We start from the raw sequence: 54,043 nt of genomic DNA, 5'->3' as shown, positions 1-54,043 counted from the left end.
TTGCTTCACCCGCGCTCATGCGCGACAACCACGGTCGGTCTCTGGTTGCCGCTGGTTGAAAGACTGGGGTCACGTCAAGATCCGTATGCCGGCCTCTCGTCGAAAGTAGCTTTGGGAACAAAGTCGCTGAGGTCTGAGGGATGCGTCATAAGTTTCTCCTTTGGATGGCACGAACGGCGCGAAATTGGCCGGGGGAAAGGTCAGAGACCGTAGGTGCAAAGGGCGGGCCCGGGACGCGTGAGGACGGTGCGTTTCGACCAAATGGTGGACTGCCCATTGGGGATCGGACGGACTGGCGGCACGGCGATTTCGACCATCGGTCCACAGACCTGAATGATGGTGCCGCAGTTCGTTTCCGTGCCGACGACGATGTCCTTTTGGAAGGCTTCGTTCGCGCTCTGCTCGGCGGCATAATCCGCCCCGGTTTGCACGATCATAGCCGTATCGTGCCGCCGCACTCACGCTGCTCGTCGACCCGACACGGTTCCGGCATGTCGACGATGTCGCGGCCTATCTGGGCCTGACCCCGCGCGTCTACCAGTCGGGCGAGAGCCTGACACATGGCGGGATCAGCAAGATGGGCAACCAGCTGACCCGCACGCATCTGGTCGGCGCCGCGACCGTCATGCTGGCGAACACCAAGTCGTTCAGCACGCTGAAGGACTGGGGCATGAAGCTCAGCAAGCGGGTCGGCTTCAACAAGGCCAAGGTCGCGCTCGCCCGCAAACTGGCGATCGTGATGTTCAGCCTGTGGCGCGATGGCACCCACTTCATGGCCAAAGCCGCCGATGTGGGGCCGCACCGCGACCTGATGCAGGCGCGCGCGACCGCATAGAAATTCCAGGTTCACACCAGGTTCGTCCGCACAAGAGCGGCGAAACCGTCCTCCCGGGAGGCGGAGGGACAGGAGACTTCGGGCCTAAAGGTGAGGTGGCGACAACCTCGTGACGCTTGTTGAAGCTCCACCCTTTGCACGTGAATGCCCATGCTGCGGCAGGCGACAGGCCCAACGGCCATCACAAGCGCCCGACCGCGAAGAGACTGTTGCACTCCGGGAGTGATGACGGGTGATCTTGCAAACATCCGCGAAGGAGCAGATCATGAGGTAGCTTAAAGAAGTCGGGATATCCCTCACACCGAGGGGCAGCAGCTAGAGACTTTAGGCGGTGCCTTGGACATGCGTGACGGCCACCCGGCCGACACCTGTTGTCGACCGGCTGCAATGACCTGAGGTTACGACGCCTCACCTCCCGGGACGGACCGGGTGGCAGGGGTTCGCTATCATGACATCAGCTCGATTAGGAAGAGCGACGTCCGCAATGTGTCAAAGGATGGACCGTACCAAAGCCGGCGCGCCCACAACGGGCGTTGTTGGCACGCATGGGGGCGTGTAGGCGTGGGTCGATGCAAGACGGGCCGTGTCATGCCGGCACCCCGTCGATTGCCCATTCGCCTGAACCAGGCAGCGGTGCGGGACGTGATGACGAACGCTCTCGAAGAACGCGTCCGATTGTACGAAATGCTCGAACGGGTCGGGGCGGAGGACCGCGACGCACTCGGCGATCTGTATCGCATGACCTCGGCCAGGCTGTTCGGCATCTGCCTGCGCATCTGTGGCGATCGCAGTTCGGCGGAGGATGTGCTGCACGAAGTGTACACGATCGTCTGGAAACGGGCCGGCGGGTTCGAAGTGGGTCCGGCCAGTCCGATCGCGTGGCTGGCGACGATCGCGCGCAACCGGTCGATCGACTGGGTCCGGGCGCATGGCCGGCGGACGATGCGCCCGATCGAGGAGGCGCTGGACGTGGCGGACGATACGCCGGACCAGACGGTGGCGGCGGAACAGGCCGAAACCGCGCGACGGCTGTACGAGTGTCTCGAGGAACTGCATGCGCCGCAACGCGACGCCATCCGCACCGCCTTTGTCGACGGCATGACCTATGCCGAGATCGCCGATGCCCAGGGCGTGCCGTTGGGAACGATGAAGAGTTGGGTGCGGCGCGGATTGTTGCAGTTGCGCGGGTGTGTCGGCGATGATTGATCCCGATCCCGACATGATGGCGGCCGAATATGCGCTGGGGCTGCTGGAAGGTGCCGAGCGTGCCGCGGCGATGCGGCGATCGCTGAGCGATCCCGATTTCGCACGCGAGGTCGAATGGTGGCGGCACCGGTTCGCGGCGATGTTCGACGAATATGAGCCGGTAACGGCGCCCGCGTTACAGATCGACCGCATCGTCGCCGCGCCGGTCGCTGCCCCCGCTGCACGATCGAGGTTCCGATGGGCGTTCGTGCCGTTGGCCGCTGCGATCGCCGCTTCGGTCGCACTGCTGCTGCCCCGACCCGCACCGGTGGTCCCGCCGCCGCCGGTCGCGCAGCCGCAACCTACGCTGTTGGCGGCGCTGGCACCCACCGACCAGCGCGGCACGCCGATCGCCGCCTCGATCGACCTCGCCCGGAACGAGGTGCGCGTCGTCGCCCCCGGCCTGGCCCCGGCGGGCAAGGACGCGCAACTTTGGATCCTCCGCGACAGCGTGCCGCATGCGATCGGCCTGCTCGCCCGTACCGGCGCGACGCGCCTGCCGCTGCCGACAGCCGAGCGCGCCTTGCTGAACGCTGATGCGGTGCTGGCGGTATCGATCGAACCGCTGGGCGGTTCGCCCGAGCCGACCCCGACCGGTCCTGTCGTCGCCAGCGGGGCGCTGGCGCGGACGTAAAGTTGCCGACGGTTGCCGCCGTCACTGGAGTTGCCGCCAAGCAGTGAAGGATTATCAAGAAACACTCGATAGTTGCGAATAAATCTTTGTCGCGTCCGGATCGCGATAAGCGGTCGCTCCGTTCCTATTAAAGTTATCGCGCAGCGGATAGAAACGGCTTTCGATCCGTCGGGTCCTGACCGTACCGGTACGCATGACCTCACTGGACGCTTTCCCTGGCATCCCATAAGCAGGATGTCCGGCCCAGGGGCCGCATGGGGGGGAATGTTTAGATGGCAGGTCAGGGTTCGGCGCGTCTGCGCCGGTGGTCGTTCGCGATCGGTACGAGCATCGTTGCGATGGCGGCATCGTCGGCGGCACATGCGCAATGCTCGCCCGATCCGATGATCTCCTCGACCCTTACCACCTGCACCGGCACGGATAATGATGGTTTAATCGCCGATGTCTTCAACGGACGCGTGCTCGTGGCCGAAGGCGCAACCGTACGTGGCAGCTCCGACGCAGCCATTAGTACCCAATCGTCCACCACCACATTCACGATCAATGGCCGAGTTGATGGCGAAAACCGGATTGGCTTCCTTGTCACCAACGGCGAACCGTATTTGGGTCCGTGCGATCCCTATGCAGGTGTAACGCCCATCGTCTGCCCGCCGGGGCTGCAAACCTATTATCCATGGGCAACCGCTACCATCAGGATCGGCGCGGAAGGAACCATATCCGGTGCACAGGCACTAGTCAGCCGCCGTTCGCCCAACAACAATGTTGGCCGAATCTCCGTCAGCGTTACCAATGAAGGCCTGATTGAAGGTACCAGCGGCACTGCAATCCAGGATGCGAGCGGGCTTCTCAGCGTCGACAACAAGGCCGGCGCAACGATCCGCGGCATCGGCTACGCGATCGATACCGATGGCGCTCTGCTGCTGACCAATGCCGGGACGATCGATGGATCGGTCATTTCGCGTGCGGTGCTTGGCAACGAAAATGGCAGCAACATCAACACCCTTGCCGGTACGATCCGTGGCGACCTGATGCTGGGTGCCAGCAACGACACGCTGGCCGCACGCTATGTTGCCGGACAGATCGTTACCGGCGTCACCGGAACGATCGATGGTGGCGCGGGTCTCGATACGCTCGACTTGCGCCTGTCAGGCGACGCCAGTTTCACCTCGCTGCCGCTGCTATCCGGATTCGAAGTGCTGAACCTGCGGATGGAAAATACACCGACCGTTACGATCGGAGCGGCGGACAGTGTCGTCACCGGGCTGCTGATGCTGGGCGGCAACGGTAACGTTACGATCAATGGAACGCTGAGTGGGACTGGTCAGCTTCTGGGCGTAGGATCGTCCGATGGTGCGGCCACGGTCGTCAATGCTGGCACGATGCGAAATACGGCCAGCGCCGGCAACGGCTATCTGGCGTACGTCTACGCAGCAAAACGTTTTCAGAATGATGGCGTCATCGATGCTGCCGGCAACGGCGTTTCGATCCTGTCGCAGGGCATGTTCGTCAACAACGGGACGCTGCAGGCGAACGGAACGGCGCTGGAGCTGTCGGGTACCGGCTTCGCCAATAGCGGCACGATCCGCTCGACCGCCGGCATCGGCGCCATCATGCGCGGTTCGTCGGGCATGAACTGGAGCAACAGCGGCACCATCGAAGGGGCCGTGACCGGGGTTCGGCTCACCAGCAATCTGACCAACACTGGCCTGATCACCTCGCCGGTGCTGGCGGTCGATCTCGGCTATTACGGTATTCTGGATAATCGTGCGGGAGGCCGGATCGTCGGTGACATTCGTCCGCAGACCGCCGGTAGCCGCTTGTCCAACGCGGCCGTCGCCAATGCCGGGACGATCGACGGCAACGTCTCGTTCGGTGGTATCGGCCAAGAATACAGCTATGGCGCCAACCGCTATTTCGCACTGTCGGGCGGCGTGCTGAACGGAAACCTGACGCTGGGCCGCAACGAGACGCTCGTCACCTATCTGGGCGATGCGGGCAGCAGCGGCTTTGCCGGCATCAACGGGACGGTCATCGCGACGGATGCGTTGCTGCGCTATCGCGTCAACGCCGACACGACCACGGCGGCAATGGCGCGTCCGGGCTTCGCCGAGATCGGCTATGACCTGTACGATGGCGCCAAACTGACGCTGACCAGCGTCGGCACCCCGCTGATCGTAGCGGGCAAGGGCAGCGTCGACGTCACCGGCGATATCGTCGCCACCACCCGCTCGGCCATTTCGGTGTCGGAGGTCCTGATGGCCCCTGGCGAGACCCGGAGCGATCAGGCCGGTCTCGCCATCATCAGCCGCGGAACCATTACCCTCGACAGATCGAGTGGCAACGACGGTCTTGCCTTCGCCGCGGTGCAGACCGGACGCGAACATAGCTTTACCAACGCTGGCACGATCATCGTGCGCGGTGGAGACAGGTCGCAGGCTGCAATCGGTATCTACGCCTCCAGCCAGGGAACCGTCGTGAACGACGGGACGATTTCGCTCGATGGCGCAACCGGCATCTCGGAAGCCTTGAAGGTCACGAACAACGGCACGATCAGCCAGGTCGCTGGCGGTCGTGTATCGAACGGCATCTTTTCCTGGAGCGGCGTCGACCTCACCAATTCCGGTTCGATCGAGGTCGCCGGAAACGCCGTCGGCAGTTCGTCGTCGGTGACTGTCGACAATGCCGGCCGCATCGCCAGCACGAACGACGCCGCGATCGGGGGTGGCCAGTATAATCCGCAGGCGTTCATCACCAATCGCACCGGTGCCACGATCGCTGGCAACGGCACCGCGATCCGGGTCAGCGGCGGGACGCTGGTCAATGCCGGTACCATCATCGGCACTGTCGATCTCGGCTACAGCAGCTATAACTACAACAACCGATCCTATGGCAACGCGACCTATGACGGGTTGGGTGGTACGATCACCGGTGACCTGCGGTTCGGCAACGGCGACGACACGCTGATCGTCTATGACGACGTGACCGGCGTCAGCGGCATGATCGATGCCGGCGGTGGTACCAACACCTATATCCATGCCCGTTCCACCAGCGGCACGGTAACCCTGGGCCGGGACCTGCCGACCGGTTTCAGCGTCGAGGGCGTACGTGCCGCCGGACCGGATACGCAAGTAACCATCGCGGCTGCGGCACCCGCCACGAACGACCTGAAGCTGTCGGGCAACGGCAATATCGTCAACACCGCGACGATCGACGGTCTGGTATACACCGATACCTATCGTTGGGAAAACGGGATGATGGTGGCGGAGCCACTGCTCGCGTCGTTCACCAATCAGGGGCGGATGAACGGTGGCTTCGACGGCGGCGTCGGCCGCTTCGTCAATGCCGCCACGGGCATCGTGACGACCGGGAACCCGGATCGGTCGGGGGTACAGATCCGCCAGACCGGCGCGATCGATTTTGCGAACGCCGGCACGATCGACATCGGTGCAGGCAGCCTCGCCGTTTCGCTCTCTTCGAACAGCGCGGTGACCGCGGCGAATGACGGATCGATCAATGGCAAGCTCGGCATGTCGGTGCAGAACTTTACCGACGTGATCGCTGCTGCGCCGCTGACGGCATCGCTGGTCAACCGTGGCACGATCACCGGTGATCGCAACGCGATCGAGATGACTATGATCGATGCGGCTGACGGCGTATCGTCGATGACGCTCGACAATCGCGGCACGATCGAGACGACGGGCAGGGGCACAACTGCCGCCTATCTGGAGACGCGGGGCTCGTTCTGGTCCGGCAGCTCCACGGGCGGTACGCGGCAGGTCACCGTGACCAACAGCGGCACGATCCGGGCCAATGCCGGCGGCGAGGATGTCACCTACTCCTATTGGAGCTACAATCCGTCGACCGGTCAGATCGAGCAGCGGACCGATACCTACACCAGCGTTGCAACGGCATTGACGATGCTGGCCCTGCCGACCAGCGCAGCGCATTCCATAACGCTGAACAACAGCGCGACCGGCACGATCGAGGCGACGGGTGCCTTGTCGACCGCCGTGGCTGCGGTCGGTACGCTGGATCTCACCAATGCCGGTACGATCCGGGGCGGTGCCAGCTTCGCCGCGAACGGCGAAACCTATGCCGGAGCGATCCAGTCGTTCGATGCCAACGACCGGATCGTCAACACCGGCACGATCACCGGATCGATCGACACCGGCGCGGGTGACGACCGCGTCGAGAATTTCGGCACGCTTCAGGGCGACGTCTTCCTCGGCGAGGGTGACGACACCTTCCTCCACCGTGCCTCGGCCGTGCTGACCGGCACCGTCGATGGCGGGATCGGTACCGACAGCCTGATCGTCGACGCGGCCGGGGGCGGTACCGTCCGCGCCAGCCAGTTCGTCAATTTCGAACGCTTCAGCCAGATCGGCAGCGGCACGGTCGATTATATCGGCGCGTTCCAGACCACGACGCTCGACGTCAGCGGCGGCACCTTGGCGGTCGGTGCGGGCCAAACGCTCAGCAGCACCGGTCCGGTCACGATCACCGGCAGCGATGCGGCGGAAACCGTCGACAATGCGGGGACGATCACCGGTGCGGTGGCACTGGGTGCCGGCAACGATATCTTCGTCGATCGCGCGGGCAGCAGCGTCGTCGGTGGCGTCGATGGCGGTACGGGGGTCGACCTGTACCGCGTCGCCCTGTCGGGCGACCGCAGCGGGATCGGCATGCGCAGCGGCTTCGAGCAACTCGCGGTCGCCGGCAACGGCACGCTGGCGCTGACCCTCGACCAGAGCTTCGACAGCATCGCCCTGTCCGGCACAGGCCTCACGCTCGCGCTGAACGGCAACGCCGTCGGCACCATCACCGGCAGCGACGCGGCCGAAATGCTGCGGGTCGATGGCGATATCGGCCGCGCTGCACTAGGCGGTGGCGGCGACATGCTGATGCTGGGTACCGTGATCGCCAACGGCACCTATACCGGCGGGGCGGGTAATGACACGCTGCGCTTCTCGACCAACGCACCGATCACGCTGGCGGGAAGCGCCAGCGGGTTCGAAACGATTGCGCTCACCGGTACCACGCTGAACATCGGCGGGACGCTCGGCATGGCCGGCGATCTGACGACGTTGGGCGATAGCGCGCAGACGGTGGCGCTCACCAGTGGCGGCACGATCAACGGCACGCTCGATCTGGGCGCTGGCAATGACAGCTTCAGCCTTGCTCCCGGCGGCATGCTCAACGGCACCGTCGCAGGGGGCGCAGGGGATGACGTCGCCACCATCACGCTGGCCGGGACACGCACGCTCGACGCCGCCGCGCTGACCGGCTTCGAGACGCTGGCGAGCACCGGCACCGGCATGCTGACCCTGACCGGCGCGCAAAGCTATGGACAGGTGACCGCAGGTACCGACCTGACGATCGCCAGCGGCGCGTCGCTGACCACCGGCACCATACGCTTCGCCGGTGGCAACGAACGGCTGACGATCGCCGGCGGCTTTGCCGGCACGGTCGATGGCGGCGCGGGCAGCGACACGGTCACGGTATCGGGTGGCAGCGCCAGTGCGCCGGTCGCGTTCACGAACGTCAACAATGTCGAGACGTTCGGAATGACCGGCGGCTATGCGACCGTCTCAGGCAATGCGGCGCTCGGCAATGCAGCGCTGACTGGCGGGCGCCTGGTCGGGCTTGCAAACTCGACGATCGCAGCGAACCGTATCGATGTCGGCACGGGTGCAACCTTCGGTTCGGCCGGCACCGTCAACGGCAACGTCAATGTCGCAGGTACGCTCAGCCCCGGTGCGTCACCGGGTGTGATGACCGTCAACGGCAACGTCGCGCTGGCCAGTGGTTCGCTGTCGGTGTTCGAGCTGACCCCGACCGTCTCCGACAAGCTGGTTGTCAATGGTGCGCTCTCGATCGCCAGCGGTGCGACGTTGCAGATCGTGCCGGTGGGCACGCTCCGCGCTGGCACCAGCTACGATCTCATCACCGCCAGCGGCGGGATCACCGGCGGGTTCACGACTGTCAACAAGCCGTCGAGCCTGTTCGGGGTGATCGTACAGCGCACCGACCGCATCCAGCTGCTCGGCCAGTTCCTGACCGACGCTCGCTTCTCGCCGCAGGTGGCGCGCAGCATCGCCTATGCGAACGCCACGCTGGCGGTGCAGCCCGCGACCAGCACGCTGTTCGACAGCCTGCCGGCGCTGGTCGAAACGTCGGGAGCATCGAATGCGCGTGGCTTTGCACAGCTGACGCCGGAGGCCTATGCCTCGGCGACGCAGCTGGGTGTCGATCATGCGCTGTCGCTGACCCAGGTCGCACGTGGCAATGCCTTTGCGACCGACCGGCAGGATGCCGGCGCCTTCACCTTCGCGCAGACGATCGGCCAATGGCACACGCTGCAGGGCGATGCCGCAGAGGGTAGCAACACCGCTCGCGCGCAAAGCTACGGCTTCCTGGGCGGGGTCGGCTATGGCGACCGCAGCTGGATGATCGGCGCGTTCGCGGGGTATCTGAACGGCCGGCAGCAGATCGGCGCGCTGGGCGCGCGCACGCGGGCCGATGGCGTCGTCGCCGGCATCCACGGCCGTTACGGGGCTGACAGCGGATGGGGCTTCAGCGCGTCGCTGCTGTACGATGGCGGTACGGCGGATACGGTGCGGGCACTGCCGACCGGGCGTAACGGGACCGGCAGCTACGATCTGCATAGCTGGGCCAGCGATGTCGCCGCATCCTATGGCATCGACGTTGGCGATGGCTGGTCGCTCCGCCCGCGGGTCGGCGTGACGTACATCCGCACCTCGCGTGAGGGGTTGTGCGAAACCGGGGCCAGCCCGTTCGCCCTGACTGTTGCGGGCAACCGGCACGTATCGGGCTTTGCCGATGCCGGGCTGACGCTGGCGCGCAGCGATGCCTCGGACGCACCGTTCCGGCCGTTCGTGTCGCTCGGCGCCCGCTATCAACTCGAGGGGCAGCGGGCGACGGCACTGGCAGGCTATGCCGGCAACGGCCTGGGCCTGGTCGCGGTCGGCGCAGGCCGTACCGAACTGGTCGGCACCGCCGCCGGCGGTGTCGCCTATCGCCTGCCTAGCGGTCTCGACATCTTCGCCTCCGCCTCGGCTCAGACCGGGCGGGACGATCATCAGGAGACGATCAGCACCGGCGTACGGCTGCGCTTCTGAACCAGACCGGCTCCGACCTCGCGCAAGGTCGGAGCCCACTTCCTCAATCGTGCCGCAGCGCCCAGGCTGGCGCGGCACGGCTTGCGCGGAGCGACTGGCCGAGCACGGTCAGCACCGCAACCAGCAGCGCCACCGCGGTCGCGCCGGCGAAGAACAGTGGCGACAGCGGAATCGCGTCCTCGAACCCCGCCAGCCAGGTCCGCATCGCAAGATAAGCGAGCGGCCAGGCGACGAGGTTCGCGATCAGGACGGGGCGCAGGAACTGCCCGACCAGCAGCTTGACGATATCGAGCGACGACGCGCCCAGCGTCTTGCGGATACCGATCTCCTTCACCCGGCGCTGGGTGTTGAACGAGGCGAGGCCCCATAGCCCGACGCAGCCGATCAGCACGGCCAAGCCGGCGCCGATCCCGAACAGCCGCGTGGCGCGGTCGTCGGCTTCGTAGAAATTGGCAAGGCGGGTGTCGGCCGTATCGCCGGCGAAGGGCACCTGCGGCACCATCCGCTGCCACAGCGCCCGCACCGACGCCAGCGCGCTGCGCGGATCGCCGGTTACCCGCAGGGTGGTGACCAGCGTGCCGATCGTCTCCGGCTTGCGGTAATAGATGTAATAGACCGGCGGATTGGGGCTGCGCGGGGATTCGAAGCGCAAATCGTCGACGACGCCGATGATCGTGCGCGGCCGATCGCCGCCCACCGTCTTGCCGATCGCATCCTGCGGAGAGGCGAAGCGCAGCGGGGTCAGCGCGCGGCGGTTGATGACGATGTTGCGCCCCTCGCTGGACTTGCGCTCGGTCGCATCGTCGCCGCCATGCGCATCGTCGAACCAGCGCCCGGCGAGCAGCCGCGTGCCATAGGTTTCGAAGAAGCGCGGCCCGATGGCGATATGGCGCAGCGACGGACCCGGTCCGGCGACGCCAGGCAGCGGAACATTGTCGTTGTTGGTTTCGCCGCTACCGCCCGCCGCACTGTTCGCGAAGGTCAGATCCTTCACCTGCGGCAATGCCCGCATCGCGCTGAACACCGCTGCGCGGCGTTCGACCGGGAACAGCGAGTCCGCGGTGGACGTCAGCACCAGCAGTCCGTCGCGCTGGAAGCCCAAATCGGCCGAACGGACATGGCGGGTCTGCGCGACCAGCACGGCGGTGCCGATCATGAAGGCGATGGCGAGACCGAACTGCCCGATCACCAGCAGTTCGCGGATGCGCGTACCCGCACGCCCGCCACCGGGCGAGCGCGCCGAGGCGAGCACGGCGGCGGCGGGAAAGCGCGACAGCAGGATCGCGGGATAGACCCCGGCCAGCACCCCGACGATCACCGTCAGCAGCGCCAGCGCCGGCACCACCACCTCGTACGGGATAGTCAGCGACAGGCCGCCCGCCGCATTGACCAGCGGCAGGCCCAGTTCGGCAAGGATCAACCCGCCCAGCGCGGCGATGGCGACGGTCAGCACCGCTTCACCGAGGAACTGACGGACCAGCGTACCGCGATCGGCGCCGAGCACCTTGCGCATCGCCACTTCGCGGGCACGCAGGCCCGCCCGGGCGGTGGCGAGGTTGATGTAGTTGACCACCGCGATCAGCAGCGTCAGCACGCCGACCAGGCCCAGCGTGACGACGGTCGTCTTGGCACCGCTGCTGTCCTGCCCTTCCGGTTCGAGATGCAGGTCGGCGAGCGGCAACAGCTTCAGGTTTTGAACGTCCGACGCCTTGCGGCCGAAATCGGCCAGTTCCTTGCCACGCCGGTCGACGAATGGCGGCAGCTTCGCTTCGAACGCGCGCGCAGCGGCGGGCGTGTCGAAGCGCAAATAGGTCTGCAGGTTCGTGCTGCCCCAATGATACCAATATTCGCTCGGCGGCGTGCGGGGCAGCGGAATCAGGATCGATATGCCGAAATCGGTATTCTTGGGCAGGTCGCGGAACACGGCGGAGACGCGATAGGGCTGCGTCTTGCTGAAGCCGACGATCATCGTCCGGCCGATCGGATCGCTGCCGCCGAAATATTTGCGGGCGATCGTCTCGCTGATCGCGACATTGCCCGGCCGTGCCAGCGCGGTCGCCGCATCGCCCTTCACCAGCGGAAAGCGCAGCACCGTGAAGACCGAGGGATCGGCCATCGCCACATCCTCCGACACGGCGCGGCCATTGGCGGTCACCGTACCGCTGCCGAAACCGCCCAAGGTGCGGGTGCCGACGACGCCCGGAAAATCCTCGCGCATCTGATCGAGCAACCCGCCCATCGTATAGGGATAGGCGCCGTTGGCCGGACTGTCGGGCAGGGTCCAGACCGTCTCCACGATGTACGTCTTGTCGTAATCCGGCAGCCATTTCTCGAAACTGGTCTCGAACCGGACATAGAGGCCGAGGATCAGGAACACCGCGATCCCGACCGCAAGGCCACCGATGTTGAGCGCGGCATAGAGCTTGTGGCGCACAAGCGAGCGATAGAGCGACAGCAACGTGAAGCGGTTCATGGCCTTCCCCCTGTTTCCTGGATCAGCCGCAGGTGACGCGGGCCATACCGCTCTTGGACACCGCGCATTGCGGGCGGCCGGTGACGGTCACGCGGGTGATGCCGCTGGCGTCGATCCCCGCCGGGCCGTTCACCTGCGCACGGACCGATCCGGTGCCGCTGGCATCGACCGACAATGCGGCGGTGGTGAGTGTCGAGGTGTCGACATGTCCAGTCCCGCTGGCATCGATCGCCAGCGCGTCGGCCCGGCCATCGGCGACGATGCGCCCGGTGCCGCTCAGGTCCAGCGACAGCCGCGATGCCCGCACCCCGCGCAGCGTCGCGGTGCTGGTACCCGATACGTCGATCGTCGCGCGGGTGGCGCGCAAGCCGTCAATGGCGAGGGCGCCGGTGCCGCTCATCCGCGCCTCGAAGCTCGGCGTGTCGAACGCGGCAATGCGGACCGATCCGGTGCCGCTGGCGTCGATCGCGGTCAGGCGCGGCAGGGTGATGGTGATGTTCGCTGCCGGCTTGTTCTGACGGCTGTCGCAGCTGCCCTTGGCACGCAGTAGCGTCAGCACCCGACCGCGCACCGCGACGCCGATCGCGGCCAGCGACCCCGCCTGCCCCTCAGCCCGGACCGCGAAGCGCGCGCCGAAGGTGATGGCTACATGGTCGCAGCCGCGCACGTCGATCCGGTCGAAATCGGCGGCGGCGAAGCTGCGCGTGGTGACCTGCGCCAGCGCCGGGGTCGGCACGGCGGAAGCGAGCAGCGCGAGGGTGAGAAGCGGTTTCATGAGGCAGGTCTCCGGTCGGGAGGAAAGGGGGAATGCGCCGCCACCGGCCCGGGGCCGTATCCCTGCGCAGGCTGAGATCCAGAGCGGCAAACGCGAAGGTTGGTTGGTGTGGCCCTGGCCCCCCGCCTGCGCGGGGGTACGCAGGAACAGGGGTCGGCCCGGCCGCATCACATCGCCCGCATCGCGCTGGCGACGATGCGCCCGTCGAGCATGTCGATGCGCCGCCTGGCCATGTCGGCATGGGCGGGCGAGTGGGTGACCATCACGATCGTCGCGCCGTCGTCGTTGAGCGCGCCCAGGATGTTCATCACCTGCTCGCCATTGGCGGTGTCGAGATTGCCGGTCGGTTCGTCGGCCAGGATCAGTTTGGGATCGCCGACGATCGCGCGGGCGATCGCCGCGCGCTGCTGCTGCCCACCCGACAGCTGGTGCGGGAAATGACGGGCGCGGTGGGCGATGCCGACCTTGTCCATCGCCGCGGCCACCCGCCCCTTCCGGTCGCCAGCGTCGCTGCGATAGGCGAGGCCGAGCGCGACATTCTCCTCGATCGTCAGCTCGTCGATCAGGTTGAAGCTCTGGAACACGAAGCCGAGTGTCGATCCCCGGAACTTGGCGAGATCCTTTTCATCGAGCGCGGCAAGGTCCCGCTCACCGAACAGATATTTGCCGCCGGTCGGGCGATCGACGGTGCCCAGCGTGTTGAGCAAGGTCGACTTGCCGCAGCCCGACGGGCCCATGATCGCGACGAACTCGCCCGCTTCGACATGTAGGTTGATATCGGCCAGCGCGGTCGTCTCGACCTCGTCGGAGACATAGCGGCGCTGGATATTTTCGAGACGGATCATTGGTCCCCCCTTAGTGTATGTTGATGGTGTCGCCCTTCACGGTCGACAGATTGCTGGTGACGATGCGGTCGCCGAGGTTCAGCCCCGACAGGATCTCGACCACTTCCGGATTGCGGCGGCCAATCCGGACCGCGCGGCGCGTGGCATGGGTGCCGTCGCTGTCGAGGACGAAGGCGAAGGCACCATTTTCCGCCGCCAGCCACCCGCCGACCGGTGCGACGATCGCCTTCGATGCGGCGCCCAGCGTGATGCGGATGTCGATGGTCTGGCCGCGGTTGAGGTTAGAGGGGGTGGTGTCGAACGTCAGCTCGACCCGGAACCGCCCGTCCTTCACCGTCGGCAGGACTTTCGACACGGTCAGCGTCGCGCCATCGGCCCGCGCCTTCTGCCCCACCGCGACGCGGCCGATGTAGAATTCGTCGACATCGGCCTCCAGCTTCCACAATCCCTCGCTGTCGACCTGTCCCGCCGGGTCGCCGGGCTTGAGCGTTTGCCCCGGTTGCAGCGTGAAGTTGGTCAGCCGCCCGGCGGCGGGCGCGCGGATGGTCAGCGCCGACAGGCCGCCGCGCACCGCCGCGAGATTGCCGGCGAGCCGCGCCTGCGTATCGGCAAGCCGTGCACCTTGCGTCGCGGTGATCCGCGCCTCGGTGCTGCTGCCAGCGCGCAGCTGCGCGAGGCGGCGGGCCTGATAGTCGGCCTCAGCGCGATAGCCGGCGACGCCCGCTTCGGACACGATGCCCTTGTCGAACAGCTGCTGGCGGATGGCGAGGTCGCGGCGCGCCTTGATGAGGTCGTATTCGGCCTGTGCCACCTGCGCCGACCGGTCGAGCCGGCTGCGCTCGATCCCCAGCCCCTCACCCGCGACCGCGCCCAACTGGCTGGCGATCGCCGCCTCGCGCGTCAGCACCTCGAGGCGCAGTTCGGGGTTGGCGAGCGTCGCCAGCGGCTGTCCGGCGGCGACCATCGCCCCGTCCTGCACCAGCAGCGTCTCGACCTGCCCGCCCGACAGCACCCCGACCTGCGTGGTCAGGCGGGGTGCGACGACGCCGCGCACCGGCAGGTAATCGTCGAACGCGGCGCGGGTCACCTCGCCGGTCTCGATCCGGTCGGCATCGATATCGGTCGATCCGGCGGCGGGCAGGAAGCGCCACAAGGCGACCGCCGCCAGCACCACCGCCACCGCGATCCACAACGGACGCTTGTGCCACCAGCGGGCGCGGGGGCGCTCCACGCGGCGGTCCATGGCGGCACCGGGGGCCGTCCCCTGCCCGGTCGTCGTGCTGCTTGCGCCGTCTGTCGGTTCGGTCATCATGGACACAGTGTCACCGATCCGGGCGGAAAATCCTAAGTGCCTATAACCGAACGATATTCATCCGATGGACGGAGAAGTGACCGTCCATGTCCGGACGCACTGTCCGAAAATGGACAGGAGCCGGGCACGTCAAGCAGGCTGAACGTGCTGCTAATCGACGACAATGCCAGCGTCGCCGAATCGATCGCACTGGCGGTGCGCCTCGGCGGGCACCGCATCGACAGCGCGGCGACGCCGGAGGAGGCACTGTCGCGGCTTGCCGCCCAGCGCTACGACGTGGTGCTGCTCGACATGAACTATGCCGCCGGGCGGACCGACGGCGCGGAGGGGCTGGCGCTGCTGGCGCGCATCCTGTCCGACGATCCGGCGGCGGCGGTCGTCGTCATCACCGCGCATAGCGGGGTGCGCATCGCGGTGGAGGCGATGCGCGCGGGCGCCCGCGATTTCATCATGAAGCCGTGGCGCAATGCCGATTTGCTCGCCCGCATCGCCACCGCCGCGCGGGCACAGGTACCGGTCGCGGCCACGCCGCAACCGGTGGCGGCCGAACCGGCGCGGCTGTTGGGCGACAGTGCGGCGATGGCGACTTTGCGCGATCTGATCCGGCGCATTGGCCCGACCCGCGCCGGGGTGGTGGTGACCGGTCCCGCCGGATCGGGGCGCGGCTTGGCCGCCGCCGCGCTTCACGCCGCCTCTGCCGATGCCGGGGTGGCGATGCCGGTCATCGACCTGCGCGACGATACAGCATGGAGTCAGATTGTCGACACGTCGACGATCCTACTGCGTCACCCCGACCGTCTGGGCGAGGTCGCGCAGGCGCGGTTGCTGGCGCGGCTGCCCGCCGACACCCGCTGCATCGCCATCGCCGACAGCGCGGGCGGCATCCTGCCTGCGCTCGCCCGCCGCATCGCCACGGTCGAGATCGCGGTGGCGCCGCTCGCCGCGCGCGGCGACGATGCGCTGCTGCTCGCGCGCCATTTCCTGCGGATGGCGGCGGCGCGGCATGGGCGGCCGGTCCCCGCCTTCACCCCCGCTGCCGAGGCACGGATCCTGCGCGGCCCGTGGCCAGATGAGGTGCGCGGGCTGGCCGCGGCGATCGAGCGCGCGGTCCTGCTCGGCGACGGTACGATCGACACCGCGCTGCTCGCGCCCGAGCCGGTGGCAATGGTCGCGGCGGACGCGCCGGTGCGCTTCGACCTCGACGAAAACGAACGCGCGGTGATTGAGGCGGCGCTGCGCGAACATCGCCACAATGTCAGCCATGCCGCAGCGGCGCTCGGGCTGAGCCGCGGCGCGCTGTACCGGCGGATGGCGCGCCATGGGTTGTAGGCCCCGCCCCCCTGCCTTCTGTCGTACCCCCGCGCAGGCGGGGGTCCAGAGCCAAGCGGAACCACGGTCGCGCTTCATCACCCTGGGCCCCCGCCTGCGCGGGGGTACGGACCGCTTGCACCCCCACCCCCGTATCCGGGCAAAGGTCGGCGACCGCCGGCGCATCGCGATATACCGCCCATGCTGACCCCCGAACGCCGCCGCACCCTCGCCGCGCTCGGATCGGGCATCACCCTGACGCTGGGTGGCGCGGGGCTGGTACTGGCATGGCAGGCGGGGATCTGGGGATCGCTGCTCGGCACGCTCGGCATTATCGCCTGGGCGCTGGCGCTCGGCTGCTGGATCGCGCTGCGTCGCGCCGCCGCCCTCCCCGCCCCGCTCGCGACGGCGCACGACACGCTGCCGATCGCGGCGCTGCTCGACCAGGTGCCCGTCCCGCTGCTGCGCATCGATGCCGCGCAGGTCCGCGCGATCAACCGCGCCGCGCGCGCGCTGTTCGTCGCCGACGACCGGCTGATCGCGCCGCCGCCCGCACTCACCGATCCCGCCGCGCAGCACCTGCGCCATGCCGGGCGGCGCTGGCGGATCGATGCGGTGACGCTCGGCCCCGACACCCGCCTCGCCGCGCTGATCGACATCGCGGCGGAGGAACATGCCGCGCAGGAACGCGCCAGCGACGAGATGATCGACATTCTCGGCCACGAACTGCTCAACGGCTTGTCGCCGATCGTGTCGCTGGCCGACAGCGCGATGACCGCCGCCGCCCGCGGCGACGCAATGCTTGGCGATATTCTTTCCACCCTGGCCCGCCGGGTAGAAGGCCTGGAGGGGTTCACCCGCGCCTATCGCGAACTGGCCCGCCTGCCCGATCCGGTGCCCGGCCCGGTCCCGCTCGGCGAACTGGCCGACGATCTCGCACGGCTGTTCCGCGGGCGGTTCGGCGAAGCGGTGACGCTGACCGTCGCGGCCGAGGGCACGGCGCAGATCGACCATGACCAGATGGTGCAGGCGCTCTGGGCATTGCTCCAGAACGGCGCCGAAGCCGCCCTAACCAGCGATGCGCCGGCACGGGTCGCACTGACGCTGCGCGCCGACCCCGGCTTCGTGGCGGAGGTGCAGGACAGCGGCCCCGGCATCGCCGCCGCCGATCGCGCGCGCATTTTCCGCCCGTTCCACACCGACAAGGCGGGCGGCTCGGGCATCGGCCTGACGCTCGCCCGCCGCATCGCCCGCGCCCATGGCGGCGAACTGACGCTCAACGACACGCACGCGACATGCTTCCGCCTGATGCTACCCGACATGTCGACAGGTCGAGGTGTCGAATGAGCGACAGGTCGAACGGCTATGAGTTGATCGCCGACCGCTTCCTTGCCGTCCGCTCGGACATCGGCGTCGAGGTCGTGCGGGACTGGGCCCGTACCCTGCCTGTCGGTGCGGCGATCCTTGACATCGGCTGCGGCAGTGGCTGGCCGGTCGCGACGACGCTGGCCGAAGCGGGCCACCGCCTCGTCGGGATCGATCCCTCCCCGACCCTGCTTGCCGCCTTCCGCCGCGCCCTACCCGATGCCGAGACCGCCTGCGAAGCCGCCGAGGACAGTCGCTTCTTCGGCCGCCGCTTCGACGGCGCGGTCGCGGTCGGGCTGTTGTTCCTGCTGCCCGAGGCGGCACAGGCGACGCTGATCGCGCGCGTCGGACGGGCGCTCCACCCCGGCGGCGGCTTCCTGTTCACCGCCCCGCGGATCGCTGCGACGTGGCGCGACATGCTGACCGGGCGGGTGTCGCGGTCGCTGGGCAAGGGCGCCTATCGCGCGCTGCTGGCCGGTGCCGGCCTCCATCCCCCTCGGATTATTGCCGATAGCGGCGGAAATGACTGGTTTACGGCAGTTGCCGGGTCGACGGACCGGGCCTAAGGTCGGACGAATTGGTAACGAGGATCGTGATTGTCCGTGGACGGCCGGCAACCAGCGCAGCACCGTCGCGATCGTCCCGCCACGCACCGGCGCATCTGGTCGCGTGGGCCGTCACGCGGTGACCGTCGATGAGCGCGCTGCCCCCCGGTGATATCGATGCGATGCGTGGCAAGCCGCTGCGCCGCACCCTCATCGCGAAACCGGTCGCCGTGCCGGACGCTCCGCCGGTCGACACCACCCGGCGGCTCGCCACCTGTCGCTGCGGCTCGGTCCGTGCCATCTGCACCGGCGCACCGCTGCGCGTGCTGGCCAACCATTCCCCCGACAGCCAGCGCCGCAGCGGCAGCGCGTTCGCGGTCGACGCCCGCTTCGCTCAGGATCGCGTGTCGCTCGACGGGCCGACCAGTCGCTGGTCGGCGCTGGAGGGCGACGGCACCCGGACGACCTATCGTTTCTGCGCGACCTGCGGATCGACGCTTGCCTATACCAACGATGCCCGACCGGGCGAGGTCGCGATTCCGGTCGGCGCCTTTGCCGATCCGGCATTTCCGCCACCCACGGTGTCGGACTGGGAACAGACCCGCCAGCCATGGGCCGCAATCACCGGCGACGCGGTCGAGCACCGCGACTGACGCCGCCATCGACCTGTCGACAGGTCGACGTCAGTGGCCGTAGCGCTTGATCCCACGCTGGCGCAGGCGGCGGCGCTGGCGGCGGCGATAGGCAATGATCGCCCAGGGGATGACGATCAGCGCAACGACGCCGATGATCGCATAGGCCAGGAATTCGCGGGACAGGTCCATCGGGGTTTCTTGCAATCTCACAGCCGCCCTGTCCATGATCGTGATCAGGCACAGGGTGGAAATTTGGGTCCGGTCGCCGACCATAACCGATCGACGTGTCGACAGGTAGAGCCGTCGACAGCCTATTCCCCGATCGGGCTCTCACCATATTTGCGCAGCACGTCATTGAACGCCTCAGCCATCAGCGCCTGCAGGCTGCGATCCTGTCGCCTCGCCAGCATGTGCATCGCCAACGACATATCGGGCGTGAAGAAGCCGGCGATCTGCTTGCGACCCTGCCGGCTCGCCGGGCCCTTGGCGTCGGCGGCGGCGGCAGCAGCCGGTGCGGCGGGGGCGGCCGCCGGGGCAGGGGGCGGCGGGGTCGCGCGGTCGCGCAGATTGGCGAAGGACGGCTTGCGGCTCATGCCATGACTTTCCGGAAACGGGGGGCCGGCATGTCGAGCTGTCGACATGTCCACTTGTAGAGTTCGCGAACTTCTTCGGCCGCCTTGCCGGCGGGTTCGCTTTCCATGACCGTGCGCCCCTCGGCACTGGCATGGCGGTATGCGGCGCGATCGGGGAGCAGTACGGGGCAGGGCGGTGTGCCGAAGCTGTCGACCAGCTCGCCCGCCTCCTGATACACGCGCGGCGCATTGGGCGGGCCGGCGGTGAACACGACGAACGCCGGACGGCGCAGCAGCTGCACCAGCTTGGCGGTGGTCTGGATCGCCGACAGGTCGAACGCGCTCGGCCGGCACGGGATTAGCACCAGGTCCGCCGCCTCGACTGCGGCGCGCGCCGCGCTGTCGGCATGCGGCGGGGTGTCGATCACGATCACCTCTGCACCCTGCGCGGTCGCGGCGGCGATCTTGGCGGCCAGGCGGGGCGGGGGGCTGTCGATGACTTCGGGCGGTGCTTCGCCGCGCCACGACGCCCATTGGCTGGCGGTCGCCTGCGGATCGGTATCGACGACCAGTGCGACCCGGCCCGACGCCTGAGCGGCGGCGGCAAGGTGCAGCGCCAGCGTCGTCTTCCCCGCGCCGCCCTTCTGGCTGATGATGGCTATTGTCGGCATGTCGTCGCTTCTACCTGTCGACATGCCGACACGTCAAGCTGTCGAGGTGTCGGAACGGGTATTGCCGGTCGATCCATCCCCTGTGTTATGCTGCCGCGATAAAGGCGTTCGTCGAAGCGATAGCGATCGGGACGCTGGATAAGGCAGGGTCGTTCCTCACCCTACTGATGACGATCGCCGCCTTCCCGTTTCCGGTCGGCTTGCCGCCGACTTGGTTGCCGATGCGGCCGAAGCCGATTGGTCGATACCATGGGGTATGAGGCGTGTTGCGGCACGGAAGGGCGTTGGTGGGCCGGCTGCATCGCTTCCCTGCAAAAGCCCCTGCGAACCTTGGCAGCGTCCGCCATCTGGATAGGATGTCGCCGTGGACGAGGAGGATCCAGAGCCATTCCGGTGGAGCGACGAGCCCGAACTCGAATATAAGCTGCTGGGCTGGGGGTGCCTGTTGCTGCTCGCCCTGCCGTTAGCCGCTGCCTTTTACATCGCCTTCCGCTTCTGCGATCACGGCTGCGGCTAGCGTAGCCCGGTTACCGGTCCTTTCCCCGCTTCGTTATCGGAAGCACTGCACGAACGAGTCTGCCGGCTTGGTTTCGTCGAAGACACAATCATTCCGCGTCTTCACCGCCGCTTGCGTGAACAGCCTGATGACGGCGAGCTTTGCCGGATTGAAGGATTCGAGCCGTGGAAAACATCGCGCGGCGCCCGCCGTACGCACCTGCCCGTCGACATTCGCCTCGAAGCTGGCCGTGTCGCCATGGCAGCCGGCGGAACCGTTCGGGACCTTTCCGATACGTTTCGGATGCGTAGACCGCCGCGTCCAGAGCGGTGAGTTCCTGCCAGATCGAAGCGGCGATGACATGACGCTCGGCGGGTTTGTCGTTCCACGTCAGAAGCAGCGTCACCTAATCGTCGCGATGGCGCTCGATCTCATGGTCGGCGGACGGCCCGGAAGCCAGACCGAGACCTGCAAACGGCGAACATTCCGGCCGCTTCTCGCGGCCTCCTCGATCGGCGTCAGGCCGGCGGCGATGAACTGTTGGCGGCGAAACGCTGCGTTCTCGGCGATACCCCGCCGGAATGCGGCCTTGGTCGGGGTCTGTTCGACCGACGCGATCAGAAAGAATGCGGCCAGGAACATACCCAACCTTTACCGAAACCTCCACGAACGGCAATGCACGCTATCGGAAGCCGAACGGTTTCGAACGCTTACGATGAACCGACATGTCGACACCCCGACATGTCAACCTTCGGATCAGCGCTGCGGAAACACCGCCATCTCCGCCAATTGATGCAGCGCCGCACCGACCAGGCAGCCGATCAGCACCTCGATCCCGCGTGCGAAGCCGGCTTGGGCGATGCCCTGGCCCGGTGCCACCGTCAGCAGCACGATCGCCGCGGTCCACATCGACAACCGCAGGTCGCTCCGCCAGCGGACCAGTGCGGCGCAGATCGCGACGGCCACGCCCAGAGTCACGCCCGGCCCGGCCCCGGCCAATAGGTTGCCGACCGCGATCGCCACCCCGATCCCGACCGCCGTCGCCACGAGCCGCCAGCCCAGCGTCCGCCGGGTATCGCCCAACCGGTCCTGCGACACGACCAGCGCCGATACCGTCGCCCAGACCGGATGATCGAGCCCCGCCCACGACGCGATCGGCAGCGCCAGCACCGCTGCACCGGCACAGCGCAGCACGAACGCCGCCGCCGCCAACCGCCCCGGCATCACCGCAGCAGATTGGCCTTGGCCAGTTCCAGCACCTCGTCGCCGCGCCCGCTCATGATCGCGCGCAGCGTGTAGAGGCTGAACCCCTTGACCTGTTCGGCCTGGATCTTGGGCGGCATGGCGAGTTCGAGCGTCTCGGTCACCACATCGACCAGTGCCGGGCCATCATGCGCGAACGCAGCGCGCAGCACGCTTTCCAACTCGTCCGACCGCGTCACGCGTGCGCCGAAAAAGCCCATCTGCGCCGCGACCGCGCCGAAATCGGGGTTCTTCAGCGCGACATTGGTGTCGACATAGCCCGCCGCCTTCTGCTCCATCTCGACGAAGCCCAGCGTCGAATTGTTGAAGACGACGATCTTGATCGGCAGGTTCATCTGCACCGCGGTCAGCATGTCGCCCATCAACATGGTGAGGCCACCATCGCCCGACAGCGACACGACCTGTCGTCCCGGATAGGCCGCCTGCACGCCCAGCGCCTGCGGCATCGCATTGGCCATCGACCCATGGTTGAACGATCCGATCAGCCGCCGCCGCCCGTTCATGGTCAGGTAGCGCGCCGCCCACACCGCCGGCGTGCCGACGTCCGCCGTGAACACCGCATCCTCGGTCGCAAGCCGGTCGACCACCTTCGCCACGAATTGCGGATGCAGCGGCTTGTCGCCGTCGCGCGCCGTGGCGAGATCGTCCAGTCCCTCGCGCGCTTTCGCATAATGCGCCCGCGCCTTGGTCAGGAAGGCGTCGGAGCGATCGGGCGCGATCTGCGGGGTCAGCAGCGCTGCCGCCTCGCGCACATCGCCGACGATGCCGATGTCGATCTGCGCCCGCCGCCCGAGCGCGGAAGGATCGCGGTCGATCTGCGCGATCTTCGCCTTTTCGGGATAGAAGTTGCGATAGGGGAAATCGGTGCCGAGCATCAGCAGCGTGTCGCACTCCATCATCGCATGATAGCCCGACGAAAAGCCGATCAGCCCGGTCATGCCGACGTCGTACGGGTTATCCCATTCGATCCACTCCTTGCCGCGATAGGCATGGACGATCGGGGCGTTCAGCGCCGCCGCCAGCGCCACGACTTCGTTATGCGCACCGGCGACGCCCGCCCCGCACAACAGGGTCACCGCCTGCGATCCGTTGAGCAGTTCGGCAAGCCGGGCGATCTCCTGCACCTGTGGCACGACGCGCGGGGGCAGGGGGGTCGCGAAGTCGGCGCGGGCATTGTCCGGCGCGTCCTTCAATGCCACGTCGCCGGGGATCACCAGCACTGCCACCCCCTGCTTGCCGATCGCGGTGCGCAGCGCGCGGTGGAGCAGTTCGGGCATCTGTTCGGGGGTCTGCACCATCTCGCAGAAATGGCTGCATTCGCGGAACAGTTCGGTCGGGTGCGTTTCCTGGAAATAGTTCAGGCCGATCTCGCTCGACGGGATATGCGCGGCGATGGCGAGGACGGGCGCGCGGTTGCGCTGGCAATCGAACAGCCCGTTGATGAGGTGAAGATTGCCCGGCCCGCAGCTGCCGGCGCACACCGCCAGCCTGCCGGTCGCCGCCGCCTCTGCGCCTGCGGAGAACGCCGCGACCTCTTCGTGGCGGACATGCATCCATTCGATCTCGCCCGAACGGCGCAGGCTGTCGTTGATCGCGTTTAGGCTGTCGCCCGTCACGCCCCAGATCCGCTCGACACCCGCCGCGATCAGCGTGTCGGTGATGAGATCGGCGATCTTCATGATGTTTCCCTCGAATGATGGTCGAGGGCGAAACGAGGGGCGGGCGGTTTGGCTTCGTGAGCGTGGTTGCAATGACGGCAAGCCAGATTTCTGGAGGACGGCAGCCTACGATGCCGCCATCATCCTATTGCACGGTCGTGCCGGCGATCGCGACCTCGGCCACCCGCCCGCGACGCCGCTCCAGCATCTGGCGTTCGGACAGCGAGTTGCCGATCGCCGCCCTGTCCGTCGATCGCGTATCGATCCTGTCCTCGACATAGCCAAGGGCCATCATGGTCCCGAGTACGGCAGCGCCAAAGGCACCAGCGGTCAGATATCCGTTGCGCTTCGTCATAGGGTTCATCCCGATACTAGCGAAAATCCCCCTGAAAACAGGCATTGCCGGCTTTGGGTCCCCGCCATCCCGTTCGGTCTGAAGCGTACCTTTCGATCTTGGGCGATCAGGCGATCTCCGCCACCGCGGTCCCCGCCTGTCGCTCGAACAGCCGCCGATACTGCCCGTCCGGCGCGGCGAGCAGCGCGTCGTGGGTGCCGTCCTCGACGATCCGCCCGCCGACGAACACCAGAATGCGGTCGAGCGCGCGGACGGTCGACAGGCGATGGGCGATGACGATCGCGGTGCGGCCGATCATCAACCGCTCCATCGCCTGCTGGATCGCCGCCTCGCTTTCGGAATCAAGGCTGGAGGTCGCTTCGTCGAGGATCAGGATCGGCGCATCCGCCAGGAACGCGCGCGCGATCGCCACCCGCTGGCGCTCGCCACCCGACAGCTTGACGCCGCGTTCGCCGACCAGCGTGCGATAGCCCTTGGGCAACGCCATGATGAAGTCGTGGGCGTTGGCGAGCCGCGCCGCCTGTTCGATCTGCGCTTGCGTCGCGTCGGGCCGGCCATAGCCGATATTCTCGGCCAGCGTCCGGTGGAACAGCACCGGTTCCTGCGGCACGATCGCGACCTGTCGGCGGAGCGACGCCTGGGTCGCCTGCGCCACGTCCTGCCCGTCGATCGTCACCTGCCCGGCATCGACGTCGTAGAGCCGCTGGATCAGCTTCACGAAGCTGGTCTTGCCCGATCCCGACGGCCCGACCAGCCCGACGCGCTGACCCGCCGCGATCGTCACCGACAGCCGCTCGTACAGCGGCCTGTCCTGCCCGGCATAGCGGAACGTCACGTCGTCGAACACGATCGCACCGCCGCCGATCGCGATCGGCCGCGCATCGGCACGGTCGGCGACGCCCAGCGGTTCGTCGTGCAGCGCGACCAGCTCCTCCATCTCGTTCACCGCGCGCTGCAACTGGTGCACATATTGGCCGATGTCGCGCAGATAGCCGTTGAGCACCAGATAGCTGGTGACGACATAGGCCATGTCGCCGGCACTCGCCCGACCCTGCGCCCATAGCCACAAGGCGGTGCCGGTCGCGGCGATGCGGATCAGCCAGAGCAGCGCCAGCTGCCCCGACCCGGCCCAGGTAAAGGCCAGCCAGGTGCGCAGCGTCCGCCGCCGCCATTTGGCGACGGTCCTGGCCAGCAGCGCCTCTTCGCGTGCCTCGCCGCCGAAGGCCTTCACCACCGCATTGGTACCGATCGCATCGGCCAGCACCCCGCCCATCCGGGTATCCCACTGGTTCGACAGCCGCGCGATCGGCGCCAGCACCCGCGTCGCCAGCCACACGGTCAGCGTGATATAGCCGACCGCGCCGACCCCCATCACCAGCCCCAGCAGCGGCCAGTGGAGCGCCAGCAGCGCGACCGTGCCGACCAGCACCGTCAGCGACGGCAGCAGCGAGAGCAGCAGCACGTCGTTGAGCGTATCGAGCGCCCACATGCCGCGCGTGATCCGCCGGACCGTCGACCCGGAAAAGGCATTGGCATGCCAGTCGGTCGACAGCCGCTGGACGCGGGCGAACGCCTCCTGCGTCACGTCGCGCATCATGCCCAGCGTCAGCGGAGTGATCGTCCACCACCCCAGATGGCGCAGCACGACCATCGCCCCGCCGAGCAGGGTAATGGCCGCGAACGCGCGCCAGGCCGCCGCCGACGCGCCGCTGCCGACCGCGTCGATCATCCGCCCGGCATAGAGCGGCACGAACACCTCGGTCAGCGTCGCCAGCAGCATCGCCGCCCCGCACGCGACCGCCAGCCACGGCGTGCGCGCCCAGTGGCGAAAGGTAAAGGCGAGCACCGCGCGCAGCACGGAGGCGCGCGGAAACAGATCCTCGGTATCGTCGTCGGTCATGGCAGTTTCCGCGGCGGGTGCGCGGTCCTTGTAATCAGCAGGGGCAGGTCGGTCGGAGACCGCGGGCGTCAGTGGTGGAGAAGGCCACCGACCCGAAGATCGCCGGGGGCGGGCATGGTGCAATTGGTCATGTCGCCCTCCCTGTCGTGCGTGCTGGACGCCGATCCCATAACCGATCGGACGGGGAATTGGTAGGCGGCGGACAACGCTGCGAAAGGTGACGAAGGTTGCACGTATCGATGCTTTTCGTTCCCGCCATGCACCCCTGCAGAATACTATTTATGTAATTATATCATTACCTTATCCCAAAATTCCTAAATTTTGGCCCAATATCAGCCGATAGTTGGAGGAACTGTTGCCGACAAACCCGATTATCCAACCATCATATTGTAAATTCTGGCGTTTCCGGGAGGTATTTTTTTGGCGGCGGATATCGAAAAGATCCTTGTCGATCGACCGGAAGGACTGTGGGATCGCGACGCATCGCGGCGGCATTTTTCCGATCTCGGGCAACGATTGACGCGAAGTCGCCGGATTTACGGCAAGGGACGCGTGCTGGTCGACCTGTCGGGGACACTCGTTCAGCCGCAGGAGGCGTTTTCCTATGTCCAGTCCGACCTGGCCGGCATCCTCGCCCCCGCCGACCGGATCGCCTTTGCTGGCGGGGGCGCGCTGTTGCGGATGCAGAAGAAACGCCTGACGCTGCCCGCCGAGACCGGAGTTTTCGAAAAGGTCGAGGACGCCCGGTCATGGCTGGAGCAAGGGTGACGGGGCGTCGCGCCTATTCCGCACCTGTCCAGGCATAGCGGCCGGCGGCGAGGTCGTGGAGCACCCGCCGGATATAGCGGACCTTTTCCAGCGGTTCGCGCGACAGCGCCGAATAGGTCAGATATTTGCGCGCCAGCAGATAGCCGTCGGGTGTCTTTTCCAGCACGCCGATCAGCTCGGCAAGCACCGCATGGCGCCACAGCGTCGGATAGGGGAAGCCGTCCAGCGCCTCGACCTCGCGCAGCGTCGCCGGGCAGCGCAGATCGTCGGGCGGCACGTCGTCCGCCCCGCCATATCGGCACCCCAGCACGGGATCGTCGGTCAACCGCACGGCGTTCAGCACGGTGACCGCGCCGATCAGGTACAATGTCATCAGCGCGGCGGGCTGCACCTCGCTCAATTCGAACACCGACAGATAGATGTCGAGCGCGGCCGCGACCCGTTCGCGTGGAGGGCGGTCGGCGCTGCCGGCCGGCGGATGGATGCCGCTCACCTCGAACCCGGCGATCAGCGCGTCGAAGATGTCGACCAGCGCGTCCGACAACCGGACGATCGCCGGCAGCGTGTCGAACCCGGGCACCAGATAGAAGCTGTTGCCGTCCGCCTCGCAGAAACCCGCCGCGATCAGCGCACGGCCGGCGCGGCGCACGGTTTCGCGCGGGCGGTGGAGCGATGCCGACATCGCCTGCAGACTGAACTTGCGGCCGTCCCCCTTCAACGCCGCGCGCAGCATCAGCATCAGCACCGCCGAGCGATGAAAATCGCGCCCGGCGGCGACGAACGCCGCCGACTGGGCGCGCAGCTGGAATGCGTTGATGACCCGTGTCGCGTGGCGCACGGGAAAGGTCGAACCGATCCGATCCATCCTGGTTCTTCATATCGTGAGCGTGGGCCATGGCCCACGTTCAGCCCTGCGTTCAGGGGGTGACGAGGGCATAGACGTAGAAGTTCTGACCATCGGCGTCCTGATGGATTTCCTGCAACGTCAGGAACCCGCCATATTCGCCCTTGAAGGTGATCGAACCGGCAGAGTCGTGGTAGCCGTTCGGTCCAGGAGGTGCCGACAGCGAGAAGGCGGTATAAGCTTCGCCGTCCTTCATCCATCGGTTCTCATAGTTGACCGACGAATTGATTTCTGTGCTGCCCAGTGCAAAGGTCGTGACGATGTTGATCGACGTCACGGCCCCCTCGATCACGTCATTGCCAAGATTGAGGCCCAGCGCATTGTCGAACAGGACCGCTCCATATTTCATCGAGAAGCTATCATCGCCGATTGCGCTTTCCATCCCGGGGCCGAAATGCTCGACGAAGTTCATCTTCGTCTGAAAATCGGCATAGGCATGTTGACCGTTCATCTCGCCCAGATAGCGAAGCGCCCCGATCTTGCCATCTTCGTTGCTCAACGATAGCTGGTCGTTGCCGGCCTTCTTGCTGTTGATGCGATCGACATCGAGCAGGCCGTTCTTTCCAAAGCCGATAATGCCATCATTGTTACCGTCGAATATCTTCTTTCCCGTAATGATACTGTCGTCACGGCCGAAATTCTTGAAATAATCGTCACCGACATCACCATCGGCAATCACGAAAGCCATGTTATCCGGCGCACCGAGGTCATCGCCGTAATAGACATCCTTCTCATTATTGGCGACGACATCTTGCTGATAGGCCGTTTTGATCAGCGTGTCCTTGCTCATTACCATGTAAGCCCCCTGTCAATCGATATCGGATACGATGTTCGTGAGGGGTGGCGTAGGCCGCGACCGGCACCGGTCGCAACAAAGTGCATACCCAAAATGAGAGCGTCACGACCGCGTCCCGTTTCGGTACGCCGTTGACCCTGTCCCCCCTTGCGGCTGCTGTCAGCGCGACCTTCGAAGGACCGGGCGCAATTGCGCGTGGCTATCCCACCCGCCTGAAATGAAATTTGCGGACGAAGGGGTCGCCCTTGTCGTCGACATCGGCGGCGGATTCGGTCATTTCGCGGCCGTCAGGGGCGATGGTATAGACCCGGACCGATGCCGGCATCCGGTTGCGCGCGAGGTTCATCACCAGCACGTTCGGCGCGGGCAGCAGGAAGGCGGCGCTGTCGGCCTCGCTCGTCTCGCCCTCGCTGCGCGCGGCGCGGCCGTCAGGGCGATAGGCGGTGGTCATGTGGCGGACGCTGTCGTCCTGCGCGGTGATGTCGACGGTCAGCCGCGACCGGCCCCCGCCGATATCCTCGAACCTATAGACGACGCGTCGGGGCGGGGTGCCATAGGTCGCGGGCATCCGCGTCAGATCGAGTTCCCAGCGGCCGAGGATCGGCGATCGGGCGGGGACGGCGGTGGAGGCGGGGGCAGGCCGGGCGACGGCGCTGCCGGGGCCGGCGGCCAGCAGCGCGAGCGGCAACAGGATCATTCGGCGGTGATACGACATGCGGCGTCTCCTTTGGGGTAACGACCAGGCGCGACCGTCCGTCCCCCGCGCGGACGACGCAGGGTGGTGGACAAGCGGCCTTCGAAAAAATTCAGGCGGTCCGCTCGACCTCGCGCGACAGGTCGGCGTGCCAGCTCGACACGATCAGCAGGATCGCCAGCTCGACGCCGACGACCGCGCCCATGATGAGCGACTGGCGGACATTCAGGAACAGCGCGCCCATGAACACGATCAGCGTGGTCGACGCCGCCAGCGTCCGCGCCGACCAGCGCAGCGCCCGCGTCCAGTCGCGCTCCAGCATCACCCAGGCGAGCCGGACATGGCCGATGCCGATCGCCAGTTGCAGCAGCGCCAGCACCGGCCCCGCCGACTGGTAGAAGGGCCAGAGCCATTTGGTCGCCATGCCGTCGAGCAGCGCGCCGGCAAGGCCGTGGTTGCCGGGATAGAGATAGGACAGGCCGAAGCCGACGCACGCGATCTGGAGCGCGGCCATCGGCAGCAGGATGCCGATCGCGACCGCATAGCTGGTGAGCAGGAAGCGGCCATGGCTGCTGGCCAGCGCCGCGCGCCATGCCGCGATCAGGCAGCCAAAGGCGAAGGACAGCGTCTTGCCCTCCGCCGCCGCGGCCGCGACTTCGCCGGCCATCGCCCGCGCCCAGCCTTCGTGCCGTTCGCCCATCGTCGCCGCCGCCAGCGCCAGCATCGCGCGGGCCAGGAAGGTCGTCATGCCAACGCCTCCGTCCCCGATGGTGCGTCGTCCGCATCGGCCAGTTCCATCGCCAGCGCGAAACCGCTCGCGGTCAGGCGATAGACATGGCGCGGCGGGCGCCCGGGCTGGGCCGGCGCACACCATTGCGCCTCGACCAGATGCTGGTCGGTCATGCGCATCAGCAACGGATAGAGCGTGCCCGACGACAGGCCGGTTTGCTTCAGCAGATCATAGCCATGCCGCCCTTCGCCGCGCTGCTGTGCCAGCGCCGCCAGCACGCGCCGCATCTGTTTCGAGGGTTGCCGGTTTCGTACCATGACCGAAGAACAACATATGTAGATTTAAGAGTCAATCGGCCGGATGAGCGGGTCCGGCATGCCATCGCCCCTTGCCCCGCACGGCCGATCGCCGCTATGGGCGCCACATTCGCAAGGACCCGGTGCAATTCCGGGTGGCTATTCCGGCCGCCGATCCGCCGGACAACATCGCACATGACCTGAACCCTGCGCTCGATGGTGGCGCCATGTGGCTTGATGTGGATTTTCCATGACCTTCGACCTCATTTCCTATCGCCGCCAATGGTTTGGCGGAGCGGCGCAGATCCGCCGCGACATTCTGGCCGGCATCGTCGTCGCGCTGGCGCTGATCCCCGAGGCGATCGGTTTCTCGATCATCGCCGGGGTCGATCCGCGCATCGGCCTCTATGCCTCGGTCGCGATCGCGATCACCATCGCCGCTATCGGCGGGCGGCCGGGCATGATCTCGGCGGCGACCGCGGCGGTCGCGGTGCTGGTCGGGCCGCTGGTCCGCGATCACGGCGTCGAATATCTGTTCGCCGCCACCATCCTGATGGGGTTGATCCAGATCGCCGCGGGATTGCTCCGGCTCGACCGGGTGATGCAGTTCGTGTCGCGGTCGGTCATCACCGGCTTCGTCAACGCGCTCGCCATCCTGATTTTTATGGCGCAGCTGCCGCAGCTGATCGGGGTAACGTGGCACAGCTATGCGCTGATCGCCGGCGGCCTTGCCATCATCTACCTGCTGCCGCGCGTGACGCGGGCGGTGCCGTCGCCGCTGGTCGCGATATTGGTGCTGAGCGTCGTCAGCATCGCGCTCAACCTGCCGGTCAACACCGTTGGCGACATGGGGAAGCTGCCCGAAGGCTTGCCGAGCTTCGCATGGCCGCAGGTGCCGCTGACGCTCGATACGCTGCGGATCATCCTGCCCACTGCGCTGACCATGGCGGCGGTCGGTCTGCTGGAATCATTGCTTACCGCGCAGATCGTCGACGACATGACCGATAGCGACAGCGACAAGCGGCAGGAATGTGCGGGCCAGGGTGGCGCCAACATCGTCGCCGCACTGTTCGGCGGGATGGGCGGCTGCGCGATGATCGGGCAGTCGGTCATCAACGTGACCTCAGGGGGGCGCGGGCGGCTGTCGACCTTCGTCGCCGGGGCGTTCCTGTTGTTCCTGCTCGCCGTTCTGGGGCCATGGGTCGGGCGGGTGCCGATGCCGGCGCTGGTCGCGGTGATGATCATGGTGTCGATCGGCACGTTCAGCTGGAATTCGCTCGCCAATCTCCGGCGCCATCCGCCGACCTCGTCGATCGTGATGCTGGTCACGGTCGCGGTGGTCGTCGCGACGCGCGACCTGTCGCTGGGCGTGCTGGCCGGGGTGCTGCTGTCGGGGGTATTCTTCGCCGGCAAGGTCCAGCGGATGTTCGCGGTCGAACGGATCGTCGGGGATGGCGGGGTCACCTACCGCGTGACCGGCCAGATCTTCTTCGCCTCGGTCGACCGCTTCCGCCGCGCCTTTGGCGTTGAGGGGGCGGTGCCGGTGACGATCGATGTCGCCGCGGCGCATTTCTGGGACATTTCGGGCGTCGACGCGCTCGACAAGATCGTCGCCCGGCTGCGCCAGAACGGTGCCGAGGTGACGGTGGCCGGCTATAACCGCGCCAGCGCCGATCTGGTCGACCGCTTCGCGCTGCACGACAAGACCGGGGTCGAACTGGGCGTCGTGCCGCATTGATGCGCGCCCGCACCGCTGCGGATCGATACGCCCACGGCGCCGCCTGCTCTCGTCGGAGAGCATCGCGCCGGCGGTAGCCGGTGCGTCCCGTAAGATCGGCGGGGGTGGTGATTCTTGGCTGTTTCTTCCTCTCAGCATTGTGGCCGTTAGGCCGGGCGCCGTCGGCCGGCGAGGCCGACGACATTCGTCGTCTGATCAAATGATTCAGGTAGGGGTTGCGGATCGCAATGAGACTCGCACGCGGCACGATCGATCGCCGCGCCCAGCGAAGCGAGCACCCGGCCGAGCGCACCGCCTAGCGTCACTTCGGCCAGCTCGCGGCAACTGAGCGTTGCGCGCATCGCCGCCAGCTCGGCCGCTGCCTGTGCCTGATGCGCCACCGCATCGTCGGGCAGCGGCGCGGGATGGAAGCGGCGCGGCAGGAAACGCAGCAACGCGCCTGGTACTAAGGCGCGATAGATGTTCGACGTCTGGCGATAGCGCGGCCCCGCGCCCTGGTTGCGGCAGAAGCGCCGCTGGCGGACGAGGAACCCCGCCGCCTCCAGCGCCGCCAGCGCGCGCGCGACCGTCGCCCGGCCGAGCGCGGTCGCCTTGGCCAGATGGTCATAGGTCGGGAACACCCGCCCGCCGTTCAGCCGGGCGAGGGTGCAGATCTCCTCGAACACCCGCACCGCGCCTGCGGTCAGGCCGCACAGCGCCGCCTCGGCCGCACTCAGCGCGCGCCCCTCGGCCCGCGCCGCCCGGCGCCGGGCGCGGCCGGCATCGAGCGCGGCGCGCGCCATGCGCAGCAGCCGGTCGGTCTCGCCCTTCGCCGGCACCGCGAAGAAGCTGTCCTCGACCGTCCCCGCCTCGACGCTGCCGCGCCGCACCGGTGCGCCGGTACGGTGCACGCCGCCGCTGCGTTTGCCATGCGCCGGATCGGCCATGCGCGCGATCGCTTGCGCCAGGATGAGCGCCATCATCGTCCCCTTTGTCCGGGGCCGTGACCAACAAGCAAAAAAGGGGTGTGGCGCGAAACGCGCGTCCTTGAACCGGCAAGCGATCGAAGGTATTGGAGAAGGCCTGCTACAGCCGGTTCGACGTTTGGCGACGTCGCTCCAAAACCTGGGACGCCCGGCCTTCGTGCCGGGCTTTCCTTTATGTGGTCACGGCAATTCCCTCGTCTGCCGGCCCCGCTGCCGGTCGCAGCGACCTTTGCAGATCAAATCCAACATCGGAAGCGTTCCCGGTTCGTGCTTTCGGGTAGTAAAGCGGGAATTACGTTCGATTCGGCGCAAATTGCCGCGGCCGATTCGTGCTTTCGGATAGGAATATGGCGGTATGTTCGTGCTTTCGGGTAGCAAATACCCCGTCGCATTCGTGCTTTCGGATAGGAATTAGGCGGCGTTGGCATCCGCCGATTCGGCCGCGTCCGAATCACCCGCTTCCTCGCTGCCGAGCGCACGCGGTCGCCGGGTCAGCACGACCTGCACCGGCGTCGCCCGCCGCCCACGCCTGGGCGCCTCGCCCTCGGGCGCGTCCTGTTCGATCAGCTCCAACCGATAGTCGGGAATGCTGTCCGCTGCTGCTATCTGTTTCAAAGCATTACGAAAATTGGCGAGCGGGTTCTGATAGCCGATCTGTAGGCGAAAGGTCGCGAGGTCGGTTTCCAACCGTTCCTCGCCGCTCGATCGCGCCACTTCATAAATGCGCCGTTCGATCGGGCCGAGCTGGAAATAGGCGGCGGCATAGTCGAGCACATGCCGGTCGAGCAGAATCGCGCGGAACAGCCAGTCGCACAGCCGCACCTTGACCGCCTTCAGCCGCCGCTCGCCGCCACGCGTGCGCGAATAGTGCAGCTTGGCCTCGGACAGCCACGAGAAGAAGCCTTCCTCACCCTCACCCCCGGCTTCGATGTTGGTCTTGATCTGCGTACCCTGCAGTCGTTCGAGCGCCTCCGACAGTCGTCCGTATGATCGTGCCGAATGATTTGCCCCGGTCACCGTGAACAGATCGTGCGCGGTGAAGACAAAGTCCTGCGTCACCGTCTCGCCGATCTCGATCTTCGCCAGCATCAGGCTGGCGATATACAGCACGATTTCCTTGTCATAGATGGTCGCGACGCCGCTGGCCGACGGCCGTACTTCGATCGAGACCGCGTTTGCCTGATAGGTCAGCGGCTTCATCCACGCATTCTTGGCCAGCGCAAAGAATGGAAACGCCATCAACGACCGCTCACCGCGGATTTCGGCGGTCAGCGGACTGTCGAGCCGGAACAGATCGCCCTGCGGGCGGGCCGGTGGCTTGGCGGGTGTACGCGGGGCGGGGGGCTTGCGGGTCATGGGGCTATTCTACTCGAAAGCACGAAGATGCGACGGGAAACCGGGCCTACCCGAACGCCGACACTGGCGGTGATCGCGCCCATTCGTGCTTTCGAGTAGGAAATGGTCGGACGGCACGTCGCCCGCCCGGCCGGGATCACCGGCGCGGACGCCCGGCGGTACGCGCCTGATCGCCGGCAATGGCGAAGGGCGAGGTCGCATTGGCATGCGGGTCGTAATAACGGTCTATGCGGTTGCGGATGCGCGACTGGACCCGGTTCTGGATCCGGCCGTTGATCCGCCCCATCGGCTCGATCCCGGCCTCGGCGGCGACCTCCTCGCGGGTCTGGCGCTGACCGGCCTGGCCAGCGGCCGACCGCGCGGTTTCGCCCGGCCGGGTTTCGGGGAGCGATTGCTGGATTTGCGCGGGTTGTTCCTGGCTATCGCCTTTATATCGATCCTGTGCCGTTGAAGACACAGCCACGACCAACAACAGACCCGAAATAATTGCAATTTTATTGCTCATAGCGTAATCCATGGGACGTCGCAAATTTCAACGTCTTTTTGGACGTAGTTGCACTTCATTAATCTGTCCGCTCAAACCCGCCAAGGTATCCGACGGTCGTGTAACGAGCTGAAGTTTCTGCACCGGACAATTCACAGGAACAATAAAATCCCCAGAGAATCGTCCTTTTTCTTGTGATGAATTCGGCACAGCGACCCGTCCTAATTCGTGGCCTTCAGTGCAAGCAAGCACCCAGTAAAGTAGCGCGCTACCGCCTTGCTCAATCCCGCTACTACGCCCACTCAAGGTATAGATACCGGGTTCCAAAATTTGCGTTTGCTGCAAGATCGGTCCACTCAAACTCGTCGGCACCGAGAAATCGAAAAATCCGCCTTGCCCACTACGTTGGATCGTTCCGACGATCCCGCCATCGGTTACTGACATCCAATCGAAGGGAGTAGGTGCGACAGGGCTCTCGGCAAATTTTGGATTGCGACTTTCTTTACGTTTCACATCGGGTGAAAACGTGGCGTACAAACGCCAAGCATCGTTGGTATGTCCTTCGCGAATCAAGCGTTCAACCAATATCGAAGATGCTTCGACTGGCAACGGCACCCGTTTTAAGTGCAACAGATATATTAAATTGGCAGTTGCTCGGGCATCAGGTGCGTTACTTACCGCCGACATGATGAACTGTTCACCCCAAGGAGGGCGTCCAGCCAGCGTACGAGCTAGTGCCGCGCAGATTTCTTGATCGCTAATCGCGTTTACCAGCACAGGAAACAAAATATCCGGTGCGATCCGCGAGGTACGTAGCGCGATATCGTAGTTGCGCAGTGCCCCCGGAATGTCGCCCCGCGCCACCGCATCTTCGTTCGCCCACAACCGGGTACGCAGGTCACGCCGCGACAGTTTTTCGGAATAGGCGAAGATGCGCCGTGCCCCCACCGTATCACCGCGTACCTGCGCATTAATGCCCAGCGTCGCGACCGCCGCCACTGCGGTCGGATCCTGCCGCAGCGCAAGCCGCGCCAGTTCGTCGGCGCGCCGGCGATCGGCAGGTGAGGCCTCGGGACCCGACAATTGCTCCGAGAGCAGCGCCGTGATCCGCCCGTCCCACGGTGCCAGCGCATGTGCCTGTGCCGGGGCGCTGCCGCGCATCATATAGGCCAGCGAATGGGCGACCGAGACACCGCCCAGCCCCGCCGCTGCGATCGCTAGCGCGCCGCGCACCGCCCATTCGGCCGCCGACCGCCGGGGACGGGTGGCACGGCGCTTTGGCATCAGCTCTTGGCCTCGGCGGCTTTGTCGCGTCCATAGCCATAGCCATATTCATAGCCATAGCCATAATGCGCCTTGCGCGCCTCGAACTTAGTCAACACCCCGCCGAAGATATGGGCGTTGGCCGAGGCAAGTCGCGCCAGCGCGGTCTTGACCAGTGTCGAGCGGATACCGTGCGATTCCACCGCATAGACCACGCCCTCGACCCGGCTCGCGATTAGCGGCGCATCGGCAAGACCCATGACCGGCGGGCTGTCGATCACGACATGGTCGAAATGTTCGTGCAACCGTTCGATCAGCAGCGACAGCCGGCTGCCGGTCAGCAATTCGGCGGCATTGGGCGGGATCGGCCCGGCCGACATTGCGGTAAAGCCCAGATCCTTCATGTCGAAGGTCAGCGGTGCGATATCGTCCTGCCCGGCGAGGAAGTTGCTGAGGCCATAATCGTGGCTGACTCCACCCAGATGATGGACCGAGGGCGAACGCATGTCGCCATCGACGAGGATCACCCGCTTGCCGCTGCGCGCCAGCATCGTCGCGAGCGCGAGGGCGGTCGTCGACTTGCCCTCAGCCGGGCGGGTCGAGGTGACCGACAGCGACCGCGGCACGCCATGTTCGGTAGTGAAGGCAAGGTTGGTCTGGATCGCGAGATAGGCATCGACCAGATCGGACTTGCGGTTGAGCAACGCTTCTTTCGGCGTGACGCTATCGACCTTCGGCACCGACCCCAACAGCGGCAGGCCGAGCCGCCGCTCGACTTCGCCTGGGTCGGCGATCGCCTCGTCCATCTGTTCGAGCGCAATTGCCAGCCCCGCTCCGATGCCGAAACCAGCAAAGAGGGCAATGGCGAGGTTGACAAGCAGGCGGGGTGATGACGGTTTCTGCGGCACATCGGCCTGATCGACGACCGACACATTGTTGACTCCGACCCCCCCGGCGACGCCGATTTCCTTGAAGCGCTGCAGCAGCCCTTCATACAAGGCGCGGTTGGTATCTACCTCCTGCTGGTAGATATTGTACTGGATCGACCGACGACGCAGATCGAGATAGCTGCCCTTGAGCTGTTCGACCCGCGCCTGCAACGCCCGCTCGCGTTCGACCGCGCCACGATAGTCGGTCTCGAGCGAGCCCGACACGCGGCGCTCCTCGTTGGAGATGCTGCGATCAAGTTGGTCGATCTGCGACTTGAGCGCTCGTGCGGCCGGATATTCCGGCTCGAACTGGATCAGCAGCTTCTGATATTCAGCGGCATATTCGGCACGACGCTGGCGCAGCGTATTGATCGCCTGGTTGCGAAGCGCTTCCGACGACGCACCGGCGCGGCCGCCCTCGCGGTACCGGGCCTCGGCGGCGATCCGCTCGGCGGTCGCCTGACTCAGCGCGGTGTTAAGCGAGGCCAGATCGTCAGCGACGATCGAGCGTTCCGACGTGGTGCCGTCACCATTCTGTTGCGCAGGCAGGTTGATGATGCGTTGCTGTGAGGCATAGCCGACCAATTGACGCTGGCTCTCATCAAGTCGTTCCTTTTGCTGGGCCAGTTGGCGCTGAAGCAGGTTACGACCATAGGACGTCGCCTGTAACTTACGCTCAAGATTTGTCTGAATGAAGGCCTCAGACCAAGCGTTGGCAACCTTCGCCGAAAATTCAGCGTCCGGGCTGGTAAAATGAATATCAACGAGACGCGACAGTCGAGTTGGCTCAACACTAAGATTAAGACGCAGAATTTCTCCTGCTATCCTCTGCCGATCTGCGCGACCATTCGACGGATAACGCCCGTTTACAATTTTAAACGCAGGTTCATCGCGTGATACCGCAAATAGTTCGTAGAACTTTGGATCGTCGATCAGTTGCAATTGATTTGCCACACGCTCCGAAATCGAACGCGACTGCAATAACCCATATTGCGTCTGATAAAACTCCTGGTCCGCTAAACTGGTCTCGCGTTCAACACTCTGAATATTGGTAACTTGGCTGGATTCCCGTGATATTTCGATCGTAGCGGTCGCGGTATATTTCGGGGTCATCAACAAGGTTACAATCAACCCGAGCACCACGCACGCAACCATCGCACCCAGAATGACATACCGCCACCGAAGTGCGATACGTAAATACTGACGTACTATGGGTACGTCGCCCGACAGCGGCTTGGTCAACGGCGCGATCGCGTCCTGTTGCGGGCGAGAAACAGTCATGTTCATGTGCTACGAAACCTTATTGCAGGATCGCAATGAGCGGGCCTGCCAGTAGCGGAGATAGCGACACGAAATCGCGGAACAGTCTACGCTGCGGGGAATCGCCGACGACAATCACGTCGTTGGCATATACTGGCGGATCGTCATATGCGCCCTGACGAATAGCCGCGACATTGTAGAGCCCGGCCATCCGACGCTCTCCTACCGTGCGCAGGATCACCACGTCATTCTGACGGGCGAATTCTGACAACCCCTTTGCGGATGCGATTACGCGCATCAATGTCATTTGGTTAGTGACCGGATACAGCCCCGGCTCGACGACCTGGCCATCGATCGTGACGACTTGGCTGACGGAATTCTTGATATTGATGGTTACGCCGGGGTCACGGACGTACTTTGCCCGCAGCGCCGCCTCAATTGTGCTGGCCAGTTCCTCAGCGGTTTTCCCGCGCGCATCAATCGTACCCGCCAGTGGCATGGCGATGCGTCCACCCGCATCTACTTGCATCTCGCGACTGAGATCGGGGACGTTGAAGACATCGACCTGAATAGTATCGAGCGGGCCGATCAGCGCCGGACGGTCCGCCGCCGTAAGATCGTTTCGCCCTGGCGGGGGCAGGACCGAACTGCCCTCGACAACGGTCAATCGTTCGGTCGTTTTCAATGGCTCCTGCCGGACGCATCCCGCAAGGATGCCTGCCATAAAAAGGGCGATACAAAACTTGCGCATGCGCTTGGGGAGTCCGGGATGCATATGGAATATCGCGGCCTATAGATGCTGGTCACTGCCGGGTAAAGCTGAGCGCGATGCGGTTTCCGCCTTTGCCAGCCACGTCGCGGCAATAACGACCAACGCCATCATGAGTGGAGTGCGAGCCGGGTAATCGAACGCGCTGGCGACGAAAACCAACAGCAGCACCGCCGATCCCAGACGTTGGAGCAATCGGTTACCGCGAGAGCGCCAAGCCCGTATGCTGGCGATCAGCCACCATCCTATCGCGACTGCAAGCAGGAACACGCCCGGAAGTCCGGTGTCGAGGGCGATTTCCAGATAATCGTTATGCGCATGGTTGAAATAGGTTATTTTCAACAACGAGAACGGTTCGTGCATCCGAAACAACGGGTCAAAACCACCCGCGCCCGCCCCAACCGGGAAATACATTGAAATCATGTGAAGCACGACCGGAAGACCACGTGTGCGCATATCGCCAGCGGCTTCAAGCGCGACCGCCCGATCGATGGAAATAGCGCGATCAGCTGCTATGCTCACCATGACGATACCCGTTGCGACAGCAAGCGTACCGATTATCAGCACCGGAAGAATCCAGCGTGGCTGATGGGAAAATGCTTGTCGCAGCCCATGACGCGCAAATGCCGATCCCAGGATCAGGGCCATTACACCAGTAACAATGCCCGCGCGCGAGCCGCTTGCGAGGATCATGAGGGCGAACAACAATATCAATCCAAGTGCGATTGGTCCGCGCTTGCGGACGCCCCGGCTTCCCGCAAAAGTCCAGACCGGCGCCATCAGGCAACCGATAGAAAGGAACAGTGCGAAATGATTGCGGTTAGCGAAATTTCCGCTGACTTGTCCAGGAGTGTCATTCACAAAAAGATTATTATAGCCTGCCCCCGAAAACTGCAGCAGACCAAGAAACATCGAACCAGCGATTAACAATAGAAGCAGATCCATTAAACGTTGATACTCTTTTTCTGTAATATTCGAAACGAGTAGCAAAACAATAAATGGTATACAGATAGAAAAGAACGCGTTGGACGTGGCACCGGGAACAATGGCCAGCGGTCGCCACGGTTGAGGAACACCGTCCAGCACTTGGGCGAAGGCAACCTCACTCCGGCCCGGCAACGCCGTCCATAACGCCGGCGGAAGCGGCACCAATTGCACAAGCAGCAGTAGCAGCGTAATCAACAAAATCGTGCCGACCGGCCATGTCGCCTTCAGCGATGGCTTCAGCCCAATCAGAATCGCAACGATCAATGACGCAAAGGCCGCCACGCGCACGACGACTTGCCCCAACAAATCAGGTCGGGATCCTCCACCGGCTAGCCAGAGCACAAACATCAATGCACCCAGAATAAGGAATGCCGGGCTAGCGGCGAACCGCGACCCCGGCCGCGATCGTTGATTGAACACTACGCTGAACACTCCCTACACGACCGATGCAGGCCCTACTACGCGGAGACGCCGATTGGCAAAGGCTGCGTTTCAAGCGAATGTTGCATTGCACACGCTACTTTGATAGCGGGCGACCGAGGAGGAGCAAACGCTCCAGCTTCAGCGTAGATTAACAATGTCTCTTCGCATTTCGTCCTCTGCCGCGCCCTTGGTATCGACCGCCGCTGCAAATCGGAAGAGGGCGCATCCGCATCAGAAAAAAACAGCATTTCTTCGCCTTCGATACATAATTCTCATTGGAATTATTGTTGCCATTTTGCTGCCAATGGCAGTCCGACAAATTACGACCGGCATTCCGATTGTACAGGCAACGCAATACAACACTGCACTTGGCGGCGTTGTTGCTCTAATCCTTGGGGTACTCGGATATAGACGACTACATATTTTTCCTGGGATTGCCGCTGGCAGCTACATCTTTATATCGCTTACGACGACTTTTTCGGTCCTAGCGGTCAGTTTCTTCATGATGCGGATCGACTATAGCCGGCTGCAATTTTTGAGCAGCTATCTGCTGTCATTGGCGCTGTACCTGTACATTCATCAGAAGATCGCGCTGCACCGCCGATTGCGGGTCGGCGTGGTGCCGAGCGCAGCAACGCTGCGATTGCCGACGTTCGACAATGTCGACTGGATTCTGCTGGAGCCCGAGGATAAGGCAGACGACATAGTCGTTGATGCAATTGTCGTCGACCTGCGCGCCGACCATGACGATTTCTGGGACACGCAGATCACGCATTACGTGCTGTGCGCGATCCCAGTCTATCATTTCAAGCAGGTCGTCGAGCAACTGTCGGGCCGGGTAGAGATCGAGCATTTGTCCGAAAACACACTCGGCGCAATCAACCCTAACGACGTCTATCTGAAACTGAAGGGGGCGGCAGACATATTGGCGGCGACGGTCCTGTTCTTGGTACTGCTCCCGATCATGCTGGTAACGGCAATAATGGTGAAACTTGATTCGCCGGGGCCGGCGATCTTCAAGCAGCACCGTATGGGATATCGCGGCAAGCCGTTCACCATCTACAAGATGCGAACGATGCGCGCCGAAGCGCCCGTTTCCGCAGCCTCCGACCGGCAAACGCTGAAAAATGCGATGACGCAGGTCGGCGATCCGCGCATCACGCGACTAGGCCAGTTTCTGCGCCGCAGTCGGCTCGACGAACTGCCTCAACTCGTAAACATCATTCGCGGCGAGATGAGCCTGATTGGCCCCCGACCGGAGGCGCTCCCCTTAAGCCAATGGTACGAGAAGGAAATTCCCTTCTACCATTATCGCCACCTCATCAAACCTGGCGTCACTGGCTGGGCCCAGATCAATCAAGGGCACGTGACGGACGTAGCCGACGTACGCGAGAAACTTCACCTCGACTTCTACTATGTTAAGAACCTATCGTTCTGGCTCGACGTGCTCATTTCGGTCCGGACGCTGCGGACGATGGTGAGTGGGCACGGCGCACGATGAGCGGCGGCGGGACGGCCTTTAATCACACTGCATATAGCGATCCTTCTCCAGTGCCTGGCGGTTTCGATCGCTCACGCGACGGACATGACGCTCGAAAACGGCAGCCCCGCCGGGCGCTGCGAGATTTACAAGGCATTGCCATTTCGGGAGTAGCCACAGTCCTTTGCAACGAAGCGGAAAGCCTGATTTAGAGCCTATTCGAAACGTCACAGATAGAGATGCGCAGAATAAGAGTTGCAGTTCGCTTCTCGTCTTGTTGCGTCATTATGGAAACCTGCGCTAGCAGGCCGCTGCTGTGACGGCGGCAAGCACCCCTAGCTCATAAGGCCTTCTTCCGCACCATGCTAACGATCGTTCGCCGCAGCCTCGACCTTGATCGTAACGTACTGAAGGTGCTGCTTTTCCGGCTCTGGACGATCCTCGCTGGTATCGTCACGATCATCGCCATTCCGCGCTTTCTGAACGGAGAAAGCCAAGGATATTATTATACTTTTTTAAGCATCGTCGCGTTGCAGGCACTTTTTGATCTCGGCCTGTCGCAAACAATAGCGCAGATTTCGAGCCATGAATTCGCATATGTCGATCTAAACCGGATCAATGACACTGGCTTTACGCCACATATAGCCAAGCTCTCATATATAAAGGCGACTGTCACACGCTGGTATCGTTGGGTAGGCGGAGCGTTCGTCATGATCGTCACCTTGGTTGGCGTAGCTTATTTTGCATTGTTTGGGGAAAAAGTTGACGAACATTGGCTAGGGCCATGGATCGCACTGGTCGTTACCACTGGCATCAACCTTATACTGAGCCCACGATTGGCGATTGTGGAAGGTGCCGGTTGGACCGGCACGGTGGCAGGTGTGCGCCTTGTGCAAAGCATGGCGGGCTATATGCTACTAGTGATCGCGCTCGCTGCTGGTGCTGGGCTCTGGAGCGCAATGATGGTGCCGTTCGCGGCCAATCTGGTGTCCTTGGCCTGGCTGCGCGGGCGTACCAATCCTTATCGAGCTATCCCCTCCTATCCGGCTACCGGACATAATCATGCGCCATGGCGTGCCGAAATCCTTGGGCTGCAATGGCGGGTCGCGATCGCTTGGCTAGGCGGATACTTCGCCTCTCAGGTGATTGTACCGGTGGTATTCGCGCTACAAGGTGCAGAACCCGCCGGGCGGATCGGTCTGGGACTGCAAGCTTTTGGAGCGGTGCAAGCGCTAGGGATGAGTTGGATCAGCGCCCGCGTGCCGCGTTTCGGCCAGTTCATCGCGCGCGGCGATCATCGTGAGCTCAAGGCACAGTTCGTGCGGGCCGCAGCGAGTGCTACCGGGGTGTCCGTGGTCGTTGCGGTCGCGGTGGTAGTGGTGCTTGCGGTGGCCCGTGACGAAGGCATGTTTCCAGTTCGACGAATTCCATCCGTACCGGCGACTGTGCTGCTGGCTGTCAATGCCGTTCTAGGCACGATCATCTATGCAATGGCGGCGTACATGCGGGCTCATAAAGAGGAGCCGCTGGTGCTTTCCTCGCTAGTTATTGGCAGCGTGACATTACTCGCGGCGATTGTTGGAGCGCGGCTGGGCGGCGATGCGGTGGTACTGGCCTATGCCTGTGTCACACTGCTCCTCAATTTGCCTTGGACGGTAGTGATATTCTCGCGCTATTATCGCCGGGACACTAGGGGTTTATTATGAATAAAGAAGCGTGGCTCGACGATGTCTACGGCGATTATGACAAATGGAAAGGCTGGTCCGGGAGCACTTCGGAGCAGGAACGCCGGCTGATTGATATTGAACTGGCGCGCACGGGCGTCACCCCGCCTGCGCGGGTGCTGGAGATCGGCTTTGGCACCGGCGCTTTCCTGCTCCATCTTCAATCGCTCGGCTATGAATGCTGGGGAATTGAACGGCGGGACGAACATGATGCCGCGCTCGAACGGCACGGCCTCACGATCCGTAGCGGTGACGTGTCTGATTTACCAAAAGGACACTTCGATCTAGTGTGCGCGATGGACGTGTTCGAACATCTCGAGAAGCCGGACATCATCGATATGCTGCGCAAGGTGCGCGCCGTGCTCAAGCCTGGCGGACGCCTGCTGGCGCGCTTCCCCAATGGCGCCAGTCCTTTCGGCGCAATGAACCAGTCGGCAGACCTCACGCACCTTACCTTGCTGTCTATCACGTCCTTTTCGCAAGCTTGCAGTATCGCCGGGCTTGAGATGGTCGGCGGATGGAATTCGGCGGTGAGTTGGCGCGGCGAGGGACTGCTACGCTCGATTGTCAAGCCAGTCACTCTTGCCGGTCGACGTCTTGTCGAGATTACACTGGGCGCGTTGTTCTACGGCGAGCACCGCCCGCTCGACATGAACGTGACAGTCTGCGCAGAACGCCGCGATGACCGTGTCGAAGGTGCCAGTGATCGAGGTTGACGCCTTTACGCTGCGGTGTTTTGGCAAGGGCAAGGCAATCATGACGCTGGTTGCCATGATCGCCGATTGCGTGCATGGCGACGGGATGAAGCGTCGTTCGTAATCCGTCCGGAATTGTGGACAGCAGGTAGCTCGATGACGCAAATATCCGCCTATTCGTGGCCCGTGCTTGCCTGATGATGCCTGTTTTTCGCACTGATCCATCATCAACGGGACGGCAGCGTCGTGTCGTCGCGGTTGATGCCCGAACGCTGTCGCAAACAGGCAAGGGAGTCCCGCGGTTCCTGGCCGAGACGTTGCGCGAACTGGCTGGCCACGACGAGCTGAAGCTGATCCTTTTCAGTAATCGCCCTCTGCATCCCGGGCATGCGCTGCCGCCGATCGAAACCTTTATCGACGACGCCTGGGGACGTATGCCGGGATCGCTGTGGATGATGGCGCGGCTGAACACGCTCGCGCTGCGGGCAGGGGCGGACACGGTATGGGGGCCCGCGCATGTGCTGCCGGGGCGGCGCGCCGGCCTCCGCAGTGTCCTGACCGTTCACGACCTAGTCCACCGGATCATGCCGGAATCGATGGGAACATGGAACCGGCGTATCTCGAAATGGCTGGTCGAGCCGTCGATTCATCGCGCCGACCGGATCGTTGCGGACAGCGTTGCGACCCGGGACGACGTACTGTCACTAGTTCAGCCGCAGCGACGCGACATCGACGTCGTGTACCTGGGCGTTCGCATCCTGAGCCCTGACGAGTTGGCGACCGCCCGCGACAGAGGGAGGCAAGCTGGCGCCACGCCCGACGCACCCTATCTCTTCTCCCTCGGCTCGATCGAGCCGCGCAAGAACATCGACGGCCTCATCCGCTGCTTCGAGCGGCTGCAGGTCCGGTGCCCGACACTGTCACTACGACTGACGGGTGCGCATAGTTGGGGCGCCTCGGCGACGCTGGCCGCAATCAGGTGCAACGACGCCTGCCATCTGTTGGGCTTCCTGAGCGATGGCGAACTGGCCGCGCAGATGGCGGGCGCCAGGGCATTTATCATGCCCTCACATTACGAAGGTTTCGGACTGCCCGTCATCGAGGCGGTCGGGCTGGCACCGATCATCGCCGCGGACATTCCGGTCTTCCGAGAGTTGGGGCAATTCATTGAAGGTATCCGTTTCGTCGACTTCACGGACCCTGACGCGGCCGCAGTGGACATCGCGGCCTTCCTGGCGACCAATCCGGCATCGGCGCGGTTCGTGAACGGCGGAGCCGAAATGTTCCGATGGCAGGAGACCGCGCGTCGCTATGCCGAGATTTTCTTGGCGGATGGCGAGCAGGTGCGCCCGTGACCGTGACGCGTAAGTTCGTGACCGCACACGTTCTGGCAGTGACGCTGACCGTCGCGCTGGTGATGATCTACGGCGTGGTTCCAGCTAATCCTGAATTGTTCGGCGTACCGCCGTGGCCGACTTTCATGCTGCACGAATATATCACCGGAGCATTAATGCTCGGCGTAATCGTCGCCATCGTCGGCTATGGCACCCGCCACATCAGTTCAACGCGTGAACCTATCCCTGTCCATCCGATGATCGTGATCGCTGTGTTCGCGGGCGGGTGTGTCTGGCTCAGAGAGCATTCCTGGGTCGACGTTCGCGAGGGGTTCGAGGGTAGTATCTCGGCGGTATTTCGAGTCCTATGGTTCGTGATAGTCATAAATCTCCGGCAGGACCGGATGAGCGTTGCGAAGCGAATGGTCTATGTGCTCGCCACCGCGATACTAATGTTCTTCGATCAGTCCCGCACCTATTTCCTAATTGCAATGCTGGTGCTGCTTGCCAATTTCAATTGGATAGCAATCATCCCGGCACTGGTAGCGGCGTTGATGGTAGCGGCAATACGCTCCGACCAGAACTACGGTTTTCTCCACTCGATCACATTCGCAGTCGGTGGCGAAGGCTATCTGGGCAGTCAGGGCGTCTTTCAGGTACTATCGCTTCCCGAAGGCGGGCTGAACTTCTCCATTCCCGCGATCCAGGCCCTGTTCGCGCCTGCTACCGCCCTAGTGACGGTGATCGCCAAGCGCTTTGATTATCCCGCCGATCTATTTGATTCTAGTACATATTTGGGCAACTATATCGAGGCGCTGACCAACCAGCCCTATCCACCGATGGGTGGTTTCTTCATCATGTCGGAATTTATCCGGGCCGGGTGGTTCGGGGTCGTGTGCATCGCGCTATACATGACGATCGTTTTTGTTCTCACCAAGCGGCTATTCGACACCACGGAGTTCCCAATCGGTTCCTTCATTGCATTGCTGGCAATTAAGAATTCGCCAATGACCTATTGGAACCTCGTGCTCGTAGTGGTCGTGTTCTCCTACATATTCCGCCAAGCCGGCCGAATCCTGAGATCAGTGCAGGTCAACGACGCGTCGCTTCCGTCATCGCTCCCCGGCGTAGCTGGAGGTGAGCGATGATCGTCAATCTCGCCAATCTCAACGCCTCCAACGGCATGTTCTGGTACGCAATCGACAAAATCAAGACGTTGGGTAACACGCCCATCACTGTACTGGTCAACGCCCGGCTCGCACCGCTGGTCCGCAAGGAATTACCTAATGCCGCCGTTGCGGAGACAGAGCGCGGTGCCGCGGTGCGGAAGATCGTTACCGCCAAATTGTTGCGGCGGTCCCGCGAGAAGGTCGTAACCTTCACCTCACATCCGTTGCCGTTCGTACCTGACCAGACCATTGCTTTCTACGACGATTATCCGTTCGCTGGACGGGCGGGCGCGCTGAAGCGCGCCTTGTTCACGCTGGCGGCGCGGACGTCGTGCTGCCGAGTTGGGATCATCAACCGCTCGCTGGCGATGCCGTTTCTGGCCGGGTGCGGCATCCCTGCGGAGCGAGTCTTCTTCGACAGCGCCTTCCCGGCCGTCGATCTGCAGCAGACCCGGACGCGTACCGCCGAGCCGAGCACGCCGCTGCGGATCGGGCTGGTCGGCACGGACTCGCGCAAGAAGAATTACGCCGAAATTTTCGCTGCGACGATCGCGCTGGAGCTGGTGGGCGACGTGCGGTTCCTGCTATACGGGGCAGATAATGGTTATGTCCGCGAACTGCGGGCCGATTTCCCGGCAATCGACCTGACCGTGATGCCGTCCGACGACGTCGGGCCGGTCGCATTCTTCGACGGGGTCGACTATCTGGTCAGTGCTGCGCGCGCGGAAGGTTATGGCCGCCCGATGGGGCTCGCCGCTGCGTTAGGCGTGCCGCTGTTCCTCCTGCGCTCGCCGGTGTTCCTCGAATTCTTCGGCGAACACGCCACTTTCTTCGACGATGCGATCACCCTGATGCGTTACATTGCCGATACACGACCGCCAGCGGTCACCACGACACCCCGCTTGGCTCATGCCGCACCTGAGAGGAGTCCGTTCTTTGCCTGATGGCAAGAGCCTCGATGGCGTGGTCGATGTCTGGTGTTCGGTCGTCGCTTACAAGACACCGGCCGAAGAGATCGAGCGGCTCGCCGCCACGCTGGCGCACGCACGCGTGACGGTAGCGCTAACGATCGTCGACAATGCTGGGACGTTGCCCGACGCACTGCGACTACCCGACGGGCTGATGGTCGAACGCCTGTTGCCGGGCCGCAACCTTGGCTATGGCCGCGCGCACAATCTGGCCATCACGCAGTCACGTGGCCGCTGCCGCTATCATCTGGTGCTCAACTCCGACATCGAGTTCAACACCACGGTCATTGATGCACTGGTCGACTTCATGGACTCGCGCCCGACCGCCGGGCTGGTCATGCCGATGGTCCGTTATCCCGATGGCGAGTTGCAGCATCTGTGCCGACTATTGCCGAATCCGATTACGCTGATCGGGCGGCGGTTTTTCGGCAGCACGCAATGGGCGCAGCGGCTCAATGACCGTTACGAACTGCATGACTGGAGTTACGACGAGATCGCCAGCTTCCCGTTCCTGTCAGGTTGCTTCATGTTCATACGCCGCACCGATTTGGACAAGGTCGAGGGGTTCGATCCGCGCTTCTTTCTGTATGCTGAGGATTTGGACCTATCACGTCGGCTCCATATGGTGGCGGAGACACTCTTCTACCCAGACGTGTCAATCACGCACGAATATCGCAGCCTCAAACGACGCAGTTTGCGGCAATGGGTCTATGCTCTGACCAGCCTGACGCAATATTTCGGGAAATGGGGCTGGGTGCTGGATGCGGAGCGCGACCGGATCAACCAGCAGACCGTCGCCAGCATCCGTTACAAAAACTAAAAATTTACTTTAATCGGAATTAGGAAACGATCGGCCATGACGAAGCGTGCACTTATCACCGGGATTACCGGGCAGGACGGGGCGTATCTGGCGCAGCATTTGCTGGCGCAAGGATATGAGGTGCACGGTGCGGTCCGACGTTCATCACATGGTGGCGTCGCGGACCATCGGTTGGTTTGGCTGGGCGTCCTGGACGACGTGGTACTGCACGATGCCAACCTGGTCGACATGGCCTCGCTGGCGCGGCTCATTGATCAAGTAAAGCCCGACGAGTTCTACAATCTAGCAGCGCAATCTTTCGTTGCGACGTCGTGGCAGCAGCCAATCCTGACCACGCAGGTAACGGCACTTGGCGTCACCCATGCGCTGGAGGCGCTGCGGCTAATCAAGCCGGACACCCGCTTCTACCAGGCATCGTCATCCGAAATGTACGGCCTGATCCAGCAGGATATGCAGAGTGAGAAGACGCCCTTCTATCCGCGTTCACCCTATGCAGTTGCAAAATTGTACGGCCACTGGATCACGGTCAATTACCGCGAGAGCTTCGGAATGCACGCATCGTCGGGGATACTGTTCAACCACGAGAGTCCGCTGCGTGGCCGCGAGTTCGTCACGCGTAAGGTTACCGATGGTGTGGCACGCATCAAGCTGGGCCTGACGAACGAGCTGCGTCTCGGCAATATCGACGCCAAACGTGACTGGGGCCATGCGCGCGATTACGTCAAGGCGATGTGGATGATGCTGCAGCAGGATCAAGCCGATGATTATGTCGTGGCCACCGGTCGCACGACGACGGTCCGTGATATGTGCCGGATCGCTTGCGAACACGCCGGAATTGATATGGACCAGCATATCGTCATCGACCCGGAACTGTTCCGCCCGGCCGAAGTCGACGTGCTACTGGGCGATGCTGGCAAGGCGCGCGACAGGCTTGGCTGGGAAGCCGAAACTTCGCTCGAGGACATGATCTGTGAGATGGTCGACGCCGATCTTCGCCGGCTTCAGGATCCGATCGCCTATATCCCGCGCTCGCCTGCGCTCTGATGATGCAGGCACCTCTCGCCTATCGATCGATCTTGCTGACAGGTGCCGGTGGCTTCGTCGGCCGGTATTTGGTCCCTGCCTTGCGCTCACGAATGGCCGACGATGCAACACTGCATTTTATGGATCGCACGGGGTCCGCGCCTGTAGATCTACTCGATCCGATCGGTGTGCACGACCTGATCGAACGGGTGCGTCCCGATCTGGTCGTCCACTTGGCAGCGCAATCCTCGGTCGGCCAGTCCGCTGGCAAGGCGGCTGATACATGGCGCGTCAACGTTGGCGGCACCGTCAACTTGGCGCAAGCCGTCGCTACTGTCAGTCCTGAATGCGTTTTCGCTTTTGCCAGTAGCAGCGAGGTCTATGGCGCGGCATTCAACCATGGCACTGTGACCGAAGAAACTCCGCCGCTCCCAATGTCGCCCTATGCCCGGTCGAAGCGGGCGGCCGAAGATGCACTGTCGGATATCCTTGGCGAAAACAACCGATTGATCCTTTTCCGACCTGCGAACCATAGTGGCGCGGGACAAGATACGCGTTTTGTGCTGCCCGCATTCGCAAAACAGATTGCCTGCATTGAGGCGGGCACGATCCCGCCGGTAATCCGGGTCGGATCGCTGACCGCGGAACGGGACTTCCTAGACGTACATGATGTCGTTGATGCCTATCTCCGCGTTCTTGCAGCGCCCGTTATGGCAAGGAAGACAGTATTTAACATCGCTTCGGGTTGCCCCGTTCCGATAGGACGCCTGCTCGAGATCCTACTGACGTTGACCACAAAAGGGGTTACCGTCGAACAGGATCCAGCACGGATGCGCGAAAGCGAAGTTTTCAGGACGTCAATCGCGAGCGATGCAATTCGAAACGAAGTCGCATGGGCACCGTTGATTACACTGGAGCAGACGGTTGCAGACGTCCTCGCAGATTGTCGCACGCATCGACGTAAGGAATGACTGGGCCGAAAGCCGTCCCCGATCACCGCTTCCGCAAATTGCATCTGCATCGTACGGATATGCGCGGCAAGATAAATACCACCCATTGGATGGTCGCACGATCAATCGCCAATGATTCTTCGGATAGTGTCAAACGGATCGTGCCTATGTTCCGATACCCCGTTGTTTCGCGTCGATCTATTTTGGGAACTAGCCTTCATTCGCTGACGATACCATTGCTGTCCGGCACAGGATTGGTTGGCATTTCTGCCTGTCGTGCGGAAACACCCAAAGAGCGTGCGTTGGTTGCGGATACGCCCCCTGACGATCATCGGACGCTACAATCCATGCTCAACAAAGGAGGTATAATTACTCTCGATCGGACTTATTCGGTCGCTGATACTCTATATGTATCTGGCAATACGCATGTTCGCGGCATTAACAATGCACGGATTGTTTGGACCGGACCCACCAATCGATCCATCATCAGGGATACCAGCACCCGTACATCATCAATACGTAACCGAAACATCATTCTCGAAAATTTTGAAATTGACGGCGGTGATTTAGCTACGGGAGGAGCGGATCAATTCGCAATCGAGTTCTATCGGACCGGTAATGTCATCCTGCGACGGCTGATAATCCACGGTATTGGTGGATCTGGTGTTCGCTGGGGTAATAGCTATCTCGATACAACCGATATTCTTGTAGAAAATTGCACTATCTTTGATTGCAGACTTGGCGACGCTTTACAAGGCAGTGGGCGTCGAATAACTTTGCGAAATAATAATATCGGAACACAATTTTCCCGGAATAACTTTGGCGATACGGGAATAGCCTTGCTAATGGATTTTGATCGTATCAGCAATCCCGAAGGTCTATACTCCAGTCAAGTACACATTATCGGTAACCATATTCGGGGAAATCATCCAAGTTTTAATAATAGTAGAATATTTAACAAGGCTCAGACTGGTATTGCATGCGGACCTTTCAATACTAGTTTTCCGTCATTTATAAATATTGAAAGAAATCATATAGAAGACTGCTATGTCAATATATGGATATCTTCGATGAGAAAAATTATAATCTCTGATAATTTTCTAGAGCCTCATTACTCAAATCTAACGGGCAATGTTCGGTTAGATAATGTATCAGACACCGAAATATACCTTAACAAAATATATATTACGCATCTCGCTGACACCAACGAATCTAGTGCCATTACGATCCAATCCAGACGCAGCATCTATGGAAAATCCGTCTTCGATGGTGATGTTAGCAATATAAATATTTTTAGTAATACTATATTTGGCTACAAATCTTCTGGAATAAGATTCGAATTTGGCGAGAAAAATACAAACCCGCCGCATATATCGAAAATTGACGCTGTACACATAAATGGTAACTTTTTTATAGGAATAAGATATCCAGTTATTGTTGCTCCTGTTACTGGAGAAACACCGGATACATTTTCATATCTGAGTGTTACAAACAATTCTTCCGATATCGACACCGAAACATTCATAACGTTTTTAGGTAGAAAATCACAGTATCGTAAAATTGTGATCCATCAGAATGAAATTCCTAATCGTTCGACCCTAATGAGCGGCACAGGAACAAGTGTAGAATAGGAGTAGATATTCGTAGTTCGGTTGCGAAGGAGCGGCATTGCCAGTTGGTACCCGCACCGGTAGTTGAGCCGGTATGTTCGCGCACCTCCCCCTCCCCCAACTCATCCGCCCCAAACGCCACGGCGACGCCCGTGGCTGGTTCACCGAGGTCCATTCGGTGCCGGCTTTCGCCGCACTTGGCATCGACTGCACCTTCGTGCAGGACAACCACTCCTACTCCGCTCCGGCCTTCACCCTGCGCGGGCTACATTTTCAGACGCCGCCGCGCGGGCAAGACAAGCTCGTGCGCTGCATCCGGGGCCTCATCTTCGATGTCGCGGTGGACGTCCGCAAGGGATCGCCGACCTATGGCCAATGGGTCGGCGCGGAACTCAGCGCCGAAAACGGCCATCAGCTCTTCATCCCCATCGGCTTCGCGCATGGCTTCGTGACGCTCGAGGCCGATTGCGAAGTCACCTACAAATGCTCGGACACCTACGCCCCCGACCATGACGGTGGGATCGCGTGGGACAGCGTCGGCATCGATTGGCCGATCCCCGCCGACGTCACGCCCGAACTGAGCCCCAAGGACGGCCGCCAACCTACGCTCGCCGATTTCGACAGCCCGTTCGCCTATGACGGGCGTCCGCTGGCCCCGCTTTCCTGATAAGGACCGATCCCATGCGCATCTTCGTCACCGGCGGAGCCGGCTTCATCGGCTCGGCCTTGGTCCGCCATCTGATCGAGCATACGACCCACGACGTCCTGAACTTCGACAAGCTGACCTATGCCGGCACGCTGTCGACGGTCGAGCGGGTGGCGGACAGCGATCGGTACCAGTTCGTTCACGGCGACATCTGCGATGCCAAAGCGGTCCGCGCCGCGATCGCCGATTTTCGGCCCAACGTCATTACCCACCTCGCCGCCGAGAGCCATGTCGACCGCTCGATCGACGGGCCGGGCGCGTTCGTGCAGACCAATGTCGTCGGCACCTACACGATGCTGGCCGAGGCGCGCGTCTATTGGCTGAGCCTCGACGAGGAGGCGCGCAAGGCGTTCCGCTTCCATCATATCTCGACCGACGAGGTGTACGGCACGCTCGGCGATACCGGCCTGTTCACCGAAGACACGCCTTATGACCCTCGCTCGCCCTATTCGGCGTCGAAGGCGGGCAGCGACCATCTGGTCAGCGCCTGGGGCCATACTTTCGGCCTGCCGGTGCTCATCACCAACTGCTCGAACAATTACGGGCCCTATCATTTCCCCGAAAAGCTGATCCCGCTGATGATCGCCAAGGCATTGGATGGCGAGCCGCTTCCCATTTACGGCAAGGGCGACCAGGTCCGCGACTGGCTGTATGTCGAGGACCATGTCCGCGCGTTGCAGGCGGTGTTCGAACGCGGCGAGCCCGGCCGGACGTACAATGTCGGCGGCCATAACGAGCGGCAGAATATCGAGGTGGTGCGGACGCTCTGCGCGATCCTCGACGAACTCAGGCCCCGCGCCGACGGCAAGCCGTACGCCGAGCAGATGACCGAGGTCGCCGACCGCCCCGGCCACGACAAGCGCTATGCGATCGACGCATCGCGCATCGGGGCCGAACTGGGCTGGACGCCCGCCGAAACCTTCGAGACCGGCATCCGCAAGACGGTCGAATGGTATCTCGCGAACGAGGATTGGTGGCGTCCGCTGGTCGCCGCCAAGGCCGCCGAGCGGCGCGGGGTCGCGTGATGCCGCGTCGACCTGTCGACATGTCGGGTGCGCTGTGAAGCAGATTCTCGTTACCGGCGCCAATGGGCAATTGGGCCGCGAACTGGCGCGCATTACCTACCCCGATGGCTATGAAGTCGTCGCGCTCGACCGGGCCGCCCTCGACCTGACC

The 54,043-nt window shown here is 63.5% G+C and carries 52 protein-coding genes and 1 other annotated feature (1 of these 53 running past the window's edge); of the genes, 25 read left to right on the top strand and 27 right to left on the bottom strand.

What is annotated here, in order from left to right; all coding sequences use genetic code 11:
* Positions 1-200: 200 nt before the first annotated feature.
* Entirely contained in the window at positions 201-437 is a 237-nt protein-coding gene (locus ACTHQV_RS17375; protein WP_440492000.1) for a hypothetical protein, read from the bottom strand.
* Between the two features lie 26 nt (positions 438-463).
* Between ACTHQV_RS17375 and ACTHQV_RS17370 the strand changes: the two genes are divergently transcribed.
* The 3 genes from ACTHQV_RS17370 to ACTHQV_RS17360 all read left to right on the top strand — a co-directional run bounded on the left by ACTHQV_RS17370 (position 464) and on the right by ACTHQV_RS17360 (position 2,714).
* Positions 464-835, top strand: coding sequence for a transposase (locus tag ACTHQV_RS17370; protein WP_440492001.1), 372 nt, complete (start codon positions 464-466; stop codon positions 833-835).
* Between the two features lie 645 nt (positions 836-1,480).
* Positions 1,481-2,041, top strand: a complete 561-nt coding sequence (locus ACTHQV_RS17365) for a sigma-70 family RNA polymerase sigma factor (protein ID WP_440491999.1) — start codon at positions 1,481-1,483, stop codon at positions 2,039-2,041.
* Positions 2,034-2,714, top strand: coding sequence for an anti-sigma factor (locus ACTHQV_RS17360; protein WP_242121545.1), 681 nt, complete (start codon positions 2,034-2,036; stop codon positions 2,712-2,714). Before ACTHQV_RS17365 ends, ACTHQV_RS17360 begins: the two co-directional genes overlap by 8 nt.
* A 280-nt stretch (positions 2,715-2,994) precedes the next feature.
* Here ACTHQV_RS17360 and ACTHQV_RS17355 read toward each other — a convergent pair whose 3' ends face one another.
* Positions 2,995-3,258 carry a hypothetical protein gene (locus ACTHQV_RS17355; RefSeq protein ID WP_440491998.1) on the bottom strand — a complete coding sequence of 88 codons (264 nt, stop codon included), beginning with the start codon at positions 3,256-3,258 and terminating at the stop codon, positions 2,995-2,997.
* 58 nt (positions 3,259-3,316) lie between these two features.
* On the opposite strand from ACTHQV_RS17355, the gene ACTHQV_RS17350 reads away from it, so the two are divergent.
* Complete coding sequence (locus ACTHQV_RS17350) at positions 3,317-9,853, top strand: autotransporter outer membrane beta-barrel domain-containing protein (RefSeq protein WP_440491997.1); 6,537 nt, start codon at positions 3,317-3,319, stop codon at positions 9,851-9,853.
* A gap of 43 nt (positions 9,854-9,896) precedes the next feature.
* Here the strand turns inward: ACTHQV_RS17350 and ACTHQV_RS17345 are convergent, their stop codons facing one another.
* From ACTHQV_RS17345 to ACTHQV_RS17330, 4 genes are all read right to left on the bottom strand, one after another.
* The gene (locus ACTHQV_RS17345; RefSeq protein ID WP_440491996.1) at positions 9,897-12,326 is read right to left on the bottom strand and encodes an ABC transporter permease; all 2,430 of its coding nucleotides are present in this window, start codon (positions 12,324-12,326) and stop codon (positions 9,897-9,899) included.
* Between the two features lie 22 nt (positions 12,327-12,348).
* Entirely contained in the window at positions 12,349-13,101 is a 753-nt protein-coding gene (locus ACTHQV_RS17340; protein ID WP_440491995.1) for a GIN domain-containing protein, read from the bottom strand.
* A gap of 167 nt (positions 13,102-13,268) precedes the next feature.
* Positions 13,269-13,946: an ABC transporter ATP-binding protein gene (locus tag ACTHQV_RS17335; RefSeq protein WP_440491994.1), complete on the bottom strand. Its 678-nt coding sequence runs from the start codon at positions 13,944-13,946 to the stop codon at positions 13,269-13,271.
* Positions 13,947-13,956: 10 nt separating this feature from the next.
* Positions 13,957-15,255: an efflux RND transporter periplasmic adaptor subunit gene (locus ACTHQV_RS17330; RefSeq protein WP_440491993.1), complete on the bottom strand. Its 1,299-nt coding sequence runs from the start codon at positions 15,253-15,255 to the stop codon at positions 13,957-13,959.
* A 147-nt stretch (positions 15,256-15,402) separates the two neighbouring features.
* Here ACTHQV_RS17330 and ACTHQV_RS17325 point away from each other — a divergent pair, with 147 nt between their 5' ends.
* From ACTHQV_RS17325 to ACTHQV_RS17310, 4 genes are all read left to right on the top strand, one after another.
* Positions 15,403-16,587: a sigma-54-dependent transcriptional regulator gene (locus tag ACTHQV_RS17325; protein WP_440491992.1), complete on the top strand. Its 1,185-nt coding sequence runs from the start codon at positions 15,403-15,405 to the stop codon at positions 16,585-16,587.
* 180 nt (positions 16,588-16,767) lie between these two features.
* Positions 16,768-17,913, top strand: coding sequence for a sensor histidine kinase (locus ACTHQV_RS17320; RefSeq protein ID WP_440491991.1), 1,146 nt, complete (start codon positions 16,768-16,770; stop codon positions 17,911-17,913).
* Entirely contained in the window at positions 17,910-18,497 is a 588-nt protein-coding gene (locus ACTHQV_RS17315; RefSeq protein ID WP_440491990.1) for a class I SAM-dependent methyltransferase, read from the top strand. The genes ACTHQV_RS17320 and ACTHQV_RS17315 overlap by 4 nt, the downstream gene beginning before the upstream one ends.
* 128 nt (positions 18,498-18,625) lie before the next feature.
* Complete coding sequence (locus ACTHQV_RS17310) at positions 18,626-19,129, top strand: GFA family protein (RefSeq protein ID WP_440491989.1); 504 nt, start codon at positions 18,626-18,628, stop codon at positions 19,127-19,129.
* Between the two features lie 30 nt (positions 19,130-19,159).
* Here ACTHQV_RS17310 and ACTHQV_RS17305 read toward each other — a convergent pair whose 3' ends face one another.
* Genes ACTHQV_RS17305 through parA form a run of 3 tightly spaced genes read right to left on the bottom strand, consistent with a single transcriptional unit; the run spans position 19,160 to position 20,354 of the window.
* Positions 19,160-19,384 (bottom strand): hypothetical protein, encoded by a 225-nt coding sequence (locus ACTHQV_RS17305; RefSeq protein WP_440491988.1) that lies wholly within the window; start codon positions 19,382-19,384, stop codon positions 19,160-19,162.
* Positions 19,385-19,422: 38 nt separating this feature from the next.
* On the bottom strand, positions 19,423-19,704 hold the full coding sequence (locus tag ACTHQV_RS17300; protein ID WP_440491987.1) for a ribbon-helix-helix domain-containing protein: 282 nt from the start codon (positions 19,702-19,704) through the stop codon (positions 19,423-19,425).
* Positions 19,701-20,354, bottom strand: a complete 654-nt coding sequence (gene parA, locus ACTHQV_RS17295) for a ParA family partition ATPase (protein WP_242121493.1) — start codon at positions 20,352-20,354, stop codon at positions 19,701-19,703. The genes ACTHQV_RS17300 and parA overlap by 4 nt, the downstream gene beginning before the upstream one ends.
* Before the next feature lie 364 nt (positions 20,355-20,718).
* Between parA and ACTHQV_RS17290 the strand changes: the two genes are divergently transcribed.
* On the top strand, positions 20,719-20,871 hold the full coding sequence (locus tag ACTHQV_RS17290) for a hypothetical protein (protein ID WP_440491986.1): 153 nt from the start codon (positions 20,719-20,721) through the stop codon (positions 20,869-20,871).
* A gap of 88 nt (positions 20,872-20,959) precedes the next feature.
* On the opposite strand, the gene ACTHQV_RS17285 is transcribed toward ACTHQV_RS17290, so the two are convergent.
* The 6 genes from ACTHQV_RS17285 to ACTHQV_RS17260 all read right to left on the bottom strand — a co-directional run bounded on the left by ACTHQV_RS17285 (position 20,960) and on the right by ACTHQV_RS17260 (position 26,026).
* Positions 20,960-21,256, bottom strand: a complete 297-nt coding sequence (locus tag ACTHQV_RS17285; protein WP_440491985.1) for a hypothetical protein — start codon at positions 21,254-21,256, stop codon at positions 20,960-20,962.
* Positions 21,253-21,492, bottom strand: a complete 240-nt coding sequence (locus tag ACTHQV_RS17280) for a hypothetical protein (protein ID WP_440491984.1) — start codon at positions 21,490-21,492, stop codon at positions 21,253-21,255. The genes ACTHQV_RS17285 and ACTHQV_RS17280 overlap by 4 nt, the downstream gene beginning before the upstream one ends.
* Positions 21,493-21,606: 114 nt before the next feature.
* On the bottom strand, positions 21,607-22,074 hold the full coding sequence (locus ACTHQV_RS17275) for an FUSC family protein (protein ID WP_440491983.1): 468 nt from the start codon (positions 22,072-22,074) through the stop codon (positions 21,607-21,609).
* Positions 22,074-23,792 carry a ubiquinone-dependent pyruvate dehydrogenase gene (poxB, locus tag ACTHQV_RS17270; protein WP_440491982.1) on the bottom strand — a complete coding sequence of 573 codons (1,719 nt, stop codon included), beginning with the start codon at positions 23,790-23,792 and terminating at the stop codon, positions 22,074-22,076. The genes ACTHQV_RS17275 and poxB overlap by 1 nt, the downstream gene beginning before the upstream one ends.
* 124 nt (positions 23,793-23,916) lie before the next feature.
* The gene (locus ACTHQV_RS17265; protein WP_440491981.1) at positions 23,917-24,126 is read right to left on the bottom strand and encodes a hypothetical protein; all 210 of its coding nucleotides are present in this window, start codon (positions 24,124-24,126) and stop codon (positions 23,917-23,919) included.
* 106 nt (positions 24,127-24,232) lie between these two features.
* Positions 24,233-26,026, bottom strand: a complete 1,794-nt coding sequence (locus ACTHQV_RS17260; RefSeq protein WP_440491980.1) for an ABC transporter ATP-binding protein — start codon at positions 26,024-26,026, stop codon at positions 24,233-24,235.
* 516 nt (positions 26,027-26,542) lie between these two features.
* On the opposite strand from ACTHQV_RS17260, the gene ACTHQV_RS17255 reads away from it, so the two are divergent.
* The gene (locus ACTHQV_RS17255; RefSeq protein WP_440491979.1) at positions 26,543-26,794 is read left to right on the top strand and encodes a hypothetical protein; all 252 of its coding nucleotides are present in this window, start codon (positions 26,543-26,545) and stop codon (positions 26,792-26,794) included.
* 13 nt (positions 26,795-26,807) lie between these two features.
* On the opposite strand, the gene ACTHQV_RS17250 is transcribed toward ACTHQV_RS17255, so the two are convergent.
* The 5 genes from ACTHQV_RS17250 to ACTHQV_RS17230 all read right to left on the bottom strand — a co-directional run bounded on the left by ACTHQV_RS17250 (position 26,808) and on the right by ACTHQV_RS17230 (position 30,205).
* Positions 26,808-27,659: a hypothetical protein gene (locus ACTHQV_RS17250; protein ID WP_440491978.1), complete on the bottom strand. Its 852-nt coding sequence runs from the start codon at positions 27,657-27,659 to the stop codon at positions 26,808-26,810.
* Positions 27,660-27,711: 52 nt separating this feature from the next.
* Positions 27,712-28,488, bottom strand: a complete 777-nt coding sequence (locus ACTHQV_RS17245) for a hypothetical protein (RefSeq protein ID WP_440491977.1) — start codon at positions 28,486-28,488, stop codon at positions 27,712-27,714.
* 205 nt (positions 28,489-28,693) lie between these two features.
* On the bottom strand, positions 28,694-29,209 hold the full coding sequence (locus tag ACTHQV_RS17240) for a hypothetical protein (protein ID WP_440491976.1): 516 nt from the start codon (positions 29,207-29,209) through the stop codon (positions 28,694-28,696).
* Between the two features lie 91 nt (positions 29,210-29,300).
* A complete protein-coding gene (locus tag ACTHQV_RS17235; RefSeq protein WP_440491975.1) occupies positions 29,301-29,936 on the bottom strand; it encodes a hypothetical protein in 636 nt (211 codons plus the stop codon).
* Complete coding sequence (locus ACTHQV_RS17230; protein ID WP_440491974.1) at positions 29,933-30,205, bottom strand: PadR family transcriptional regulator; 273 nt, start codon at positions 30,203-30,205, stop codon at positions 29,933-29,935. Before ACTHQV_RS17230 ends, ACTHQV_RS17235 begins: the two co-directional genes overlap by 4 nt.
* Positions 30,206-30,306: 101 nt before the next feature.
* On the opposite strand from ACTHQV_RS17230, the gene ACTHQV_RS17225 reads away from it, so the two are divergent.
* Both ACTHQV_RS17225 and ACTHQV_RS17220 read left to right on the top strand, forming a co-directional pair.
* Complete coding sequence (locus ACTHQV_RS17225) at positions 30,307-30,468, top strand: hypothetical protein (RefSeq protein ID WP_440491973.1); 162 nt, start codon at positions 30,307-30,309, stop codon at positions 30,466-30,468.
* Positions 30,348-30,403 (top strand) — a sequence feature (sul1 is cis-regulatory element that is thought to sense ions involved in sulfur or methionine metabolism; They are found in Alphaproteobacteria). Its footprint overlaps the gene before it by 56 nt.
* Positions 30,465-31,952 carry a SulP family inorganic anion transporter gene (locus ACTHQV_RS17220; protein ID WP_440491972.1) on the top strand — a complete coding sequence of 496 codons (1,488 nt, stop codon included), beginning with the start codon at positions 30,465-30,467 and terminating at the stop codon, positions 31,950-31,952. The genes ACTHQV_RS17225 and ACTHQV_RS17220 overlap by 4 nt, the downstream gene beginning before the upstream one ends.
* A 146-nt stretch (positions 31,953-32,098) precedes the next feature.
* Here ACTHQV_RS17220 and ACTHQV_RS17215 read toward each other — a convergent pair whose 3' ends face one another.
* The 7 genes from ACTHQV_RS17215 to ACTHQV_RS17185 form a co-directional block, all read right to left on the bottom strand.
* A complete protein-coding gene (locus ACTHQV_RS17215; RefSeq protein WP_440491971.1) occupies positions 32,099-32,911 on the bottom strand; it encodes a helix-turn-helix domain-containing protein in 813 nt (270 codons plus the stop codon).
* Between the two features lie 417 nt (positions 32,912-33,328).
* Positions 33,329-34,273 (bottom strand): replication initiator protein A, encoded by a 945-nt coding sequence (locus tag ACTHQV_RS17210; RefSeq protein ID WP_440491970.1) that lies wholly within the window; start codon positions 34,271-34,273, stop codon positions 33,329-33,331.
* A gap of 136 nt (positions 34,274-34,409) precedes the next feature.
* Positions 34,410-34,778, bottom strand: coding sequence for a hypothetical protein (locus ACTHQV_RS17205; RefSeq protein WP_440491969.1), 369 nt, complete (start codon positions 34,776-34,778; stop codon positions 34,410-34,412).
* A gap of 27 nt (positions 34,779-34,805) precedes the next feature.
* Positions 34,806-36,041, bottom strand: coding sequence for a hypothetical protein (locus ACTHQV_RS17200; protein WP_440491968.1), 1,236 nt, complete (start codon positions 36,039-36,041; stop codon positions 34,806-34,808).
* On the bottom strand, positions 36,041-38,236 hold the full coding sequence (locus ACTHQV_RS17195; RefSeq protein ID WP_440491967.1) for a GumC family protein: 2,196 nt from the start codon (positions 38,234-38,236) through the stop codon (positions 36,041-36,043). Before ACTHQV_RS17195 ends, ACTHQV_RS17200 begins: the two co-directional genes overlap by 1 nt.
* A 13-nt stretch (positions 38,237-38,249) precedes the next feature.
* Entirely contained in the window at positions 38,250-38,933 is a 684-nt protein-coding gene (locus tag ACTHQV_RS17190; protein WP_440491966.1) for a polysaccharide biosynthesis/export family protein, read from the bottom strand.
* Between the two features lie 66 nt (positions 38,934-38,999).
* Positions 39,000-40,313, bottom strand: coding sequence for an O-antigen ligase family protein (locus ACTHQV_RS17185; protein WP_440491965.1), 1,314 nt, complete (start codon positions 40,311-40,313; stop codon positions 39,000-39,002).
* Positions 40,314-40,890: 577 nt separating this feature from the next.
* Here ACTHQV_RS17185 and ACTHQV_RS17180 point away from each other — a divergent pair.
* The 13 genes from ACTHQV_RS17180 to rfbD form a co-directional block, all read left to right on the top strand.
* Positions 40,891-41,889, top strand: a complete 999-nt coding sequence (locus ACTHQV_RS17180) for a sugar transferase (RefSeq protein ID WP_440491964.1) — start codon at positions 40,891-40,893, stop codon at positions 41,887-41,889.
* A 341-nt stretch (positions 41,890-42,230) separates the two neighbouring features.
* Positions 42,231-43,574 carry a hypothetical protein gene (locus ACTHQV_RS17175; protein ID WP_440491963.1) on the top strand — a complete coding sequence of 448 codons (1,344 nt, stop codon included), beginning with the start codon at positions 42,231-42,233 and terminating at the stop codon, positions 43,572-43,574.
* Positions 43,571-44,308, top strand: a complete 738-nt coding sequence (locus ACTHQV_RS17170; RefSeq protein WP_440491962.1) for a class I SAM-dependent methyltransferase — start codon at positions 43,571-43,573, stop codon at positions 44,306-44,308. Before ACTHQV_RS17175 ends, ACTHQV_RS17170 begins: the two co-directional genes overlap by 4 nt.
* Positions 44,309-44,484: 176 nt before the next feature.
* Positions 44,485-45,642, top strand: coding sequence for a glycosyltransferase family 4 protein (locus ACTHQV_RS17165; protein ID WP_440491961.1), 1,158 nt, complete (start codon positions 44,485-44,487; stop codon positions 45,640-45,642).
* Entirely contained in the window at positions 45,639-46,769 is a 1,131-nt protein-coding gene (locus ACTHQV_RS17160; protein WP_440491960.1) for a hypothetical protein, read from the top strand. The genes ACTHQV_RS17165 and ACTHQV_RS17160 overlap by 4 nt, the downstream gene beginning before the upstream one ends.
* Complete coding sequence (locus ACTHQV_RS17155) at positions 46,766-47,734, top strand: hypothetical protein (protein ID WP_440491959.1); 969 nt, start codon at positions 46,766-46,768, stop codon at positions 47,732-47,734. Before ACTHQV_RS17160 ends, ACTHQV_RS17155 begins: the two co-directional genes overlap by 4 nt.
* Positions 47,727-48,578: a hypothetical protein gene (locus tag ACTHQV_RS17150; protein ID WP_440491958.1), complete on the top strand. Its 852-nt coding sequence runs from the start codon at positions 47,727-47,729 to the stop codon at positions 48,576-48,578. The genes ACTHQV_RS17155 and ACTHQV_RS17150 overlap by 8 nt, the downstream gene beginning before the upstream one ends.
* 36 nt (positions 48,579-48,614) lie before the next feature.
* On the top strand, positions 48,615-49,622 hold the full coding sequence (locus ACTHQV_RS17145) for a GDP-mannose 4,6-dehydratase (RefSeq protein WP_440491957.1): 1,008 nt from the start codon (positions 48,615-48,617) through the stop codon (positions 49,620-49,622).
* Positions 49,622-50,572 (top strand): NAD-dependent epimerase/dehydratase family protein, encoded by a 951-nt coding sequence (locus ACTHQV_RS17140; protein WP_440491956.1) that lies wholly within the window; start codon positions 49,622-49,624, stop codon positions 50,570-50,572. Before ACTHQV_RS17145 ends, ACTHQV_RS17140 begins: the two co-directional genes overlap by 1 nt.
* Positions 50,573-50,631: 59 nt before the next feature.
* The gene (locus ACTHQV_RS17135; RefSeq protein WP_440491955.1) at positions 50,632-52,182 is read left to right on the top strand and encodes a right-handed parallel beta-helix repeat-containing protein; all 1,551 of its coding nucleotides are present in this window, start codon (positions 50,632-50,634) and stop codon (positions 52,180-52,182) included.
* A gap of 73 nt (positions 52,183-52,255) precedes the next feature.
* Positions 52,256-52,828 (top strand): dTDP-4-dehydrorhamnose 3,5-epimerase, encoded by a 573-nt coding sequence (gene rfbC, locus ACTHQV_RS17130; protein ID WP_440491954.1) that lies wholly within the window; start codon positions 52,256-52,258, stop codon positions 52,826-52,828.
* 14 nt (positions 52,829-52,842) lie between these two features.
* On the top strand, positions 52,843-53,892 hold the full coding sequence (gene rfbB / locus ACTHQV_RS17125; RefSeq protein ID WP_440491953.1) for a dTDP-glucose 4,6-dehydratase: 1,050 nt from the start codon (positions 52,843-52,845) through the stop codon (positions 53,890-53,892).
* Positions 53,893-53,926: 34 nt separating this feature from the next.
* Positions 53,927-54,043 carry the 5' end (the start) of a dTDP-4-dehydrorhamnose reductase gene (rfbD, locus tag ACTHQV_RS17120; RefSeq protein ID WP_440491952.1) on the top strand. The gene runs 771 nt beyond the window's last position, so 117 of the gene's 888 nt are visible here — the first part of the coding sequence; the start codon lies at positions 53,927-53,929; its stop codon lies off the right edge, out of view.

The organism is Sphingomonas sp. SAFR-052 (assembly GCF_051965015.1).
In the GTDB taxonomy this organism is placed as follows: domain Bacteria; phylum Pseudomonadota; class Alphaproteobacteria; order Sphingomonadales; family Sphingomonadaceae; genus Sphingomonas.
Note: the sequence above shows the minus strand (reverse complement) of the source record. Positions and strands in the feature narration are given on the sequence as shown.

Excerpts from the sequence above, each read along its gene's own strand:
- ACTHQV_RS17375 (WP_440492000.1), bottom strand. The coding sequence starts at position 437 with ATGATCGTGCAAACCGGGGCGGATTATGCCGCCGAGCAGAGCGCGAAC.
- ACTHQV_RS17365 (WP_440491999.1), top strand. The coding sequence starts at position 1,481 with ATGACGAACGCTCTCGAAGAACGCGTCCGATTGTACGAAATGCTCGAA.
- ACTHQV_RS17360 (WP_242121545.1), top strand. The coding sequence starts at position 2,034 with ATGATTGATCCCGATCCCGACATGATGGCGGCCGAATATGCGCTGGGG.
- ACTHQV_RS17345 (WP_440491996.1), bottom strand. The coding sequence starts at position 12,326 with ATGAACCGCTTCACGTTGCTGTCGCTCTATCGCTCGCTTGTGCGCCAC.
- ACTHQV_RS17340 (WP_440491995.1), bottom strand. The coding sequence starts at position 13,101 with ATGAAACCGCTTCTCACCCTCGCGCTGCTCGCTTCCGCCGTGCCGACC.
- ACTHQV_RS17335 (WP_440491994.1), bottom strand. The coding sequence starts at position 13,946 with ATGATCCGTCTCGAAAATATCCAGCGCCGCTATGTCTCCGACGAGGTC.
- ACTHQV_RS17330 (WP_440491993.1), bottom strand. The coding sequence starts at position 15,255 with ATGACCGAACCGACAGACGGCGCAAGCAGCACGACGACCGGGCAGGGG.
- ACTHQV_RS17320 (WP_440491991.1), top strand. The coding sequence starts at position 16,768 with ATGCTGACCCCCGAACGCCGCCGCACCCTCGCCGCGCTCGGATCGGGC.
- ACTHQV_RS17315 (WP_440491990.1), top strand. The coding sequence starts at position 17,910 with ATGAGCGACAGGTCGAACGGCTATGAGTTGATCGCCGACCGCTTCCTT.
- ACTHQV_RS17310 (WP_440491989.1), top strand. The coding sequence starts at position 18,626 with ATGAGCGCGCTGCCCCCCGGTGATATCGATGCGATGCGTGGCAAGCCG.
- ACTHQV_RS17305 (WP_440491988.1), bottom strand. The coding sequence starts at position 19,384 with ATGGTCGGCGACCGGACCCAAATTTCCACCCTGTGCCTGATCACGATC.
- ACTHQV_RS17300 (WP_440491987.1), bottom strand. The coding sequence starts at position 19,704 with ATGAGCCGCAAGCCGTCCTTCGCCAATCTGCGCGACCGCGCGACCCCG.
- parA (WP_242121493.1), bottom strand. The coding sequence starts at position 20,354 with ATGCCGACAATAGCCATCATCAGCCAGAAGGGCGGCGCGGGGAAGACG.
- ACTHQV_RS17280 (WP_440491984.1), bottom strand. The coding sequence starts at position 21,492 with ATGTTCCTGGCCGCATTCTTTCTGATCGCGTCGGTCGAACAGACCCCG.
- ACTHQV_RS17275 (WP_440491983.1), bottom strand. The coding sequence starts at position 22,074 with ATGCCGGGGCGGTTGGCGGCGGCGGCGTTCGTGCTGCGCTGTGCCGGT.
- poxB (WP_440491982.1), bottom strand. The coding sequence starts at position 23,792 with ATGAAGATCGCCGATCTCATCACCGACACGCTGATCGCGGCGGGTGTC.
- ACTHQV_RS17265 (WP_440491981.1), bottom strand. The coding sequence starts at position 24,126 with ATGACGAAGCGCAACGGATATCTGACCGCTGGTGCCTTTGGCGCTGCC.
- ACTHQV_RS17260 (WP_440491980.1), bottom strand. The coding sequence starts at position 26,026 with ATGACCGACGACGATACCGAGGATCTGTTTCCGCGCGCCTCCGTGCTG.
- ACTHQV_RS17250 (WP_440491978.1), bottom strand. The coding sequence starts at position 27,659 with ATGGATCGGATCGGTTCGACCTTTCCCGTGCGCCACGCGACACGGGTC.
- ACTHQV_RS17245 (WP_440491977.1), bottom strand. The coding sequence starts at position 28,488 with ATGAGCAAGGACACGCTGATCAAAACGGCCTATCAGCAAGATGTCGTC.
- ACTHQV_RS17240 (WP_440491976.1), bottom strand. The coding sequence starts at position 29,209 with ATGTCGTATCACCGCCGAATGATCCTGTTGCCGCTCGCGCTGCTGGCC.
- ACTHQV_RS17235 (WP_440491975.1), bottom strand. The coding sequence starts at position 29,936 with ATGACGACCTTCCTGGCCCGCGCGATGCTGGCGCTGGCGGCGGCGACG.
- ACTHQV_RS17230 (WP_440491974.1), bottom strand. The coding sequence starts at position 30,205 with ATGCGGCGCGTGCTGGCGGCGCTGGCACAGCAGCGCGGCGAAGGGCGG.
- ACTHQV_RS17220 (WP_440491972.1), top strand. The coding sequence starts at position 30,465 with ATGACCTTCGACCTCATTTCCTATCGCCGCCAATGGTTTGGCGGAGCG.
- ACTHQV_RS17215 (WP_440491971.1), bottom strand. The coding sequence starts at position 32,911 with ATGGCGCTCATCCTGGCGCAAGCGATCGCGCGCATGGCCGATCCGGCG.
- ACTHQV_RS17210 (WP_440491970.1), bottom strand. The coding sequence starts at position 34,273 with ATGACCCGCAAGCCCCCCGCCCCGCGTACACCCGCCAAGCCACCGGCC.
- ACTHQV_RS17205 (WP_440491969.1), bottom strand. The coding sequence starts at position 34,778 with ATGAGCAATAAAATTGCAATTATTTCGGGTCTGTTGTTGGTCGTGGCT.
- ACTHQV_RS17200 (WP_440491968.1), bottom strand. The coding sequence starts at position 36,041 with ATGCCAAAGCGCCGTGCCACCCGTCCCCGGCGGTCGGCGGCCGAATGG.
- ACTHQV_RS17195 (WP_440491967.1), bottom strand. The coding sequence starts at position 38,236 with ATGAACATGACTGTTTCTCGCCCGCAACAGGACGCGATCGCGCCGTTG.
- ACTHQV_RS17190 (WP_440491966.1), bottom strand. The coding sequence starts at position 38,933 with ATGGCAGGCATCCTTGCGGGATGCGTCCGGCAGGAGCCATTGAAAACG.
- ACTHQV_RS17185 (WP_440491965.1), bottom strand. The coding sequence starts at position 40,313 with ATGTTTGTGCTCTGGCTAGCCGGTGGAGGATCCCGACCTGATTTGTTG.
- ACTHQV_RS17180 (WP_440491964.1), top strand. The coding sequence starts at position 40,891 with ATGATGCGGATCGACTATAGCCGGCTGCAATTTTTGAGCAGCTATCTG.
- ACTHQV_RS17175 (WP_440491963.1), top strand. The coding sequence starts at position 42,231 with ATGCTAACGATCGTTCGCCGCAGCCTCGACCTTGATCGTAACGTACTG.
- ACTHQV_RS17170 (WP_440491962.1), top strand. The coding sequence starts at position 43,571 with ATGAATAAAGAAGCGTGGCTCGACGATGTCTACGGCGATTATGACAAA.
- ACTHQV_RS17165 (WP_440491961.1), top strand. The coding sequence starts at position 44,485 with ATGATGCCTGTTTTTCGCACTGATCCATCATCAACGGGACGGCAGCGT.
- ACTHQV_RS17155 (WP_440491959.1), top strand. The coding sequence starts at position 46,766 with ATGATCGTCAATCTCGCCAATCTCAACGCCTCCAACGGCATGTTCTGG.
- ACTHQV_RS17145 (WP_440491957.1), top strand. The coding sequence starts at position 48,615 with ATGACGAAGCGTGCACTTATCACCGGGATTACCGGGCAGGACGGGGCG.
- ACTHQV_RS17140 (WP_440491956.1), top strand. The coding sequence starts at position 49,622 with ATGATGCAGGCACCTCTCGCCTATCGATCGATCTTGCTGACAGGTGCC.
- ACTHQV_RS17135 (WP_440491955.1), top strand. The coding sequence starts at position 50,632 with ATGCGCGGCAAGATAAATACCACCCATTGGATGGTCGCACGATCAATC.
- rfbC (WP_440491954.1), top strand. The coding sequence starts at position 52,256 with ATGTTCGCGCACCTCCCCCTCCCCCAACTCATCCGCCCCAAACGCCAC.
- rfbB (WP_440491953.1), top strand. The coding sequence starts at position 52,843 with ATGCGCATCTTCGTCACCGGCGGAGCCGGCTTCATCGGCTCGGCCTTG.